General features: G+C 49.3%; 55 protein-coding genes, 2 tRNA genes and 1 riboswitch (1 of these 58 running past the window's edge). Of the genes, 23 read left to right on the forward strand and 34 right to left on the reverse strand.

Going from position 1 to position 57,671, the window contains the following annotated elements:
* From ACTHS8_RS04170 to ACTHS8_RS04235, 14 genes are all read right to left on the reverse strand, one after another.
* Positions 1–867: ESPR-type extended signal peptide-containing protein (locus ACTHS8_RS04170; protein ID WP_440373066.1), on the reverse strand; the 867-nt coding region annotated here is incomplete at its 3' end.
* A gap of 766 nt (positions 868–1,633) precedes the next feature.
* Positions 1,634–1,762, reverse strand: coding sequence for a hypothetical protein (locus tag ACTHS8_RS04175; protein ID WP_256388401.1), 129 nt, complete (start codon positions 1,760–1,762; stop codon positions 1,634–1,636).
* Positions 1,763–1,962: 200 nt separating this feature from the next.
* Positions 1,963–3,543 carry a bifunctional phosphoribosylaminoimidazolecarboxamide formyltransferase/IMP cyclohydrolase gene (purH, locus tag ACTHS8_RS04180; RefSeq protein WP_440373067.1) on the reverse strand — a complete coding sequence of 527 codons (1,581 nt, stop codon included), beginning with the start codon at positions 3,541–3,543 and terminating at the stop codon, positions 1,963–1,965.
* Positions 3,544–3,705: 162 nt separating this feature from the next.
* Complete coding sequence (locus ACTHS8_RS04185; RefSeq protein ID WP_440373233.1) at positions 3,706–4,875, reverse strand: chloride channel protein; 1,170 nt, start codon at positions 4,873–4,875, stop codon at positions 3,706–3,708.
* 107 nt (positions 4,876–4,982) lie between these two features.
* Positions 4,983–5,801, reverse strand: coding sequence for a hypothetical protein (locus ACTHS8_RS04190; protein ID WP_440373068.1), 819 nt, complete (start codon positions 5,799–5,801; stop codon positions 4,983–4,985).
* A 64-nt stretch (positions 5,802–5,865) separates the two neighbouring features.
* Complete coding sequence (locus tag ACTHS8_RS04195; RefSeq protein ID WP_440373069.1) at positions 5,866–6,741, reverse strand: DMT family transporter; 876 nt, start codon at positions 6,739–6,741, stop codon at positions 5,866–5,868.
* Positions 6,742–6,815: 74 nt separating this feature from the next.
* Complete coding sequence (locus ACTHS8_RS04200) at positions 6,816–7,550, reverse strand: glutamine amidotransferase-related protein (RefSeq protein WP_440373070.1); 735 nt, start codon at positions 7,548–7,550, stop codon at positions 6,816–6,818.
* A 43-nt stretch (positions 7,551–7,593) separates the two neighbouring features.
* Positions 7,594–7,833 (reverse strand): Fis family transcriptional regulator, encoded by a 240-nt coding sequence (locus tag ACTHS8_RS04205; protein WP_003684241.1) that lies wholly within the window; start codon positions 7,831–7,833, stop codon positions 7,594–7,596.
* Positions 7,834–7,886: 53 nt separating this feature from the next.
* Entirely contained in the window at positions 7,887–8,891 is a 1,005-nt protein-coding gene (dusB, locus tag ACTHS8_RS04210) for a tRNA dihydrouridine synthase DusB (RefSeq protein WP_440373071.1), read from the reverse strand.
* Between the two features lie 130 nt (positions 8,892–9,021).
* Positions 9,022–9,672, reverse strand: a complete 651-nt coding sequence (locus tag ACTHS8_RS04215) for a site-2 protease family protein (protein WP_440373072.1) — start codon at positions 9,670–9,672, stop codon at positions 9,022–9,024.
* Between the two features lie 62 nt (positions 9,673–9,734).
* Complete coding sequence (locus tag ACTHS8_RS04220) at positions 9,735–11,003, reverse strand: hypothetical protein (RefSeq protein ID WP_440373073.1); 1,269 nt, start codon at positions 11,001–11,003, stop codon at positions 9,735–9,737.
* A 209-nt stretch (positions 11,004–11,212) separates the two neighbouring features.
* Positions 11,213–12,631, reverse strand: coding sequence for a type I glutamate--ammonia ligase (gene glnA, locus ACTHS8_RS04225; RefSeq protein WP_440373074.1), 1,419 nt, complete (start codon positions 12,629–12,631; stop codon positions 11,213–11,215).
* Between the two features lie 148 nt (positions 12,632–12,779).
* A complete protein-coding gene (locus ACTHS8_RS04230; protein ID WP_440373075.1) occupies positions 12,780–13,826 on the reverse strand; it encodes a DnaJ domain-containing protein in 1,047 nt (348 codons plus the stop codon).
* Positions 13,827–13,905: 79 nt separating this feature from the next.
* Positions 13,906–14,286: a surface-adhesin E family protein gene (locus ACTHS8_RS04235; protein WP_440373076.1), complete on the reverse strand. Its 381-nt coding sequence runs from the start codon at positions 14,284–14,286 to the stop codon at positions 13,906–13,908.
* A 173-nt stretch (positions 14,287–14,459) separates the two neighbouring features.
* On the opposite strand from ACTHS8_RS04235, the gene aroE reads away from it, so the two are divergent.
* Together aroE and mtgA are read left to right on the forward strand one after the other, a co-directional pair.
* Positions 14,460–15,269, forward strand: coding sequence for a shikimate dehydrogenase (gene aroE, locus ACTHS8_RS04240; protein ID WP_440373234.1), 810 nt, complete (start codon positions 14,460–14,462; stop codon positions 15,267–15,269).
* A 2-nt stretch (positions 15,270–15,271) separates the two neighbouring features.
* Positions 15,272–15,973, forward strand: coding sequence for a monofunctional biosynthetic peptidoglycan transglycosylase (gene mtgA, locus ACTHS8_RS04245; RefSeq protein WP_308904786.1), 702 nt, complete (start codon positions 15,272–15,274; stop codon positions 15,971–15,973).
* Between the two features lie 39 nt (positions 15,974–16,012).
* Here mtgA and pncB read toward each other — a convergent pair whose 3' ends face one another.
* On the reverse strand, positions 16,013–17,233 hold the full coding sequence (gene pncB, locus ACTHS8_RS04250; protein ID WP_440373077.1) for a nicotinate phosphoribosyltransferase: 1,221 nt from the start codon (positions 17,231–17,233) through the stop codon (positions 16,013–16,015).
* 92 nt (positions 17,234–17,325) lie between these two features.
* The gene (locus ACTHS8_RS04255; protein WP_440373078.1) at positions 17,326–18,621 is read right to left on the reverse strand and encodes a M23 family metallopeptidase; all 1,296 of its coding nucleotides are present in this window, start codon (positions 18,619–18,621) and stop codon (positions 17,326–17,328) included.
* Positions 18,622–18,983: 362 nt separating this feature from the next.
* On the opposite strand from ACTHS8_RS04255, the gene ACTHS8_RS04260 reads away from it, so the two are divergent.
* A complete protein-coding gene (locus ACTHS8_RS04260) occupies positions 18,984–19,964 on the forward strand; it encodes a hypothetical protein (protein WP_440373079.1) in 981 nt (326 codons plus the stop codon).
* Between the two features lie 6 nt (positions 19,965–19,970).
* On the opposite strand, the gene rfaQ is transcribed toward ACTHS8_RS04260, so the two are convergent.
* Positions 19,971–21,053, reverse strand: a complete 1,083-nt coding sequence (gene rfaQ / locus ACTHS8_RS04265; RefSeq protein ID WP_440373080.1) for a putative lipopolysaccharide heptosyltransferase III — start codon at positions 21,051–21,053, stop codon at positions 19,971–19,973.
* Between the two features lie 147 nt (positions 21,054–21,200).
* Positions 21,201–21,245: riboswitch (PreQ1 riboswitch) on the forward strand.
* Between the two features lie 3 nt (positions 21,246–21,248).
* Here rfaQ and queF point away from each other — a divergent pair.
* Both queF and ACTHS8_RS04275 read left to right on the forward strand, forming a co-directional pair.
* Positions 21,249–21,722: a preQ(1) synthase gene (queF, locus tag ACTHS8_RS04270; protein WP_188211773.1), complete on the forward strand. Its 474-nt coding sequence runs from the start codon at positions 21,249–21,251 to the stop codon at positions 21,720–21,722.
* A gap of 99 nt (positions 21,723–21,821) precedes the next feature.
* Positions 21,822–22,499, forward strand: coding sequence for a 7-cyano-7-deazaguanine/7-aminomethyl-7-deazaguanine transporter (locus tag ACTHS8_RS04275; RefSeq protein ID WP_440373081.1), 678 nt, complete (start codon positions 21,822–21,824; stop codon positions 22,497–22,499).
* A gap of 68 nt (positions 22,500–22,567) precedes the next feature.
* Here the strand turns inward: ACTHS8_RS04275 and ubiM are convergent, their stop codons facing one another.
* From ubiM to rplU, 3 genes are all read right to left on the reverse strand, one after another.
* Positions 22,568–23,752 carry a 5-demethoxyubiquinol-8 5-hydroxylase UbiM gene (ubiM, locus tag ACTHS8_RS04280; protein ID WP_063076161.1) on the reverse strand — a complete coding sequence of 395 codons (1,185 nt, stop codon included), beginning with the start codon at positions 23,750–23,752 and terminating at the stop codon, positions 22,568–22,570.
* A gap of 274 nt (positions 23,753–24,026) precedes the next feature.
* On the reverse strand, positions 24,027–24,299 hold the full coding sequence (rpmA, locus tag ACTHS8_RS04285; protein ID WP_002212328.1) for a 50S ribosomal protein L27: 273 nt from the start codon (positions 24,297–24,299) through the stop codon (positions 24,027–24,029).
* Between the two features lie 27 nt (positions 24,300–24,326).
* On the reverse strand, positions 24,327–24,635 hold the full coding sequence (gene rplU / locus ACTHS8_RS04290) for a 50S ribosomal protein L21 (RefSeq protein ID WP_002216394.1): 309 nt from the start codon (positions 24,633–24,635) through the stop codon (positions 24,327–24,329).
* 263 nt (positions 24,636–24,898) lie between these two features.
* Here rplU and ispB point away from each other — a divergent pair, with 263 nt between their 5' ends.
* The 3 genes from ispB to ACTHS8_RS04305 all read left to right on the forward strand — a co-directional run bounded on the left by ispB (position 24,899) and on the right by ACTHS8_RS04305 (position 26,418).
* The gene (gene ispB, locus ACTHS8_RS04295) at positions 24,899–25,873 is read left to right on the forward strand and encodes an octaprenyl diphosphate synthase (RefSeq protein ID WP_440373082.1); all 975 of its coding nucleotides are present in this window, start codon (positions 24,899–24,901) and stop codon (positions 25,871–25,873) included.
* 5 nt (positions 25,874–25,878) lie between these two features.
* Entirely contained in the window at positions 25,879–26,325 is a 447-nt protein-coding gene (locus ACTHS8_RS04300; RefSeq protein ID WP_440373083.1) for a DUF441 domain-containing protein, read from the forward strand.
* Positions 26,326–26,343: 18 nt separating this feature from the next.
* Positions 26,344–26,418: transfer RNA gene (locus ACTHS8_RS04305), tRNA-Arg, on the forward strand.
* Positions 26,419–26,521: 103 nt separating this feature from the next.
* Here the strand turns inward: ACTHS8_RS04305 and ACTHS8_RS04310 are convergent.
* Together ACTHS8_RS04310 and ACTHS8_RS04315 are read right to left on the reverse strand one after the other, a co-directional pair.
* Entirely contained in the window at positions 26,522–27,679 is a 1,158-nt protein-coding gene (locus ACTHS8_RS04310) for an NnrS family protein (RefSeq protein ID WP_440373084.1), read from the reverse strand.
* Between the two features lie 86 nt (positions 27,680–27,765).
* Positions 27,766–28,146, reverse strand: coding sequence for a hemerythrin domain-containing protein (locus ACTHS8_RS04315; RefSeq protein ID WP_440373085.1), 381 nt, complete (start codon positions 28,144–28,146; stop codon positions 27,766–27,768).
* 146 nt (positions 28,147–28,292) lie between these two features.
* On the opposite strand from ACTHS8_RS04315, the gene ACTHS8_RS04320 reads away from it, so the two are divergent.
* On the forward strand, positions 28,293–28,751 hold the full coding sequence (locus tag ACTHS8_RS04320) for an RrF2 family transcriptional regulator (protein WP_049348753.1): 459 nt from the start codon (positions 28,293–28,295) through the stop codon (positions 28,749–28,751).
* A 628-nt stretch (positions 28,752–29,379) separates the two neighbouring features.
* Here the strand turns inward: ACTHS8_RS04320 and ACTHS8_RS04325 are convergent.
* From ACTHS8_RS04325 to ACTHS8_RS04360, 8 genes are all read right to left on the reverse strand, one after another.
* Positions 29,380–29,455: transfer RNA gene (locus ACTHS8_RS04325), tRNA-Ile, on the reverse strand.
* A 93-nt stretch (positions 29,456–29,548) separates the two neighbouring features.
* Positions 29,549–30,403, reverse strand: coding sequence for a dihydropteroate synthase (folP, locus tag ACTHS8_RS04330; protein WP_440373086.1), 855 nt, complete (start codon positions 30,401–30,403; stop codon positions 29,549–29,551).
* 84 nt (positions 30,404–30,487) lie between these two features.
* Entirely contained in the window at positions 30,488–32,149 is a 1,662-nt protein-coding gene (locus ACTHS8_RS04335; RefSeq protein WP_440373087.1) for an electron transfer flavoprotein-ubiquinone oxidoreductase, read from the reverse strand.
* A gap of 131 nt (positions 32,150–32,280) precedes the next feature.
* Positions 32,281–32,718, reverse strand: coding sequence for an ExbD/TolR family protein (locus ACTHS8_RS04340; RefSeq protein WP_003686804.1), 438 nt, complete (start codon positions 32,716–32,718; stop codon positions 32,281–32,283).
* A gap of 3 nt (positions 32,719–32,721) precedes the next feature.
* Positions 32,722–33,381, reverse strand: a complete 660-nt coding sequence (locus ACTHS8_RS04345) for a MotA/TolQ/ExbB proton channel family protein (RefSeq protein ID WP_063076153.1) — start codon at positions 33,379–33,381, stop codon at positions 32,722–32,724.
* 102 nt (positions 33,382–33,483) lie between these two features.
* Positions 33,484–34,413 (reverse strand): energy transducer TonB, encoded by a 930-nt coding sequence (locus tag ACTHS8_RS04350; RefSeq protein WP_137041137.1) that lies wholly within the window; start codon positions 34,411–34,413, stop codon positions 33,484–33,486.
* A 351-nt stretch (positions 34,414–34,764) separates the two neighbouring features.
* Positions 34,765–35,661, reverse strand: coding sequence for a tyrosine recombinase XerC (locus ACTHS8_RS04355; protein ID WP_440373088.1), 897 nt, complete (start codon positions 35,659–35,661; stop codon positions 34,765–34,767).
* 1 nt (position 35,662) lies between these two features.
* On the reverse strand, positions 35,663–36,091 hold the full coding sequence (locus ACTHS8_RS04360; protein WP_440373089.1) for an acyl-CoA thioesterase: 429 nt from the start codon (positions 36,089–36,091) through the stop codon (positions 35,663–35,665).
* 150 nt (positions 36,092–36,241) lie between these two features.
* Here ACTHS8_RS04360 and fba point away from each other — a divergent pair, with 150 nt between their 5' ends.
* Positions 36,242–37,306, forward strand: a complete 1,065-nt coding sequence (gene fba, locus ACTHS8_RS04365; RefSeq protein WP_003686828.1) for a class II fructose-bisphosphate aldolase — start codon at positions 36,242–36,244, stop codon at positions 37,304–37,306.
* 128 nt (positions 37,307–37,434) lie between these two features.
* A complete protein-coding gene (locus tag ACTHS8_RS04370) occupies positions 37,435–38,364 on the forward strand; it encodes a glycosyltransferase family 2 protein (RefSeq protein ID WP_440373090.1) in 930 nt (309 codons plus the stop codon).
* A gap of 65 nt (positions 38,365–38,429) precedes the next feature.
* On the opposite strand, the gene ACTHS8_RS04375 is transcribed toward ACTHS8_RS04370, so the two are convergent.
* Positions 38,430–40,106 carry a formate--tetrahydrofolate ligase gene (locus ACTHS8_RS04375; RefSeq protein ID WP_440373091.1) on the reverse strand — a complete coding sequence of 559 codons (1,677 nt, stop codon included), beginning with the start codon at positions 40,104–40,106 and terminating at the stop codon, positions 38,430–38,432.
* Positions 40,107–40,285: 179 nt separating this feature from the next.
* Between ACTHS8_RS04375 and ACTHS8_RS04380 the strand changes: the two genes are divergently transcribed.
* Positions 40,286–40,717 (forward strand): EamA family transporter, encoded by a 432-nt coding sequence (locus ACTHS8_RS04380; protein ID WP_003680126.1) that lies wholly within the window; start codon positions 40,286–40,288, stop codon positions 40,715–40,717.
* 70 nt (positions 40,718–40,787) lie between these two features.
* Here ACTHS8_RS04380 and ACTHS8_RS04385 read toward each other — a convergent pair whose 3' ends face one another.
* Positions 40,788–41,930, reverse strand: coding sequence for an extracellular solute-binding protein (locus ACTHS8_RS04385; protein WP_137041143.1), 1,143 nt, complete (start codon positions 41,928–41,930; stop codon positions 40,788–40,790).
* A 308-nt stretch (positions 41,931–42,238) separates the two neighbouring features.
* Between ACTHS8_RS04385 and rpsT the strand changes: the two genes are divergently transcribed.
* The 6 genes from rpsT (at position 42,239) to lpxH (ending at position 49,027) form a co-directional block, all read left to right on the forward strand.
* Positions 42,239–42,502 carry a 30S ribosomal protein S20 gene (rpsT, locus tag ACTHS8_RS04390; protein WP_002212556.1) on the forward strand — a complete coding sequence of 88 codons (264 nt, stop codon included), beginning with the start codon at positions 42,239–42,241 and terminating at the stop codon, positions 42,500–42,502.
* 168 nt (positions 42,503–42,670) lie between these two features.
* Positions 42,671–43,813 (forward strand): phospholipase A, encoded by a 1,143-nt coding sequence (locus ACTHS8_RS04395; protein WP_311458834.1) that lies wholly within the window; start codon positions 42,671–42,673, stop codon positions 43,811–43,813.
* A 150-nt stretch (positions 43,814–43,963) separates the two neighbouring features.
* On the forward strand, positions 43,964–44,665 hold the full coding sequence (locus ACTHS8_RS04400; protein WP_311458832.1) for a DUF502 domain-containing protein: 702 nt from the start codon (positions 43,964–43,966) through the stop codon (positions 44,663–44,665).
* Between the two features lie 64 nt (positions 44,666–44,729).
* Positions 44,730–46,538 (forward strand): aspartate--tRNA ligase, encoded by a 1,809-nt coding sequence (aspS, locus tag ACTHS8_RS04405; protein WP_440373092.1) that lies wholly within the window; start codon positions 44,730–44,732, stop codon positions 46,536–46,538.
* 239 nt (positions 46,539–46,777) lie between these two features.
* Positions 46,778–48,163 carry a PIG-L deacetylase family protein gene (locus ACTHS8_RS04410; protein WP_440373093.1) on the forward strand — a complete coding sequence of 462 codons (1,386 nt, stop codon included), beginning with the start codon at positions 46,778–46,780 and terminating at the stop codon, positions 48,161–48,163.
* A 153-nt stretch (positions 48,164–48,316) separates the two neighbouring features.
* Positions 48,317–49,027, forward strand: a complete 711-nt coding sequence (lpxH, locus tag ACTHS8_RS04415) for a UDP-2,3-diacylglucosamine diphosphatase (RefSeq protein WP_440373235.1) — start codon at positions 48,317–48,319, stop codon at positions 49,025–49,027.
* A gap of 71 nt (positions 49,028–49,098) precedes the next feature.
* Here the strand turns inward: lpxH and serB are convergent, their stop codons facing one another.
* The gene (serB, locus tag ACTHS8_RS04420; RefSeq protein WP_440373094.1) at positions 49,099–49,929 is read right to left on the reverse strand and encodes a phosphoserine phosphatase SerB; all 831 of its coding nucleotides are present in this window, start codon (positions 49,927–49,929) and stop codon (positions 49,099–49,101) included.
* 550 nt (positions 49,930–50,479) lie between these two features.
* Between serB and ACTHS8_RS04425 the strand changes: the two genes are divergently transcribed.
* From ACTHS8_RS04425 to argC, 3 genes are all read left to right on the forward strand, one after another.
* The gene (locus tag ACTHS8_RS04425; protein WP_254321493.1) at positions 50,480–52,687 is read left to right on the forward strand and encodes a TonB-dependent siderophore receptor; all 2,208 of its coding nucleotides are present in this window, start codon (positions 50,480–50,482) and stop codon (positions 52,685–52,687) included.
* Between the two features lie 137 nt (positions 52,688–52,824).
* Entirely contained in the window at positions 52,825–54,546 is a 1,722-nt protein-coding gene (locus ACTHS8_RS04430; protein ID WP_254321492.1) for an ABC transporter ATP-binding protein/permease, read from the forward strand.
* 446 nt (positions 54,547–54,992) lie between these two features.
* The gene (gene argC / locus ACTHS8_RS04435) at positions 54,993–56,039 is read left to right on the forward strand and encodes an N-acetyl-gamma-glutamyl-phosphate reductase (RefSeq protein WP_254321491.1); all 1,047 of its coding nucleotides are present in this window, start codon (positions 54,993–54,995) and stop codon (positions 56,037–56,039) included.
* A 76-nt stretch (positions 56,040–56,115) separates the two neighbouring features.
* On the opposite strand, the gene ACTHS8_RS04440 is transcribed toward argC, so the two are convergent.
* Complete coding sequence (locus ACTHS8_RS04440) at positions 56,116–56,391, reverse strand: hypothetical protein (protein ID WP_003748371.1); 276 nt, start codon at positions 56,389–56,391, stop codon at positions 56,116–56,118.
* A gap of 261 nt (positions 56,392–56,652) precedes the next feature.
* Here ACTHS8_RS04440 and ACTHS8_RS04445 point away from each other — a divergent pair, with 261 nt between their 5' ends.
* Positions 56,653–57,339: a S24 family peptidase gene (locus ACTHS8_RS04445; RefSeq protein WP_004518834.1), complete on the forward strand. Its 687-nt coding sequence runs from the start codon at positions 56,653–56,655 to the stop codon at positions 57,337–57,339.
* A 132-nt stretch (positions 57,340–57,471) separates the two neighbouring features.
* On the forward strand, positions 57,472–57,671 hold the 5' portion of the coding sequence (erpA, locus tag ACTHS8_RS04450; RefSeq protein ID WP_003680162.1) for an iron-sulfur cluster insertion protein ErpA. Its footprint extends 139 nt past the window's final position; the window shows 200 of its 339 coding nt (coding positions 1–200); the start codon lies at positions 57,472–57,474; its stop codon lies off the right edge, out of view.

Raw genomic sequence — 57,671 nt, forward strand, 5'->3', positions numbered from 1 at the left:
AGCAGTAGCGTTAGAACCTACAGCAACTGCAGCTTCTTTATTGGCTTGCGCATATGGACCAACTGCAACTGTCAGATTACCTTCTGCTTTTGTATATGAACCAACGCCGACGGCTTGAATACCTGACGCATTTGCGCTAGTACCTGCTGCAATCGCGTGGTCTTGTTTTGCTACGCTATCTTTACCGACAGCAATAGCATTGGTCCAAGCACCGTGAGCGTTGTTACCAATAGCGATAGAATCTTGTTTTTCAGCGTTTGCATGCGTACCTACAGCAACTGCAGCAGCATTTGCATTGGAGTTATCACCAATAGCTGTTGCAAATTGTGCACCAGCATTTGCACGGTTACCAAAAGCACTTGCGGAGTCTTGAGTAGCAGTTGCACGGTTACCTACTGCAGTCGCACGAATTTGCGTTGCTTGGGCTACATTACCGATTGCAACAGAAGCTTCGCCACTTGCAACAGAGCTTACACCCATTGCAGTCGATGCGCCGCCGGTTGCGATATTGTTATTACCCACAGCCAATGCTGCGTTTGCAGTCGCAGTATTGTTAGCACCGTAAGCGATAGTGCCATCTTGGCTGCTGGCAGTATTTTGATAACCCACTACAACAGAGTTCACACCAACGTTTCTGTTAGAACCGTTGTAAGTGCCATCAGGAGTGATGTTTACTGCGCTACCTCCCAATCTTACATCGGCCTCTGCTCCGCTAGATGCCATCAAAGCACCTGCTGCAACCACTGCAGCAGCTACGGCTTTACGCTTGTCAGAAGCGGATTTTTTGCCGTGTGCATGGCTGATTTCGGAAACCGCGGTCCATGTCTGGGTCGCGTGGTTCCAAATGACTTTAAAGACTTTATTCATATCGATTTTCCTGTAAGGGGTTTGATTTCTTTTGGGACGTGTTGCTCGGCTGTAAACCGCCTGTCCACACATTTGCCGCATTTCAGAGTCTCCCCTTTATGCGGTTTCATGCCGTAATCTCCTGTATGCAATTCCCGTGCCAAAAGTCTCCACTCGGCCGAATAGCAGCTAAAAGCCTGTTTTATGGGATTTTATGCTGATACATTTTGGGAAGCTTGTGAAGTTTGGGAAACGATGTGCCGTTTTTTGTCAGCTTGTTTCTTAACAAGTCACTTTTTGTCAGCTTCTTTCAATGCATTCGGAATCCTTGTCCAAATTTTATATGCGTTTGGTTTCGTAAATCAACTCTTCCGATAAAGTGTTACTTTTTCGGCCTCAACGGTCATGCCCGTTAAATTTACTTGTTGCTTTTTTTAAACGGCTTTTCTAGCTATTTGATTTTACTTTTTTATTCTCAAACAATAATGATTACTGAATAATATATGATTTAAATAGTTTCTTTGGTGATAGATTTAAATATGGGCTTTTATTTAGAGAATTAATGAAATTTGTATTGAAGATCGGCTTGAAACGTGTAACGGGTTTGTATTGCCTGTTTTCAGACGGCCTTTTACGTTTCCTAACATATAAATAGTGAACAAATGATACGAATTTATGCGCTATTAAGCCGATGGACGGCGTTAAAAAGGCAAGTGTAAAACTTGCCTTTACGTTTGGGATTTGTTTGTTCTCTATTGTAGAAAACTATGTTGTTTTTCAGACGGCCTTACCAACGGAATGTTTGGGTCACGCCTGCGGAGGCGCCGTTGTTGCCGGCATAGCCGTAGCCGCCGGTGTGGCTGGAGGCGCAGGCGGTGAGTGTGGCGAGGGTAAGAATGAGGAGGATGTGTTTCATGTTTTTTCTCTGAGTGGGTTGGTTTTAGGGTTGTGTGGCGTCGTGTTGCTGCATTAATCGGGCTGGCTGGAACTTGGTTGTTTTGTCCTGATTTGCAGTTAGTCCGCTAAATTGTTTGATGATTGAAGAAGGCCGTCTGAAAATGGGTTTCATGATATTGAAACTTTGTTTTCAGACGGCCTTTATTTTATATCAGCTTATTAGTGGCGGAAATGGCGGATGCCGGTTATAACCATGGCGATGCCGTGTTCGTCCGCTGCGTCAAAGACTTCTTGGTCGCGCATGGAGCCTGCCGGATGGATGATGGCTTTGATGCCCTGCTCGGCAATGACATCTACGCCATCGCGGAATGGGAAGAAGGCATCGGAAGCGGCACATGCGCCGTTGAGGTCGAGATTGGCATCTTGAGCTTTGCGGGCGGCGATGCGGGTGCTGTCCACGCGGCTCATTTGGCCTGCGCCGATGCCGTAGGTTTGGCCGCCTTTGCCGAAGACGATGGCGTTGGATTTGACGTATTTTGCGACGTTCCAAACAAACATCAGGTCGTTCCATTCTTGCTCGGTCGGTTGGCGTTTGGAGACGACTTTCAAATCGGCGCGGTTGAGGCGGTGGATGTCGGGGGTTTGTACCAATAGTCCGCCGCCGACACGTTTGAGTTCAAAGCGGTTGGCACCTGCCTCAAGCGGCACTTCCAATACGCGCACGTTTTTCTTGGCAGCGGCGATTTCGAGGGCTTCGGCGGTGAACTTCGGCGCCATGAGGACTTCCATAAATTGGTTGTCGGTAATTTGTTTGACGGTTTCGCCGTCCACTTCGCGGTTGAAGGCGATGATGCCGCCGAATGCGCTGGTGGTATCGGTAGCGTAGGCGAGTTTGTAGGCATCCAGGGTATTGGAGGCGATGGCTACGCCGCACGGATTGGCATGTTTCACAATCACGCAGGCCGGTGAGTCAAAGGATTTGACGGCTTCCCATGCGGCATCGGCATCGGCGATGTTGTTGTACGACAATTCTTTGCCTTGCAGCTGTTTGTAGGCGGAAAGGCTGCCTGCGGCTGGGTAAATATCGCGGTAGAACGCGGCGCGTTGGTGCGGGTTTTCGCCGTAGCGCATGTCTTGCACTTTAATCCAGCTTTGGTTGAACTGGCTTGGAAATTCGCCGATTTGGGGCTGGCCGCTCAAGACGTCGTCTGAAAGCGAGGTCAGGTAGTTGGAAATCATGCCGTCGTATTGGGCGGTATGGCTGAATGCTTTGCGTGAAAGGTTGAAACGGGTTTTGTCGCTCAATGCGCCGTTGTTGGCTTCGAGTTCGGCGGCGATAACGGGGAAATCGGCTGTGTCGGTAACGATGGCGACGTGTTTCCAGTTTTTCGCGGCAGAGCGCACCATGGTCGGGCCGCCGATGTCGATGTTTTCAATCGCGTCTTCCAGTGTGCAGTTTGGTTTGGCGATGGTAGCGGCGAAGGGGTAGAGGTTGACGCACACGAGGTCGATGTTGCCGATGCTGTGTTCTTCCATCTTGGCGACGTGTTCGTCCAAATCGCGACGGCCGAGGATGCCGCCGTGGATTTTCGGATGCAGGGTTTTCACGCGGCCGTCGAGCATTTCGGGGAAGCCGGTATAGTCGGCAACTTCGATAACGGGAACGCCTGCATCAGCCAAGAGCTTTGCTGTACCGCCGGTAGAGAGGATTTCAACACCGAGCTTGGTCAGGGTTTGGGCAAATTCGACTGCGCCTGTCTTGTCGGATAGGCTGATCAGGGCGCGTTTGATGGAAGACATTTGGATTTCCTTTGTTGAAGGTTTAATCAGTATGGGATGAATTTTCAGGGCGGTATTATCCCCCAGTTTCGCATTTTTGGCAGTAGGTTTTGCAAATATTGTTAACAATTTTATTGTAAAAGGCCGTCTGAAACTTGGTTTCAGACGGCCTTTTGCTTTTGCCTATTTAAATCCCATTTTCTTTGCCACCCATACTGCGCCTGCCATGCCTGTGCATAATGGCATGAGTAAGGCAACGGGGGCGTAGGTGAGCTCCAAAATAAAGGCTATGGCTGTCAGGGGCATTTTGAGGGAAACGCCGAGGAAAACGGCGGCGCCGACAACGGCCGCGCTTTCGGACGACATTTCAGGGAAAAAACTATTCCACGCGGCTGCAGCGGCAAAGGCGATGGTACTGCCGAGCATCATGGACGGGGTAATCAGGCCGCCGTATGCGCCTGCCGCCAGCGCCATTAAGACAACCAGCCATTTGACGGCGGTCAGCTCAAGGCTGTGTTGCCAGTCGATCAATCCGCCAAAGGTCAGTTGGTTGCCTGCTTTGCCGTTGCCCAAAATTTCGGGAAACCAAACGGCAATCACGCCGATGAGTGCAAACATGCAGACGGCCAAGGGAATGATTTTGATGTTGTCGCGCTTGATGAAGGGGAACTTTTGGGCGGTACGCTGGAAAAAGACGGCAGTTGCGCCCAGTATCGGGCCGATGATGGCGGAAAACCAAAGTAATGAGGTGTTGATGGAAAGGTTGGCAGGATGATATTGCTGCACGTCGCCCAAGCCGATGCGCGCGACGGCGGTGGCGATGACTGAAGTCAGCAATGCGGCGGCGACGGCTTGCTGCGTCCACAAGCCCAGCATGGCTTCGAGGATGAAAAGTGTGGAGGCGAGCGGCACGTTATACACGGCCGCCAAACCTGCACCCGAGGCGCAAGCAATGACCAGCCTTGCGTCGTCTTCGCCCAACCCGAAACGGTTGACACCGACTGAGGCGAAAGCGGCGGTCATTTCGCGCGGCGCAACTTCGCGGCCGAGCGGCGAACCCAGCCCGACGGTAATGATTTGCAACAGTGCATGGCTGACGGTTTCAAAAAATGGAAAACCGGCAAGCGGATTTTTAACCACGGCTTTAATGCTCGGTTGCGGCCTACCGTAGCGTTTGAGCAACCACCACCCCAAACCAACCAGCACGCCGCAAAAGGCCATCACGCCGATACGTCGTTCCGGACTTGCCTGCGATACGCCCTCGCGGAAAGAAACGTATAGGCCGTCTGAACCGTAACCATAGGCAAGATGTTGAATCGTATGCATGATTTCGGTTAATACAATGCCGACCATGCCGCCGATAATGCCGGTAATGATGAGGGCGGCCCAAAGTTTATGCGTTTCTTTCACGGGATTTGATTTGAGGTAGTAATGGTTTGATAAAAGCGTTTTTGAGGGAACTATTGTCCGCCTAAGGGATAGTTTTTGGGGGCGACGTGGGTTTTGCCATTGTATGGAATTACATATTTTTGATTTTTATATTTTTTCTTTCCAGATACGCCGCTGAGTTTTGCAACTAACGCCCATACGCCGGATACGACAGGACGGCTTTTGTCAAAAGCAATTTTGGCTTCCAGGCTGGTATATCTGTCTTTGCAGTTTCGTTTTTCACGCCCTTTATATTCATCGCAATTGCCGTAATACGCGCCGTTATCGTTACCGTTGATAATTAAGCTTTTACGGACACGGTTGCTATTATCGGTAAACAGGAAATTTTCTCCGGTTGTCGTTTCACCCTGACCTGTATAACCTGATTCGACAGTGTAGCCCCAGTTTTGCTCACCCATCTGGACAAACCGCCAATCCTTATTCTCCGGCACATCCCCCCATGCGCCAATTTCATCGCTTCCATGTTGTTTGATTGCCCACTTACCGTCTGCTTTCTCCAAAACAAACAATTCCGCCAGACCCGAAGAAGCATGCGCGTCCTGTTTTACTTTTTGTTCCATATCGTAGGCAAAACCTGTGTACAGCACATAGCGCGTGGCTTTGCCGTTGCGCGTTACGGTATGGTCGGCAACGGGTTTCATGCAATACATAATATTGTCAGATGCTGTCTCACTGTCTTTCGGCGGCTCGGTAAGCTGGCATTTGTGCGCGGCAAGCGGTCGGTTGTAATACTTGGCAATGACGGCCTGTACGGCGGCTTTGTCGTTATCGGGTGCAGCCGACGCCAAGACAGGACAGGCAAGCAAAAGTAGGGATATAATGCGTTTCATAGAAATTTTCCCAAAATGTTTTATTGAAAAAGTACTGCTGACTTCAGGCCGTCTGAAACCGTTTTCAGACGGCCTTTTTGTGTTTATTGCTGACACGCGACAACATACCGGCGACAAAAGTGGACGCAATAACGACGGTAATACCCATCGCAGACATGGCACTTAAATGTTCGCCCAAAAGTAACACCGCCATGATAACGCCGATGACAGGCTCAAGCGAAATCAGCAGGCCGGAGACGTTGGCTGGGACTTTGTTCATGCCTTTGTTCCACAACAGATAGGCAAGCCAACTGCAACCGATCCCCATATACAAAATCGACAGCGTACCGCCCCATGACCAGTTGATTTGATAGCTGTCTGCCAACACCAGCGAAAACGGCAGACACAACACCGCTGCCACTGCCATGGAAGCTGCGGTAAATGCGGGCGCACCGATACGGGCAATCATCTGCTGGCTCGGACGTATCACACCAGCAAAACCCAATCCCGCAAGCAAAATCAGCAGACAGCCGAACCAGTCAATCGTACCGCCCTCTTCTGCACCGCCCATTACCATCATGCCCACGCCGGCAAACGCCACCGCGCAGCAAATCCAGTGGTAAAGTTTGGCTTTGTCGTTGAAGAAGAAATGACCGACAAAGACCACCAGTAAAGGCTCCAACCCCACCATGGTAACCGCGCTGGCAGCGGATGTATATTTCAAACCGATAAACTGGAGCATCAAAACGACAACGTAGTTGACAAAGGAAATCCACAGCAACGGTTTCCACTCGCTCCGCGGAATCCTACCCAAATGACGGCGGCACGACGGCAGCACCATCAACGCGGCAATCAACAACCGCGTCTCAACCATCAGCGTCGGGTCGATCATCTCGTAGGAATACTTGGCAGCGATAAACGAGCTGCCCCAGATTAACAGTGCGAGTATTTGGTAAAGCATGGTTCAACTCATGGCAAAAAATTAATCGTTTCTTCTCTGGCTTTCAGACGGCCTGAAGCCTTTTCAAGCTGTTTTTATTTTGATTGTGTCAGCGAATCCAAAAAGTCGAAAAGTTTGGCATTCATTTCACCAAAATCCGCCGCTTCGATTTTATCCGGATGTTGGACATAAGTTTGGGCTTGACTTTGTTCGGCCACATTTTCGCGCCCGTCCGCCGCAATCAGCATCCCGACGGCTTCGCGGTCAAACTCCAAATGGGCTTGGAAGGCATAATGTTTGGGCGCAAAACGGATAATCTGGCGCGGACAGCCTTTGCTGGTTGCCAACACAACCGCCTCATTCGTCAAACCGGGCATATCGCCGTGCCAATGGCCGGTATTCAGGGTTTTGCCCAACAGGGAAACATGGGTATCCGCCAAACCTTCCGCCGTCAGTTCAATCGGATAAATGCCGATTTCACGCTCAGGGCTGCGCGTGTGGCGCGCACCGTAGGCAACGGATAAAAGCTGCGCACCCAAACACACGCCGACAATATATTTATCCGCCGCCATCGCCTGACACATCAGGCGCAGCTCGGATTTGGGGTAGTAATACGGGAATGCCTGTCTGTCTTCATCAGGCGATTGCGGCCCGCCCATTACAATCAAAAAATCTATATCGTCCACATTATCAGGCAGAGCTTCCCTTTCGTACACTTTGGTTGCACTGATGTTATGTCCGCGCCATTGCGCCCATTTCAAATATGCTCCCGGCACTTCAAATGCCTCGTGCAAGATGAAATGGATATTTAATTTATTCGAATTTTGCATTGTTATTTCTCCTTCGACCGTCAGGACGGGTTTCCCTGCAGTATTACAGCATACCGTGCTGTTGTAATTTTTTACGCAAGGTATTGCGGTTCAAACCCAAAATAACGGCAGCTTTAGACTGGTTGCCGCCACATTGCTCCATCACGCAGGCAAGCATCGGCTTTTCAACTTGGTGCAACACCATATCGTACACGCCGCAAGGTTCCGTACCATCCAAGTCTTTGAAGTATTGTCGTAAGTTTTGTTCGATACATTGCGCAATGTCAGTAGTCGTTTGATTCATCGTGATGTCTTTCTGTAGATTTGTTTTTAGATGATGAGGCCGTCTGAAACTCTTTAGCCTTCCCGATAATGGCATACCCAACGGTCGGTTTTCTCTGAAAGCGTCTCAAGATAGGTGGCAAGGGTATCGTATTGTGCCATGGCGCTGTCCAAGCGGTTGATTTCTCGGCGTGTTTGTTCACCGTCGGGCATTTCGTCGATGTACCAGCCGATGTGTTTGCGGGCGATGCGCACGCCGGCAATTTCGCCATAAAATTCATGCATGGCGCGGATATGGTTCAAAATGGTGGCGTTGCATTCTGCCAAGCTCAAGGCTGGCGGCAAAACGCCGTGTTCGGCGTAATGTTTTAAATCACGGAAAAGCCACGGCCTGCCTTGTGCGCCACGCCCTATCATGATGCCGTCGGCAGCGGTTTGCTTGAGGACGGAGGCGGCTTTTTGCGGCGAAGTGATATCGCCGTTGACCCAAACGGGGATGTTCAGACGGCCTTTGGTTTCGGCAATCAGTTCGTAACGTGCTTCGCCTTTGTACATCTGCGTACGGGTACGGCCATGGATGGCAAGGGCTGCGATGCCTGACTCTTCGGCGATTTTGGCGATGGTCGGCAAGTTTTGATGTTCATTGTGCCAGCCCAAACGGGTCTTGAGGGTAACGGGTACGTCCACCGCGTTGACAACGGCTTCCAAGATTTCGCCAACCAAAGGCTCGTTTTGCATTAATGCGCTGCCCGCCTGCACATTGCAGACTTTTTTGGCCGGGCAGCCCATATTGATGTCAATCACCTGCGCGCCCAAGCCGACGTTGTAACGCGCGGCTTCTGCCATCTGCTGCGGATCGCTGCCGGCAATTTGCACGGCCACCACTCCGCCCTCGCCTTCAAAATCGCTACGGCGCAAGGTTTTTTTGGTATGGCGCAAGCTCGGATCGCTGGTCAGCATTTCGCATACCGCCCACCCTGCGCCAAACTCGCGGCAAATCCGGCGGAACGGTTTGTCCGTAATGCCTGCCATGGGGGCAAGTGCGATGGGGTTGTCAATGAAATAGCCGCCGATGTGCATGATGTTTGCGCCAAATTGAAAGGGCTGAAATTGTACAATTTTTAAGCAACTTTTCCAATCGTATTTACATGTTGCACAATGAAAAGGCCGTCTGAAACTGAGCTTCAGACGGCCTTTTAAGCCACAACATTTAAATAAACAGCATGACCACCATCTGCACTGCGGCCTGAATCATGGCGATAATCGGCCAAATCAGTTTGGCCAGCAGGCCGGTAAACAACAGGATCAGGATAATCCATGTGCCGTATGGCTCGATTTTACGGAACTGCATGGACTGTTTGGCGTTAAGGAAGGTATCGATAAAAATACCGCCGTCCCAAGGCAAAATCGGAATCAGGCTGAACGCGACCCAAATCGAGTTCACCATCACGCCGTAACCAGCCATCTGCACCAATGGCGCTTGATAAGACTCAGGCACATGCGCGGAAAATACGACGACAAAGCCCCAAAAGAACGCCAAAATCAGATTGGCAATCGGACCTGAAATCGACACCCAACGCCACGCACGGCGCGGATCGCGGAAATTGCGCGAATCGATGGGCATAGGACGCGCCCAGCCGAACAGAAAACTGCCTATCATCAGACACACCAGCGGCACGACAATCGTACCGACAGGGTCGATGTGCGGCAGCGGATTGAGGGTCAAACGCCCAAACTGCTCGCCGGTATGGTCGCCCCAATACCGCGCCGTATAACCGCGTGCCACTTCGCGCACGGTAATGGCCAACAACACGGGCAATACTGCCAGCAGAAATACGCCTAAATCAAAATTTGCAAACATGGTTTTCCTTATCAAACATGCCGTCTGAAAACAGAAAATATCCTTTCAGACGGCCTGAGGCTTTAATCGTCTTCTTTTTTATTCGAACTGAAAGACTCTTTCAGCTCTTCCCAAGTAATGCCTTTACCTTGCGGATTAAATTTGAAGACTGGTTTGCCGTAATTGCTGTACACGCTGTCGCCAACAATATTGATGGCCTTATCTATCCCATTGATTTGCAAATACATACGGGAAGCCAACATACGGCCTTTGCGGTCGAGATAATAGTCAGTAACAGGATTTTTGCCGAATACCCGTTTAAAGTTAAGCGGTTGAATACTTTCGCTTAAACTAGTGAATGCACTGAAAATTTCTTTTGCTTTCTGATACTCTTCTTCTGTTGATCCAGGTTGTGGCGTTTTCTGCAATTTCGACAACTCTTCATCAAAAGCCTTAGCCATTGCCTTCATTACGATAGGATCATATTCAGGCTTCATGACATAACGCACTCGATAACGTGCTTTGTGTGATTTACCAAATTCATCCATTTCTTTGAATACATATGCATCAGCAGGTAGAGACTTATTAATGCTCAACCAAGCACGCATTGCCGCTTCAGCGATATGATCAAAAGGCACGCCTTTCAAATCAGTACTATCTTTCAAACTCACTTTTAAAGGTTCTTTAATCAAACGTTTGCCGATTTTCTCATCGGTGTACACACTAATAATGGCAGCAGCACTGGCAGGCGGATCCATATAAATTTCCCATTTTTCCGCATCCAGTTTCATAGGAAGTTTGATACTAAGTTTTTCATTGTGGTTGTTGATGGCCAATTCAGGAATCATCTCAAACTGACGCGTTGATAGGTCAACAGCCACCTCATAATTCAAATGAGTCCGTTCTATGTAGCTTGATATAGCGGGATATTTATCCAGATAATTAATGGCAACTTGTGCAATGGTGCCATCCGGCAAGGCATCAAGCATTGCATTGCGGAACTCGGCTTCTTCTTGTTCAGAAAACTCCTGCTTCAAAGGATTATCTTCTTCTTGAGTGTTTTCCATAGAGGCTGCCGCATCCTCTGCTTTCGCCATAGCATCCTCCGCTTTTGCTTTGGCATCCTCTACTTCCGCTTTAGCTTTCTCTTCTACCTTTTCATCTGCCAATACAGCTTCAGCCAATGGGCTGATATATACCCTGGAGCTGCCTGTGATGTTAAAGCTGTGGTCTTCTTTTAAAATACGGTCATTGGAAATCGACATTACCTCGTGCGCGGTTTTGTGATCCAAATTACTGCACGCGCTCAAACCAAATGCCGCCGCAATGGCCAAACCAATTATTTTCTTCATTCTGTATAACCTTTTTGATTAAATGATTTCATTAGCACAATTTAACACAAGGCAATGATTCCATAAAGGCTTTCAAACAGCATGATTCATTGCTTCTCGCTATCATACCCAATTCGAGCGTCCTATCTATTTCAAGCCTAAAGGCCGTCTGAAACTTCAATCCAGTTTCAGACGGCCTTTGATTTCCTATTTCAAATGCCTCAGCTGTTTTACAGGCTGTAATACATTTCAAATTCCAGCGGATGCGGTGCCATGCGGATACGGCGGACATCTTCCTCTTTAAAGGCAATGTAGCTGTCGATCCAGTCTTTGCTAAACACGCCGCCGCGCAGGAGGAATTCATGGTCGGCTTTGAGGGCGGCCAGTGCTTCTTCCAAAGAAGCGCAGACGGTTGGGACGAGTGCGTCTTCTTCCGGTGGCAGGTCGTACAGGTTTTTATCGGCTGGGTCGCCCGGATGGATTTTGTTTTGAATACCGTCCAAACCGGCCATCAGCAGGGCGGCAAATGCCAAGTATGGGTTGGCGGTCGGATCAGGGAAACGCGCTTCGATACGGCGTGCTTTGCTGCTGTTCACAGACGGAATGCGGATGGAAGCGGAACGGTTTTTGGCGGAGTATGCCAGCTTGGTCGGCGCTTCAAAGTGCGGCACGAGGCGTTTGTAGGAGTTGGTGGACGGATTGGTAATCGCGTTCAGGGCTTTGGCGTGTTTGATGATGCCGCCGATGTAATAAAGGGCGGTATCGGACAAACCGGCATAGCCGTCGCCTGAGAACAGGTTTTGACCGTCTTTCCAAATGGATTGGTGAACATGCATACCGCTGCCGTTGTCGCCCATGATGGGTTTGGGCATAAATGTAGCGGTTTTGCCAAAGTTGTGGGTAACGTTTTGAATCACGTATTTCATGTCTTGGGTTTGGTCGGCACGTTTAACCAGAGTGGCAAAACGCGTGCCGATTTCCATTTGGCTGCCGGTACCGACTTCACTGTGATGGACTTCCACTTCGATACCGAGTTCTTCCAAAATATTGACCATGGCAGAACGCAGGTCTTGGCCGCAGTCAATCGGTGCAACCGGTGCATAACCGCCTTTGACGGCCGGGCGGTGGCCGGTGTTTTGACCGTCCAAATGCAGGCCGCTTGACCATGCGCCGCTTTCGGAAGTGATTTCGTAACGGGTTTTGTGCATGTCGGTTTCAAATTCTACGCCGTCGAAAACGAAGAATTCAGGCTCAGGGCCGAAATAGGCAGTGTCGCCGATGCCGGAAGATTTCAAATAGGCTTCGGCGCGGCGTGCGATGGAGCGCGGGTCGCGGTCGTAGCCTTGGCCGTCGGCAGGATCGATGACATCGCAGGTAAAGACAACGGTGGTATCGTCGTAGAAAGGATCGACGAAGGCTGTAGACGCATCGGGACGCAACTGCATATCGGAAGCCTGAATACCTTTCCAACCGCCGATGGACGAACCGTCAAACGCTTGACCGTTTTCGAACCATTCTTCGGGATCGTCGAGGACGATGCGGGCAGGTACGGTAAAGTGGTGCTGCTTGCCTTTGGTATCGGTAAAGCGCAAATCTACGAAGCGGGCTTCGCTTTCTTCAATCAGTTTTACAGCGTCTTTGATGGACATCTTCAGCTCCTGAGGGATTGGGTTTAATTTGTTATTCTACCACGGTAAGGCCGTCTGAAATACATCAGGGCACCCGTTTTTACGCAATGAAATATAGTTTCAGACTGTTTAATTGTCAACAATTTTACATTACATCAATCACTCAAAACTACCTTTTCCCATCATCAATTTCTTTCCAAAATCGCCACTGTCCCTTACAGAAATTATCATATGATTCGCTTCCATCAATTTGATTAATCTTATCTTCCAAATTGCGTGCTGATTTTTCTGTTTCCTTCGTTGCTTCATTGATGTCCATATAATTACCACATCCTTCAGCACTCCATTGAGCCGAAATATCATTATTGCTACGCTTCGGTGTAAACTCACAGAGTGAAGCCAATGTTTCGTAATAACCAATATTGCGTGCAATTTGCCTACATTGAGCAATTTTGTTCTGAGTATATATTTCCTGCTCTTGACGTTGCTGCTCCGCAGCCGCCTCAGAAGCAGCTTTAGCAGCCTCCAGTTGCGCCCTCAAATTCTCAATTTCTACCTGCATGGGCTCAGGAGAACTTGCTGCATTTAACTCCAATTCTGAATTATTGGATTCATCCGTTTCATTAACCCATGAAGACTTATCTAAAGAATCCTCTACACTTGCAGGAGCTATTGGATTCGTGGCTTCATAGCGATCAATCTGTGATTCTCCACTCATAGCAATAATAAATAAACCAATTATAATAAAAATTATAATTACTAAAAAAACTCCATTTGTATCTTCCTTCTCCTCATTTTTTTCTACTTTTTCTTCTTGAGCAGCCGTTTGCTGGCGATACATTTCCTCTTCTTTTTGTTGTCGATAGCCTTCCTGCCTCCAATATTCTTCTTTGGTCCGTTGCCGTTTTTCTTGCTCTTGTTGTCTCTCGTATGCCTGCTGTCTCTCGTACGCTTGTTGCCGTTGTTTCACCTGTTCTGCTTCTCGTTCTTCCCTCTCTTGCTCCATTAATTTTCTATCATAAGCCCGACGACTTTCAGGATCTGACAATACGGCATATGCCTGATTAATGATTTTCATGATACGCTGGCTTTCAGCCGAATTACCATTACGGTCTGGATGATATTTTTGAGCCAATCGCCGATAAGCCTTTTTGATTTCCTGTGTCGTTGCATTACGCGATATTTTTAAATTATCGTAATGAGTACGTGTTGCCATTTGTATCCCTTGGTGATTAAAAATATGCCGCTCCAAAAATGCTGGGACGGCATAGATGTTTTGTTGATTTTAAAAAATATTATCGAGGAGAATGGAAACAAACAAAATCATACATAACTTCTCCTCTTGTATCTGGAATAATGTACTCTCTAGTATGAGACAAAGTATCCAAATCCACTTGCATACCTGATCTAGAATACCAAACCACAGTCAAAGTGCGATAAGACTTATCATTACATGAAAACTCGAATAGTTGCTTCTCACTCATATAAAATTTACCATTAGAAAGTTTTTGAGGTTTAGTATATCTGGTTTCAAACCAAGCCCTGTCTCTAGTGCGGCTAGAGACATCACCAAAAGTAACAAAATCATCACCATAGCCTATTTTTACCCAATCTGACGCGCAAGCCTGAGCTATAAAACCCAGCAACAATATTGCTGAAAAAATCATTTTATTCATTTTATATCCCTTTATTTATACAAATAAAATATGCACACATTGTAAAAAAACTACGTTCTTTCACAAGTGCATAAATTTACCTACCAAAGTTGTACCCAAAAATCCAGATTTACCATTTCCATCCTCAACCCTGCCGTTATAAAATGGTTTCCCCTCTTTCGGAATATAAAATGATAAAAATCACCCCACGTTACGCCGTTTTCGGCAACCCTGTTGCACACAGTAAATCGCCGCAAATCCATCAGCAATTCGCACTTCAAGAAGGCGCGGCCATCGAATATGAGCGCATTTGCGCCGACATCAGCGGTTTTGCCGAGGCTGTTGCGGCGTTTCGTGCCGAGGGCGGGCAAGGTGCGAATGTAACCGTTCCGTTCAAGCAGGAAGCTTTTGCGCTGGCGGACGAACATTCCGAACGCGCTTTGACTGCCGGCGCGGTCAATACGCTGGTGTGGTTGGAAGACGGCAGAATACGCGGCGACAATACCGACGGTATCGGTTTGGCCAACGACATCACGCAGGTCAAAAATATTGCCATCGAGGGCAAAACCATTTTGCTTTTGGGCGCAGGCGGCGCGGTGCGCGGCGTGATTCCAGTTTTGAAAGAACACCGCCCTGCCCGTATCGTCATTGCCAACCGTACCCACGCCAAAGCCGAGGAATTGGCGCGGCTTTTCGGCATTGAAGCTGTCCCGATGGCGGATTTGAACGGCGGTTTTGATATCATCATCAACGGCACGTCCGGCGGCTTGAGCGGTCAGCTTCCTGCCGTCAGTCCTGAAATTTTCCGCAACTGCCGCCTTGCCTACGATATGGTTTACGGCGAAGCGGCGCAGGCGTTTTTGAACTTTGCCCAAAGCAACGGCGCGGCCAAAGTTTCAGACGGCCTGGGCATGCTGGTCGGTCAGGCTGCCGCCTCTTACCATATTTGGCGCGGATTTACGCCCGATATCCGCCCTGTTATCGAATACATGAAAGCCCTGTAACCATGTTCCGCATCATCAAATGGCTGATTGCCCTGCCCATCGGCATCTTCATTTTCTTCAACGCTTATGTGTACGGCAACATCATTACCTACCGCGCCGTCGCGCCCAGCAAAACCGCCTTCATGTCCATGCGCATGAGCCAGTTTGCAAAAGAAGGCCGCGATGTCGAGCTGGATTACCGCTGGGTGCCTTACGACCAAATTTCCGTCAACCTCAAAAAAGCCCTGATTGCTTCCGAAGACGCCAACTTTGCCGAACACAGCGGCTTTGACTGGAACGGCATCAAATACGCCATGAAACGCAATAAGCAAAGCGGCGAAGTCAAAGCCGGCGGTTCGACCATCAGCCAGCAACTGGCGAAAAACCTGTTTCTCAACGAAAGCCGCAGTTACATCCGCAAAGGCGAAGAAGCGGCGATTACCGCGATGATGGAAGCCGTTACCGACAAAGACCGCATTTTTGAGCTGTATCTGAACTCAATTGAATGGCACTACGGCGTATTCGGCGCGGAAGCTGCGTCTCAGTATTTCTACAAGAAACCTGCCTCCACCCTCACCCGCCAACAAGCCGCCAAACTCACGGCACGCGTTCCGGCTCCGCTGTTTTACGCAGACCACCCTAAGAGCAAACGGATGCACAACAAAACCAATATCATCCTGCGCCGCATGGGTTCGGCAGAATTACCTGAAAGCGATATGGATTAATTTAAAAGGCCGTCTGAATATTTCAGACGGCCTTTGTTTTTAGGCTTTCTCTTCCGGCTCCGGTACATCAAACACTTGGCGCAGGTAAGCGAGGAAGGTGTTATTGGTGGTCATGGTTTTGCCCGGGGAGTCGGAGAGCTTGGCGACGGATTGTCCGTTACACTCGACGAGCTTCAAGACAATGTTCAAAGGCGTGTGTCCCAAGTCGTTGGTCAGGTTGGTACCGATACCGAAACTGGTTTTGAAACGGTCTTTGAAGTATTGGTGCAACGCCCATGAACGCTCAATATCGAGGCCGTCTGAAAAGGTCAGCATTTTGGTGCGGCTGTCGATTTTGAGTTTTTTGTAATGCTCGTAGGCTTTATCGCCCCAAACATAAGGATCGCCACTGTCGTGACGCAGGCCGTCAAAGAGTTTGGCGAAGTACAGATCGAAGTCGCGCAAGAAGGCATCCATGCCGACCACGTCGGTCAGGGCGATACCGAGGTCGCCGCGATATTCGTGTACCCAGCTTTCCAGCGCGGCTTTTTGGAAATTGCGCAAACGTACGTCCAAGGCTTGGAAGGCTTGGAGGAACTCATGCGCCATGGTGCCGATTGGTGTGATGCCGATTTTTTTGGCGAGATAAACGTTGCTGGTACCGCGCACAATGTCGGGAGCAGCTTCCAGCAAGGTGCGGATAACGTGTTCCTGCCATGCGAGGGTGTAGCGGCGGCGCGTGCCGAAATCGGAAATAAGGAACGGCGGATCATTCGGATTTTGTGTAGCCGCGATTTCTTTCAGCTGTTGCGCTTTGGCCTGCAGACGGCGCTCGCCCTCTTCGATGACGGCAGGTGTTTCCAAGCGGCGGAAATAGAGTTCGTTGACGATGGCAAGAATGAAAATCTCGAAGAACATCGCCTGTATCATCGGGCCTTCGATGCGGATGTTCAGACGGCCTTGATCGTCAGGGCTGACTTGGACGAAGCGGCGTTGGAGTTGGAAAAGTTCGAGATAATCGACAAAGTCGCTTTTGATAAAGCGCAGGCTGCGCAGATAGTCGAGTTCGTCATGCGTAAAGCGCAGCTGGCACAGGGCGTCGAGTTCGCGTTCCAAGTCTTCTTGAATATCGGCCAGCGGATACACCATCTCTTTGTTGCGACAGCGGAATTCGTAGAGGCTGTGGGTTTGCGGGAATTGGTGCAACACGACTTGCAGCATGGTGAATTTGTACAGGTCGGTATCAAGCAGGGATTGGATAATGGGCTGATGAGCAGACATAAGCTTTCTCTGAGTAAACGTGGGCGTTGAGGTATCGATTTTAATGGAAAAGGCCGTCTGAAAGAAACCTTATTCAGACGGCCTTTATCTTATTAATCCAGCTGCGCTACGGAAACCGGCAAAGAGCGGATGGTAGACAACATCGTGCTGGCATCTTTTTGCTGTTTGCGGAACGCGGCCATATTGGTCGGAGTCAATTTCGGCGTCGGCAGGGCGACGGTAGTCGGGTTGACCGGCTGGCCGTTGACGCGTGCTTCGTAATGCAGGTGCGGACCGGTCGAACGGCCGGTTGTACCGACAAAACCAATCACTTCGCCGGCACGGACTCTGCCGTCGGCAGGGCTGAACGCACTCATGTGGCCGTACAGGGTTTCCACACCGTTGGTATGTCGAATCATCACGGTATTGCCGTAGCCGCCTTTCCAACCTTTGAAAATCACTTCGCCGTCGGCAGCAGCCTTAATCGGCGTACCGGTCGGCGCGGCATAGTCGATACCGGTGTGCATACGGACGGTATGCAGAACCGGGTGGACACGATAGCCGAACGGGGAAGAAATGCGCGTGTATGCAACAGGCTCGGTATTAAAGCCTTCTTTTTGTTGCAGGGACTTACCGTTTTGGTCGTAGTAGCTACCGCTTTCTTCGTCGCCTTTACCTTGGCTGTAATAATAGGCTTGGTAGGTTTTGCCGTCTTTGACCACTTCAGCCGCCAAAATATCGCCGACCGCCATTTGCTGGCCGCGGAAATACATACTGTTGTACAAAAGACGCACGGTATCGCCTTCGCCCAAGTCGCTCATATTGAACGAATCGGCAAAGATTTCTTTGAGCTGGATATAAACTTCGGAAGGGATTTCGGCACGGAGCATATCGCCGATGGCGGAAGTGCGGATTTGTACGGAGCGCAGGGTCGGCATGGTTTTCATGTCGATTTCGGCATTGGAGATGCGCCATTTGCCTTTGACTTTTTCCAAAGCGACCAGGTTGCGTTCCAATTCTTCATCGGTAAAGAATTGAACGTCGGTCACTTGGCCTGAAGAGTCGATGCGGATATTGACGGATTGGTTGGTCCGCAGGTTTTTCATGTCAAGGTTGGCATTGTTTTTCGCCATGATTTGCTTGATGTCTTCTTGGTTGACACCCATGCGCGTCAAAACGTCTGCCAAAGAGTCGCCGGCTTGGACAACTTCTTGCACCCAATAGCTGGATTGATAGGTATTGGTTTCCACATAAACGGCAGGCAGCTCTTCGGAAATACGCTCGACTTTGAAATCGGTCTGTGCTGGTTTAGGATCGGTAATGGCGTATGCGGTCATGATGCCTGAAGCCGGCAGCAGAAACGCTAAGAGGGTTGCTTTGAATCGAATGGAATATTTGTTTTTAATCACGCGTTATCCTTAATGGGGCGGTCTGTTTTTGAAGTTTGCAGAATGCCGGCACATCCGGCCTGCCGCGACCGCCTGCTGGTTTAAACAGTTTTGGGGATAAAGGACTTTGAGTCTTTTTTCCGATCTGAAAATCAGGTTTTCACTCGGAATGAATGAGGTCGTGTTTGAGATTGACGTTATTATCAGGGCTATTGTGTTGATTTACACCCTGTTTTTCTGAAATTTACGCCACGCATTTTAGCATGACAGCCCGTTTTTTCCAAACCGACCGTCTGAACGGCTCTTTTTGAGTACATGAGGGCAAGGTTCCGAAACGCATCATTTGTCGCGTAAAATAACGGTTTTTCTATCTATTTGCGCTTATGAAGCTGACCCTCGCCCTCCCCTCGCTCAACCGCTTTGCCGACGAATCCGTGCCTGCGCTTTCCCTACCTGCTTTTAACCGTCTTTTGCGTTACGGCATATTACGCAAAGAAACACTCAGGCCGTCTGAATTTTACGGCCGCCATTTGTGGAACGGCAGCCTCATTACCCAAGTGCAACGTTTACGCCACACAAGCCAAAAACGCACAGCCGCTTTTGCCTCTCCGGTTTGGCAACAAATGGGCATGCACCATGTCAACATTATCAGCGGCGAGTTTATCGGCATCCCAAAAGAGGAGGCGCAACGGTTATGTGCGGATTTGTCGGCGTTTTATCAAGATAAAGATTGGCAATTCGAGCCGCTTTGCGAAAGCATGTGGCTACTCAGTATGCCGAAGATTGAAGATTGGGGTGCGGAATGTGTTTTGGATGTGTGCGGACAGCCGGAAATGGACGGTCAGGCACACGGCAAAGATGCGGTGTCTTGGTTGGCCATGCAGACGGAAATCCAAATGTTTCTCCACACGCATCCGATTAACCAAGCGCGTGAACAACAAGGATTGCCGGAAATCAACGGTTTGTGGCTGTGGAATGACGTGGACGGTACACAGTCTGCGGATATCGTCGCATCAGACAGCGCATGGGCGCGTTTTTCGGATACGCCCAAACTCGATGCGCCGTATGATTTGAAGGCTTGGTTTGAGATGATTCAAGAAACAGGCAACACGGTTTCAGACGGCCTTGTCTTCTTAGACGATTTGGTTTCCACCTTACAGACAGGCGATGTTTGGGCATACAAAGATATTTTGGAAAGCTGGGAAACCCGTTGGTTTTCGCCTTTATGGGACGCACTCGCCTCAGGCCGTCTGAAAACTGTATGCATTACCACAGACGGCGAAAACGGCGGCACGCTGGAAATCGGCCGCCGTTCCAAATGGGCGTTTTGGCGCAAAGCTAAAACGTTTAACGGATCGTGGTAAGCGGTTTTAAGCCTCCAACGCCTCCAATTTGGCCGAAATTTTGTCCCACACATCCTGCAACGGAATCGCTTTCAACAGACGTGTCGGATCGTTGGTATCGATGCTGTCGGGATGCGGCAATTCGGCATAATCGCCGGCATAAATGACTTCCGCCTGCTCGGAATACGGACGCCATTTATCCACCCATGACGCGCCAAACAAAGCGATTTGCGGTTTATCCAAAGCTGCGGCGATGTGCATCGGTGCGGAATCGACACCGACAAACAGTTTGGCACCCTCAATGGCCGCCGCCAATTCACGCAGGCTCAAGCATCCGGACAACACATATACTTTTCTGCCTTCCGGAATATTCAGACGGCCTATAATTTCCTGAAGCATGTATTGTTCGACAGTGTCGGGAGAAGCAGTCAATACGACATTCTGCCCGCTGTTGAGCAGAAGCTGTACGATGGCGGCGTTTTTGCCGTCTTCCCAACATTTGAAATGCCAACGCGCACCCGGGTGCAGCAACACATAATCTTCGCCGTTCCAACCCTGCTCACGCAATTTCTGCTGCATGCTTTCCCTTGCATCTTGTGCCACCCAAAGGCGCACTTTGGCATCAGCTACATCTTCCGGCTGGATAAGCGGCGCGAGAATATTCAACTGGTTTTCAACGATATGATGGCTGGTATCAAGCTCATGGTTGATAAAATCATGACAGAAACGCCACCAAAAACCGTCGCGCTTGATGCAGTCCAAGCCCACGCTGCAACGGGCGCACAGTTTGGCGATTATTGCCGCGCGCCATTGATCGGACAGATTGAAAGCCCAGTCGTAATCACGCGCCTTCAGCTTAGACAAAAGGTTTTTCTCACACGCCAACTGTTTGAATACGCCCAGCTTCTTCCAATTTCGATCAATGGTAAAAATCTGCGCAATCTGCGGATTATCGGCAATCAGCTGCCCCGTACCGGCGTATACCAGCATATCGATTTCGCAATCGGGGAAACGGGTTTTCAGCGCATCGACCACCGGCGTGCTCAAAAGCACATCGCCATGATGGCGCAATTTGATGATCAGAATACGTTTGGGTTGGGCTAAAGACATACAAAACTTTCAGACGGCCTGTTGATTGGCTGCTATTGTAAAGCGGAAAACAGGTTTCATAAAATACAAAACAGGCCGTCTGAAAGCTATCCTGCTGATTCATCGCTATAAAATCCGCACAAATCATGCAATTTATATTACAATCCGCACCCCGTGGTTCGAAAACCTCCCACATTAAAAAACTAAGGAAACCTCATGTCCCGCAACAACGAAGAGCTGCAAGGCATCTCCCTTTTGGGCAACCAGAAAACCCAATACCCGAGCGAATACGCGCCTGAAATTTTGGAAGCGTTCGACAACAAACATCCCAACAACGACTATTTCGTCAAATTCGTCTGCCCCGAGTTCACCAGCCTCTGCCCGATGACCGGCCAGCCCGACTTTGCCACCATCTACATCCGCTACATCCCCCATATCAAAATGGTGGAAAGCAAATCCCTGAAACTCTATCTCTTCAGCTTCCGCAACCACGGCGACTTCCATGAAGACTGCGTCAACATCATCATGAAAGACCTCATCGCCCTGATGGATCCGAAATACATCGAAGTATTTGGCGAATTCACACCGCGCGGCGGCATCGCCATTCATCCGTTTGCCAACTACGGCAAAGCAGGCACAGAGTTTGAAGCTTTGGCACGCAAACGCCTGTTTGAGCACGATGCACAATAATCCCGTTCAGACGGCCTAACGCCCTTTCATTGCAAGATTTTCTCTATTGCACAATCTTGCAAGGCTTCATGCCGTCTGAAAAACTTCCGAAAGATTCTCATGTACGAATTTACTGCCGCACAGCAGAAGAAAGCGCTCTTCTGGCTGGTGCTTTTCCATATTTTTATTATTGCCGCCAGCAACTATCTGGTGCAGTTCCCCTTTCAAATTTTCGGTATCTTTACCACTTGGGGCGCATTTTCCTTTCCCTTTATCTTCCTCGCTACCGATCTGACCGTACGCATTTTCGGCGCGCCGTTGGCGAGACGGATTATTTTTTGGGTAATGTTCCCCGCCCTGCTGCTCTCTTACGTTTTCTCCGTCCTCTTTCATGAGGGCAACTGGACAGGCTGGGCATCGTTAACCGAATTTAACACCTTCGTCGGCCGTATCGCATTGGCCAGCTTTTCCGCCTATGCTCTCGGGCAAATCCTCGATATTTTCGTGTTCAACAGATTACGCCGTCTGAAATCATGGTGGATTGCCCCTACTGTCTCCACCGTGGTCGGCAACGCTTTGGACACGCTGGTGTTTTTCGCCGTTGCCTTTTATGCGAGCAACGATGAATTTATGGCGGCAAACTGGCAGGGCATCGCATTTGTCGATTATCTGTTCAAACTCGCCATCTGCACCCTCTTCTTCCTGCCTGCCTACGGCATCGTATTGAGCATCTTGACCAAAAAACTGACTTCCTTAAACATCCGTCAAGAAATGCCCGAATCGGTTTTAGCCAAATAAGCAATAGATAAAAAAACAAGGCCGTCTGAAACTTTAATCGTTCAGACGGCCTTTTATGTTTTAAACAATTAACCAGTCAATTGTTTGGTAATCAGTTTTTTCAGCGGCGGGAAGTTATTGCTTGCACGCAATACCAAACCGCGCAGCAGTTTCGCCGGAGCAGTTTCATTGGTAAAGAGTTTCAGCAGCATATTGGTGCCGTGGTAAATCGGATGCGCGTGGAACATATGCTTGGTACTGTATTTTTCCAGCAGGCTCTTCGCACCAATATCCTGACCGCGTTGCTCGGCTTCGAGAACCAACTTAACCAAGAGATCGGCACTTGCCAGACCCAAGTTGAAACCGTGCGCAGTAACCGGATGCATACCGACCGCGGCATCGCCGATCAGCGCGCTGCGTTTGCCATAGAAACGTTGGGCAATCATACCGACCAAAGGATAATTGTGAATAGTGCTGACCAATTCCATATCGCCCAAACGGCCTTTGAGTTGCTCTTTCACGCTGGCTGCCAATTCTTCCGGCGACATGTTTTTAATCGTTTCGGCTTTATCGCTGTCTACCGTAATCACGGTATTGGTCAAGTGTTCTTCCAACGGCAGCAACGCAATGGTGCGGCCGTAGTGGAAGCATTCATAGGCGGTATGCAGGTTGGACAGAGTATGCTTCATGCGGCACACAAACATGGTACGGCTATAATCGTGCATATCGGAAGAAATGCCCAATTGACGGCGCGTTTGCGAGAAACGGCTATCGGCGGCCAACAACAGACGGCCGGTCAATACTTCGCCGCTTTCCAAAATAACTTGTGCCTCATCGTCAGAAGTTTTGACTTCTTTAACATTGGTGCCGGTCAGGATCTTGACGTTGTCCAATTTGGACACGACTTCATAAGCGGCTTTGCGGATATTGTGGTTGGAGATCAAATAGCCCAAGCAGTCCGCAGGCTCGCCGCGCGCCTGAGTCGGTTGCGGGAAATGGAGCTGGTAATCGGAATGGCCGTTCAACACTTTGGCATCGCGCAAAGGATAAATTTCGTCTTTTGGAATCAAATCCCACATACCCAATCGCTGCATGATTTCGCGCGACAGATGCGTCAGTGCGATTTCACGGCCGTCATACGGCGGATTTTGCAACACTTCTAAAGGACTTCTTTCAATCAGGGTTATGTTCAAACCGCTTCCGGCCAACTCTGCGGCAAAACTTAATCCGGCAGGGCCTGCGCCGACGACGAGAATATCACTGTGTAAGCTCATGGGAGGAATTCCTTGTATTCAACTGATACGGATTTTTTCAGACGGCCTTAAGTTTACTGTGTTTAGCTACAAGAGGGTAAATCAAAGGCATTTGATAGATTATATAGAAAGAGTCAATAGAATAAAACAAAGGCTATCGATTATAAGCACGTTTTTACTTTGGCCTTAATATAAATCAAGCTTCACGACATACGGATTTTATCAAACAGACAAAACCGTCAAATAAACAAAAACCGCATTCCGAAAAGGAATGCGGCTTTCAATCGTAAAACGATTATTCTTCAGAACCGGTGTAAGGACGGATGCTGACGGTTTTACGGTTCAGCGCACCTTTGGTTTTGAATTCAACGTAACCGTCGACTTTAGCAAACAAAGTGTGGTCTTTGCCCATGCCTACGTTGTCACCTGCGTGGAATTTAGTACCACGTTGACGAACGATGATAGAGCCTGCCGGAATCAGCTCGTTGCCGTAGGCTTTAACGCCCAAACGTTTGGCTTCTGAATCGCGACCGTTGCGGGTGCTACCGCCTGCTTTTTTACTTGCCATTTGTAATACTCCTGAACTTACTTGAAATTAGGCGATTGCCACGATTTCGATTTGGGTGAAATTTTGGCGATGGCCTTGGCGTTTTTGGTAGTGTTTGCGACGACGCATTTTGAAAATGCGTACTTTCTCGCCACGACCATGAGCAACGACTTTAGCTGTTACTTTTGCGCCTTCGATAAAAGGTGCGCCTACTTTTACAGATTCGCCGTCAGCAATCATCAAAACTTCAGTCAGTTCGATTTGGCTGTCGAGTTCGGCTGGTATCTGTTCTACTTTCAATTTTTCGCCAACGGAAACTTTGTATTGTTTACCGCCGGTTTTTACGACCGCGTACATACTCAACTCCATGAGAATTAGGTTAACATTCCGCACACCATGTGCGAAACGAGCTATTCTATTTCTATTTGCCTGTTTTGTCAAAATTTATTTTATTTACAAGTGAAAAGGCCGTCTGAAAGATATGTTGCATGCTTTTTAACTGATATAATCACGCGCTGGATTGCTGATATCTTTATGCAACGTTATTACCCCGACCGAATGTACGGGTTTAAACAGATTCCTTGGAGCCCCCGCTCCGTTTTATCAACAGAGAATGTTTTATGCTCGAAAACCTGCCTTACTTCCAACGCCACCTGCCCGATGACCTTGCCAAAGTTAATGCGGTCATCAACCAAGCTGTTCAATCCGATGTTGCACTGATTTCGCAAATCGGCACATACATCATCAGCGCGGGCGGTAAGCGCCTGCGTCCGATTATTACCATTTTGGCAGGCAAAGCAGTCGGGCATGACGATGAAAAACTGTACTCGCTGGCAGCAATGGTGGAATTCATCCACACCTCCACCCTCCTGCACGACGATGTCGTCGATGAAAGCGAGTTGCGCCGCGGCCGTAAAACGGCAAACAACCTCTTCGGGAACGCGGCGGCTGTTTTGGTCGGCGACTTCCTATATACACGTGCCTTCCAACTGATGGTTGGTTCAGGCAGTATGCGTATCTTGGAAGTGATGGCAGACGCGACCAACATCATCGCCGAAGGCGAAGTCATGCAGCTGATGAACATCGGCAATACGGATATTACCGAAGAGCAATATGTCCAAGTTATCCAATACAAAACAGCAAAACTGTTTGAAGCAGCCGCGCAAGTCGGCGCAATTTTGGGCAATGCTTCCCCCGAACACGAACAAGCCTTGAAAGACTACGGTATGTACGTCGGTACGGCTTTCCAAATCATTGACGATGTATTGGACTACTCAGGCGAAACCGAAGAAATCGGCAAAAACGTCGGCGACGATTTAGCAGAAGGCAAACCTACCCTGCCATTGATTTACCTGATGCGAAACGGCTCCGAGCAGGCAGCAAACGATGTGCGCCATGCTTTGGAAAATGCCGACCGCAGTTATTTTGAAAAAATCCACGACTATGTCGTCAACTCAGACGCTTTGCCGTATTCGATTTCCGAGGCAAAAAAAGCCGTCGACAAAGCCATCGCTTCATTGAACGTGTTGCCTGACAGCGAAGTCAAAGATGCCATGATCCAACTGGCAAAAGAATCCTTGGCCCGAGTATCTTAAATCCGATGAATTTCAGCTTTGTCCCTTTGTTTCTGGTTACGCTGATTTTTTTGGGCGTTGTCAGCAACAACAACTCGATTACGATTTCGGCGGCCGTCTTATTGTTGATGCAGCAAACCGCCTTGTCGCAATACATCCCCTTCGTGGAAAAACACGGCTTGCAAGTGGGCATCATTATACTGACCATCGGCGTATTGAGCCCGCTGGTTTCCGGTAAAATCCAGATTCCGCCGGTTTCCGAGTTTATCAATTTCAAAATGATTGCCGCCGTCCTTATCGGCATTTTGGTTGCCTGGCTTGCCGGACGCGGCGTTCCATTGATGAGCGAACAGCCTGTTTTGGTAACCGGATTATTAATCGGTACCGTCATCGGCGTTGCCTTTGTCGGCGGCATTCCGGTCGGCCCTCTAATTGCCGCCGGTTTATTGTCTTTTTTTGCCGGAAAGGTTTAAAATCCCCTCCTTTACCGCCTCGCCATAGTTCAACGGATAGAACGTATGCCTCCTAAGCGTAAAATACAGGTTCGATTCCTGTTGGCGAGGCCACAGTTTCAATAAAAGCCTTTCATACTTTGAAAGGCTTTTTTTATTATCAATAAATAAAGGCCGTCTGAAACTTTTCAGACGGCCTTTTCATTTTGCCAAACCGTTAACCCGGACGACCATCCGAACGCGGACGGATCAACCAAGGAATATATTTCCATGCGTACAACAGCAGAGACACGGCAAACAAAGCGGCGGAGCAACGGATACTGTGCGTGTATGCCGTACCGCTCACAAAGGTAGCCAAAACACGGATAACCGTTGCGGCAATCATCAGCCAAAAGGCGACAGGAACCACTTTAGGTGGCGGATAAATAGAGTTGCCGGTATGGCCAAGCGCAGTTCGTGCCATCATACCCAAAGTCAGCACGCCGATACCGCCAACGCCGATAAGGTGTACGCCCAGATTCAAGAAGCTTGAAATCCAATAAGAAAGACCGACAGCAATCAAGCCCAAACCTGTAAACAGATAGCCGGCAAACAAAATCCAAAGCATAGGCTCTTTCAGTACGGCTTTATACCACCAACGATATACTTGTACGGTAAAAATCACACCTGCAGCAATAGAGCATAAAGCAGCCAATTTCGGCAATATGTTATGAGCCATCATCATAGCAGTCAGCATAGGCAGCCAAAGCGATGCGTGCGCTACCCACTGAGGGCTGGGAATTTGCGGCACGTTCAACCGTTTGGACGTAAAGAACGAGATAATCCGCATACCGATCAAACCGATAAAACCGGCCACCATAATCAACCCGGATTGCAAACCGGTCATCAGTGCGATGGCATCAAACGGCTGCATTTTCATATGGAACGCAAAATGGGTACCGCCCAAAACAAAAATAGCAAATACGGCAACATAGTTGCGCTTGTTTTGAGAACGGATTACCGGCAAAGCCATGCACACCGCGCCATACCAGAAAAAGATCGTGCCGAATATGCCGCTTGCCGTTGCACCCCAGCCGGGAATAAACACACACAAACGCGCAAGCAGCCAAAATGCGGTCAAACCTGCCAACGCCTTACCGCGCGTGGGCGGCTGGCCAGTCCAAGTTGCCACTGCTGTCAGCAAGAATGCAATGACAACCAATCCGGCGTAGCCCCAAATCATTTCATGGGCATGCCAATACAAACCCGGCAATTCAGGCGTACCCTGATAGCCGAAGCCCCAAAGCAATATAGACAATGCGCCATACAAAGCCGCCAACGAGTAAAACGGGCGGAAGGCCATTGCCCATACAGGATGTTTGAACAAATCGTTCATGGTGGTTCCTTCAATTTTTATATCATAATAAAACAGCAACAGAGGCCGTCTGAAACTTTTCAGACGGCCATCGATTCCCTTTCCTATTACACATTCTCAGGCAAAGGCAAAAAAGGTTCAATCGCAGGAAAAAGCTCACGCTCCTCAAAACGCGCATGATCACGCAAAGTTACCGCAAAATCCTTATTCCATGATTCATTCATATATTCAGGATGAGCCATCATCGCACGCAGCTTGGCATGATCGCCTTCAAAACGCTGCCTCAACGTCGGATCAACCTTATCCCAATACGGCGCAAACATGGTTTCCTCCTCCAAAAAATGTGGCTCAAGTTCCGCAAAATGAGGATCCAGCTCTGCTTGATGGCTTTGCTCCGGCGTACGCAGGAGACGGACGCACAACGACAGCGAGCCATGATGCTCACGGGAAAGTTCTATTAATGCAGGGTGGCGTTTCAAGGGTTTCATAAGTTCGTTATAATGGCAACAGTCTGTCAAACTGGATTAATTCAAATGTTTCGGATATTATGAAACCCAATCCCACATAAAGTCAAACAGCCCCTCTCCAAACACTACGCTTTTGACATATAATAAAAATATCTAAAGAGCCAGCCATGTATCTGACCCAACATACCGATTACGGATTGCGCGTATTGGTTTATACCGCCATCAATGATGACACCCTCGTCAATATCAGCACCATTGCCGAGACTTACAATATTTCCAAAAGCCATTTAATGAAAGTGGTTACCTCATTAGTCAAAGGCGGATTTCTGGTCAGCGTGCGCGGCAAAGGCGGCGGTTTGCGCTTAGCGGATGTTCCTGAAAAAATCAACATCGGCGCAGTCGTGCGCCATCTTGAGCCGATGCAGGTTGTCGAATGCATGGGCGATAACAACGAATGCCTCATCACCCCATCCTGCCGACTGACCGGCATCATTACCGGCGCCATCAAAGCTTTCTTCAACCATTTAGATCAATACTCCCTGCAAGATCTTTTGGACAAACCAACCTACGACATACTCTATACCCCGCGTATCCCCATCAACGAAATAAGCCGAATGGTTGATTAAGTCTTCAGGCCGTCTGAAAAACAGTCCAGCCATATCGAAATAATCATCAGCCTTTCGATATAGGCGCATGTGGTATTACTCGGAAAAATAAAAAATGCCGTCTGAAATTAAGATTTTCAGACGGCATTGGTTTATAAAAAACTCTGCAGCTTAAATAAACGACTTTCTTTTAATAGGTTAATTTTTATACTGAATACGTCAAATATGAGACAACAGAAAACCATAAAATAAGAATAATCATAGCAACCGTAAAATTTATTCTTAATATTTTCAAATAAAATTTATTGGATATTTTTTGTATTCCAAACAGCACCCTAAAAAATTTAAATTGCATACTCCCAATAAATAGATATTCAAAAAAACCTATATCCACCCCTTCTGATTTTAATATTTTATATACCATTACTGAATTAATTATAATTGCAATAAAATACAAAAATATTAAACAAAACAGAAAATAAGGCAATAACTCCACCAAACTACTCCTTCTTTTTTAAAAAGAATTTTCCCTAAAAAATATATTGGATGAAATAACCAAATTACTATTGTCGACATTATATTCCAACCCTTCACAAACCAATAAATACAAAAATGCCCGAAGCCAAAAGCCTCGGGCATTTTTAATATTTGGTGGGTCCGGTGGGTTTCGAACCCACGACCAAGGGATTATGAGTCCCCTGCTCTAACCCCTGAGCTACAGACCCGTCAAGAGTAGAAGCGGATTATAGCATAACTTGTTGCTTGTTCAAGATGCCGGGCAAATGTTTCAGACGGCCTGTTGGTTTTCTATTTGGGCATTATGCCGATATGCCCAATGCTTCCCAAACTTTCAAAGCGTCCGATGTTGCTTTGACATCGTGAACACGGATGATTTGCGCACCTCGGGCGACAGTGGCCAAAGCGGCTGCGACGCTGCCGTGTACGCGTTTGGCGGCATTTTGTTCGCCTGTCAGCTCGCCGATCATACTTTTGCGCGATATGCCGATCAGGAGTGGGAATCCGGTTGCGTCCATCAATTCAGGCAAATGTTGTATCAGGGTAATGTTGTGTTGCAGGTTTTTGCCGAAACAGAAGCCGGGGTCGAGCGTGATGCGTTCAGGGGCAATGCCTGCTCGAACGCATTCTGCCGCGCGTGCTTTTAAATAACGCGCGACTTCTTCGACGACATCTTGATATTGCGGATTCAGCTGCATGGTTTTGGGCAAGCCCTGCATGTGCATGAGGCACACGCCTGTCTTCGGCTGTTGCGCCAATAATGCGACTGCGCCTTCATCACTCAATGCGGCAACATCGTTGATAATATCGACGCCGCCTTGCGCCAAGGCTTTTTCCATGATTGCCGTGTGGCGCGTGTCCAAGCTGACGGGAACATTCCACTTGGCCACTTCCACCAAAACCGGCTGCACCCTGGCCCATTCTTCTTCTCCGAGAGAAACATCATCCGAACCCGGGCGCATAGATTCTCCGCCGATATCGAGAATATCCGCACCGTCTTTCAGCAGCTGCTCGGCATGTGCCAATGCTATTGAGACATTTTGCGAATAGGTGCCGCCATCGGAAAATGAATCGGGGGTCAGATTGACGATGCCCATGATTTTCGGTTTGTCTAAGGCGATTTCAAATCGGCCTGCCTGCCAAATGTGCGTGTTCATAATGCTTCCATTGATGAAATAATAGGATAGAGGCAGTCTGAAACTTTTCAGACGGCCTTTAGGTTTTGACTTCAAAACAGTAAATTACATTCCGCTGTAATTCGGTCCGCTCGCGCCTTCAGGACAAATCCAAGTGATGTTTTGCGTCGGGTCTTTGATGTCACACGTTTTGCAGTGAACGCAGTTGGCAGCGTTGATTTGAAGACGCGGACTGCCGTTTTCTTCGACGATTTCATATACGCCGGCCGGACAATAGCGGGTTTCGGGCGAGGCGTATTCTTTGTAGTTTACGTCTATCATGACCTGCGGATTTTTCAGCACCAAATGGTCGGGCTGGTTTTCTTCGTGCGCAAGGTTGGCAAGGAACACGCTGCTCAAGCGGTCGAAGGTCAACACGCCGTCGGGCTTCGGATAATCAATCGGTTTGCATTCGGCTGCTTTTTTGAGCTGCTCGTTGTCTTTGCCGTGATGTTTCAAAGTCCACGGGGCTTTGCCTCTGAAAATCATCTGGTCGATACCGGTATAGATTGAGCCGAGGTAAACGCCCCATTTGAATGACGGACGGACATTGCGCGCGGCGTAAAGCTCTTGATACAGCCAGCTTTGTTCAAAACGTTGCTGATAATCCACTGCCTCTTTGCCGCTGTCGAAGCTTTCCACTTCTTCAAGGTTTTCCAACAAGGGGAACACGGCTTCTGCGGCGAGCATAGCGGATTTCATCGCAGTATGAATACCTTTGATACGCGGCATATTGAGGAAACCCGCCGCATCGCCGACCAAAACGCCGCCTTTGAACGAGAGTTTCGGCAGGCTTTGCAAACCACCTTCAATCAGCGAACGCGCGCCATACGCGATACGGCGGCCGCCTTCAAAGGTTTTGCGGATTTCAGGATGGGTTTTGAAACGTTGGAACTCTTCAAACGGCGACAGATAAGGGTTTTGATAATCCAAACCGACCACAAAGCCGACAGCGACTTTGTTGTCATCAAAGTGATAAATAAACGAGCCGCCGTAGGTTTTGCTGTCTAGCGGCCAGCCTGCACTGTGCATGACCAAACCGGGCTGATGTTTTTCAGACGGCACTTCCCAAATTTCTTTAATGCCCAAGCCGTAAGTTTGCGGCTCGCTGTTTTGGTCGAGCTGGAAGCGTTCGATGATTTGCTTGGAAAGCGAGCCACGGCAGCCTTCGGCAAATATGGTTTGTTGCGCCCAAAGCTCCATGCCGGGCTGGAAACTGTCGGTCGGCTCGCCGTCTTTGCCCACGCCCATATTTCCGGTTGCAATGCCTTTGACCGAACCGTCTTCGTGATACAGCACTTCGGCGGCGGCAAAGCCCGGATAAATTTCCACGCCCAAATTTTCCGCCTGCTCTGCCAACCAGCGGACAACTTCGCCCAAGCTGGCGATGTAGTTCGCATGGTTGTCGAAATTCGGGGTAACCGGCAAGTTGAAGGCTTTTTTCTCGGTCAGGAACAAAACCCTGTCCTTCGTCACTGTACGCGTCAGCGGCGCGCCTTTTTCTTTCCAATCGGGAATCAGCTCACTCAAAGAAATCGGATCGATGATGGCACCGGCAAGCGAGTGCGCACCGGCCTCCGAACCCTTCTCCACCACGCAAACGCTGATTTCACGTCCATTCTTTTCGGCAAGCTGCTTGAGTTTGATGGCGGCAGACAAACCCGACGGGCCTGCGCCGACAATCACGACATCGTATTGCATACTGTCGCGCTCGATGGTTTCTGTCATAGTGGTTCCTGTATTGTCATTATTCAATTTAATCCGCTAATTATACAGCCTGGACATATAGTTACCAAATACAACAAAAGACCGTCTGAAACTTTACTCAAATTTCAGACGGCCTTTGCTTATTCAAAAGATTATTGCGCTTTGGTTTCCGTTACAAAACCGATTTTACTGATGCCGGCTTCGCGCGCCGCTTGCAGGGCTTGGTTGACGTAATCGTATTCAACCGCTTTATCCGCCGCAATCGCCACAATCACATCTTCGTTTTTCGCTTTAGCCTCTTTCAGCTTGGCGGTTACCGTTGCCAAATCCACTTTGGTATCCGAATCGCCGCCAACGACGTAAGCACCACTGGCATCAATGCTCAAACGCAAAGGATCTTTAGGCTGTTGCTTGTCCTCTTTTGCTGCCTTTTCCGAAGCAGTCGGCAACTCCAAAGGAATCGAGTGGGTCAGTACCGGCATGGTAATCATAAATACAATCAGCAACACCAGCATCACGTCCACCAAAGGTGTAACGTTGATATCCGACATCGGCGCATCATCGCCGGAATTCATTGATCCGAAAGCCATGGTTTAATCCTTTTGGTTCAGAAGGCGGACATGCAGGTCATGTGCAAATGCGTCCATATCTTGCGCGATGGTTTTTGTACCGCGATTGAGGAAGTTGTACGCCAATACGGCCGGAATCGCCACGAACAGGCCAACAGCAGTCGATACCAAAGCCTCACCAATCGGACCGGCTACCGCAGCAATGCTCATTTGACCGCTTTCGCTGATGCCGATCAGGGCATGGTAAATACCCCAAACCGTACCCAACAGGCCGATAAACGGAGCGGTTGCACCGATAGAAGCCAAAGCGGTCATACCGTAGTCGAACTGGCGCATGGTTTGGGTCAAACTGTTACGGATGTGAACAACCAAGTATTCGTTCAAAGGCAATTCGTCAATCAGCGATTTGCTCGTCGTTTGACGGTAGTTTTGGTATGCGCGCAGAGACTCATCGGCAACACTGCTCATCGGTGCTTCTACCGCTTTGGCTTTTTGTACGGCATCAGCCAGCGTAAACGCATTCAGCATCAACTCTTTTACCTGAGCATTGCCTTTTTTCGCTTTGCGGTATTTGATGCAGCGAATCACAATGACGCTCCAAGTCACCACACTCATCAACAACATCAGGACAAATACACCAATCAGTACCACATCACCTGATTTGAAAACTAAACTTAAATCCATAATTTTTCCAAGTTAAAAATAAAATTAAAATTTCTATCGGGTCATTTAAAATCATTTCCCAACAGCATATATTTTCTAATCAATCAGCTTAGGCCTAGATACTTATTCGAGCGTGAATTTGACAGGTACTTTAAATTCAGTCCAAACGCTTGCATTACAGCTACCATCTTTAACGGCTTTACGCGCTGCATTATCCAGACGACTATAACCACTTGATTTATTCACACTGATTGAATCCACTTTACCGCCGGGACCAACCAAGACTTTCAAAACAACCAAGCCTTCTTCACCATTTTCAGTGGATAGTGAAGGATACGGAGGTCTTGGAATATGGCAGGTTCCTTTTGCCGGATTGCCTTTACTGCTGCCGGCACCTGTACCGCTGCCACCACCTCCACCACCCGTGCCGGAGCCATGTTCGCCTTTCGCACCGCCGCTGCCGGATCCGCTGCCTTCGCCACGGCCGCTGCCTGTACCTTTCGTACCGCCGCCGTTGCCTTTTCCTTCTCCGCCCAAGGCTTTGCCTTCGCCGTTGCCTTTACCGTTTTCAGCAGTATTCGGCCCGGTTTTGCTGCCTGAGTATTCAGATGCTTTGGGAGATGGTTTAGGTTCTGCCTTCGGCTCTGGTTTTGGTTCAGGTTTTGGCTCGGGCTTCGGCTCTGGTTTGGGTTCCGGCTTAGGCTCGGGCTTAGGTTTCTCAATAGGTTTCGGTTTTTCCTTTTGCTGTACGATATCCGCTTTTTCTTTTTTCGTTACCACAGGTTTGATAACAGGTTTGGGCGGCTCGACAGGCTTAGGTTTGGGCTTCGGCTTGGGTTTTGGTTGTTCGGGGGTAGGCTCGGGGGCGGCAGGTGCGCCTTCGCCTTCAGGGCTGCCGTCGCCACCGCCGAAATCGCCCAAATCGACAAATTCAATATTCGCCATTTCGACAGGAGGCGGTTTGTGCGCGTGCCATAAAAGTGCAACCAAGCCGACGTGAATCAACGCAACGGAAGTCACGACGGCTGGAGTTAAAATTCGTTTTTTATCCATAATTCCGTTATGTTAATAGCAACAATTCCCGTTTGCAAGTCGTTTTACAGTCAAAATAAGCATTAATGCTTATATAGAAAGTTATAGACCTGCTGTTTTAAAGGCTGCATATCATAATATGATATTAGCTCTCATTACTAATATTATCAAACAAACGGTCATCTGAAAAGATAAGCGGTATTGCAAAAGCCATCGTCTCTTACAATCTTTATGCCATCCGCACATCAGGCCAATATTGAAACCTCGTCAGACCGATAAAAATTCAAATGGTTTCAAATCATCTGTATTTTTTATCCATAAAACATCAGGCCGTCTGAAAACATTCTTTCAGACGGCCTGACTCAAACAAAATCACTTTTTCCGTTTCGCCCTTGGGTGCGCCTCATCATAAACGCGCGCCAAATGGTCGAAATCCAGCTTTGTATAAACTTGCGTAGCGGAAAGGTTGCTGTGTCCCAACAATTCCTGTACGGCACGGATATCGCCCGATGCCTGCAAAAGATGGGTTGCATAGCTGTGGCGCATCATGTGTGGCGAGATATGGCTGGCACTGCCCACGCGCACCGCCCACGCCTGCAGGCGTTTTTGGATTTGACGTTGCCCCAGCCTACCGCCGTTTTTATTGGTGAACAAGGCCTGTTCGCCCTCTTTGGCAATACGCACTGCCAGATAATCGCGTAATGCCGTAATGCTTTTAGCCACTAAAGGCACTTGCCGCTGCTTGCCGCCTTTACCCTTCACACTGACCCAGCCTTCGTCCAAGACGATACCGTCCAGATTCAAACCTTGTATCTCGCTCAGGCGCAAACCGCTGCCATACATCAATTCAAACATCGCCTTATCGCGCACGTCCAACTCGTCATCAACAGGCGCATGATCAAGAATATGGTTTAAAGGTTCTTGCGGCAACGCTTTGGGCAGGCGTTCGGGCAGGCGCGGCGCTTTCATATTAAATGTCGGGTCGCTTTCCATAACTTCTATCTGCACCAGCCAACTGCAATACTGCCGCCATACCGACAATTTCCGCGCCAAGCTGCTTTCGCTCAAGCCCTTTTGCGACAGTTTTTTCAATACCGCCACAAAATCACGGCGCGTCGGCAGGCCGTTTTCAAGATTATCGGGCAACAGGCGCATCAATTCACTCAAATCGCGCCGATAAGCGGAAACGGTATGCTCCGACTTGCCTTGTTGCAGCAAGGTTTTCAGATAGCGTTCAAGATGAAGCGCAAAATGGTTTGATTCCGCCATTTCAGACGGCCTCCAACGCCGTTTTCAATGCCGAAGGCAAACGGCAGACACGCTGCTTGCCATAATCGAAACACACCATGCCTGTCTGCACTTTCGCCAGCACAAGGCCGTCTGAAATCCTGCGGATACAGTACAGCAAAGAAAAGCCTACTCCGGCCACGCCCGCCGCCCCCATTTCTACCGACAGCTCATCGCCATGATGACCTTGCGCCAAATACTGCACCGCCGCATCCACCATAATCAGACCTGCCCCTCCGGCATCCATTTCGCTCCAACCCAGCGTCGCCAGCCAACGCATTCGCACTTCATGGCACAAACGCAACACCGCATCGTTCGCCAGATGGCCGCCATAGTTCACATCGCCCACCTGCACCGTCAAGGCCGTCTGAAACAAAGGCTTATCACACTCGGCCACCGAAATCCTATCCATTTTGCACACCCGTTTTCAATACTACGCCATTATAAACCGAGACCCTGTTCGTTAATATATAAAAACAATGTAACAGCTTGTAGTTTTTCATTTCAAAAAACATTATAATTTATCGGATAAATTTACCCTTCACTACCTCAGGAGCTCCTCATGGCACTCGTATCCATGCGCCAATTATTGGACCATGCTGCCGAAAACAGCTACGGTCTGCCCGCATTCAACGTTAACAACCTCGAACAGATGCGCGCCATCATGGAGGCGGCCGACCAAGTCAACGCCCCCGTTATCGTTCAAGCATCCGCAGGCGCACGCAAATACGCAGGTGCCCCATTCCTGCGCCATCTGATTTTGGCCGCAGTCGAAGAATTCCCGCACATCCCCGTCGTGATGCACCAAGACCACGGCGCATCTCCTGATGTGTGCCAACGCTCAATCCAACTGGGCTTCTCCTCCGTGATGATGGACGGCTCGCTGATGGAAGACGGCAAAACCCCTTCTTCTTACGAATACAACGTCAATGCCACCCGTACTGTCGTTAACTTCTCCCACGCTTGCGGCGTGTCCGTTGAAGGCGAAATCGGCGTATTGGGCAACCTCGAAACCGGTGAAGCCGGCGAAGAAGACGGCGTAGGCGCAGTGGGCAAACTTTCCCATGACCAAATGCTGACCAGCGTTGAAGATGCCGTACGTTTCGTTAAAGATACCGGCGTTGACGCACTAGCTATTGCCGTCGGCACCAGCCACGGCGCATACAAATTTACCCGTCCGCCCACAGGCGATGTATTGCGTATCGACCGCATCAAAGAAATCCACCAAGCCCTGCCGAACACCCACATCGTGATGCACGGCTCCAGCTCCGTTCCGCAAGAATGGCTGAAAGTCATCAACGAACACGGCGGCAAAATCGGTGAAACCTACGGCGTACCGGTTGAAGAAATCGTCGAAGGCATCAAACACGGTGTCCGCAAAGTCAACATCGATACCGACTTGCGCCTCGCCTCTACCGGTGCCATCCGCCGCTTCATGGCAGAAAACCCATCCGAATTCGACCCGCGCAAATACTTGAGCAAAACCGTCGAAGCCATGAAACAAATCTGTCTTGACCGCTACCTCGCATTCGGTTGCGAAGGCCAAGCCGACAAAATCAAACCGATTTCTTTGGAAAAAATGGCAACCAAATACGCCAAAGGCGAATTGAACCAAATCGTTAAATAATCCGTATCTCGGATTCACACTAAGGCCGTCTGAAAACTTGAAAATAAGGTTTCAGACGGCCTTAGCTTTTGGGAAATTTATAGTAAAATCTTCCACCGACTACACATCAAAACACATCGAAAGCAAACATGAAACTTGCCGTTATTTTGCCGGCCTATTGTGCCGAAGCTTATTTGACCGAATGCTTGGATTCGGTATTGAGTCAAACATTCCGCGACTTTTTCGTCATCGCCATCAACGATGCTTCAACAGACAAAACCGGCGAAATCCTCGAGGCTTACGCAGCCAAAGATTCACGTTTGCAGGTTTTCCACCTTCCGGAAAACAGGGGCGAGCCGTTTGCCTGCCAATTTGCCATGGATATGCTCAAAGACGTAGAGGTCGAATATGTGGCACGAATGGACGCGGACGATATTTGCGCCTTGGATCGTTTTGAAAAACAAATTCAATTCTTAGACAGCCATCCCGAAATCGATATTGTCGGCAGCCAAGCCACCATCTTTTTCGACGACCAAACCGGAAGAGAACCCGTTTTAAGCGACCTCCCCCTGCTCGACAAAGACATTAAAGCCTTTCTCTCCTTTGCCGCCCAAAACATGTTCAACCCCACCACCATGTGGCGGCACGACAGCATTAAAAACCTTGAGATAAACTACACCGCAACAGAAACCGCGCCCGATTTCCATATGTGGGTGCAATGCGCCCTACATGGCAAAACCTTTGCCAACCTGCCCGAGCCTTTGTTGTCTTACAGGATACACACCGCTCAAGAAAGCAAAAAAAGAGACAAAATCAACAGATCCGTCCAATACACCATGGAATTGTGGTTCAGCCACCTTTTCCCTGAATTGAACCCAGTAGAAGTCACCCTCTTAAGCCGAATCTTGCATGAAAAGCAACTGCGTTTAACCACCGAAGAGCTGAAAACCATTTTTGCCGCTTATGACAGAATCAGCAAAGACCGCAGCATTTCTTTGTTTGGCGAAGACCGTAATACGTTGTTCAGTATGATAGACAAGTTCTTCAATTTCTTAAAAAGCAAGTTGAAATTCACTTAAATCATAAAAGGCCGTCTGAAACCTCGGTTTCAGACGGCCTTTATCTATTTCAATATCAATCTAAATCAGAACAAGCCGTGAATCACGCCTTCTGCGTCCACATCGATTTTCTCGGCAGCCGGAACTTTCGGCAGACCCGGCATTTTCATCATATTGCCGCACAATGCAACGATGAAGCCCGCACCGGAAGAAACGGTAATGCCGCGCACGGTAATGCGGAAGCCTTCGGGGCAGCCCAAGAGTTTGGCGTTGTCGCTCAAAGAATATTGGGTTTTCGCCATGCAGACAGGCATTTTGTCCAAGCCCAGTTTTTCCAGTGAAGCAATTTCGGCAGACGCTTCCGCGCTGAAATCGACATCTTCCGCGCCGTACACTTTTTGGGCAATCGCACGGATTTTGTCTTTAATGCTCAACTCAACATCGTAGGCAAAGCCGAAGTTATTCGGTTGGTTTTCGATGGCGTTGACGACTTTGTGCGCCAAGTCTGCACCACCCGCGCCGCCTTTGCCCCATACTTCGGTCAGGGAAACTTCAACGCCGTGTTCCGCGCAGGCTTTTTCAATCATGGCCAACTCAGCATCGGAGTCGGACACGAAGCGGTTGATGGCAACCACCACAGGCAGGCCGAATACGTTTTTCAGGTTGGAAATGTGTTTCAGCAGATTAGGCAGGCCTTTTGCCAAAGCATCAAGGTTTTCTTCGCCGAGGTTGGCACGCTCCACGCCGCCGTTGTATTTCAAAGCGCGGACAGTAGCCACAACAACAGCCGCATCAGGTTTCAAATCCGCCAGACGGCATTTGATGTCGCAGAATTTTTCCGCACCCAAATCTGCGCCGAAACCTGCTTCGGTTACGGCGTAATCGGCAAGGTGTTTCGCCAAACGGGTGGCAGTTACAGAGTTACAGCCGTGGGCGATGTTGGCGAACGGACCACCATGCACAAAGGCCGGAGTACCTTCGATGGTTTGTACCAAGTTAGGCTTAATCGCATCTTTGAGCAATGCCGCCATCGCGCCATTTGCTTTCAAATCTTTGGCATAAACAGGGCTGCCGTCTTTGGCGTAGGCGACAAGGATGTTACCCAAACGCTCTTTCAAATCGCTGATGTCTTTGGCAAGACAGAATACCGCCATCACTTCGGAGGCAACGGTAATGTCGAAACCGTCAGGACGCATCACGCCGTCAACAGGTTTGCCCATACCGTCGATGATGTTGCGCAACTGACGGTCGTTCATATCGACCGCACGACGCCACAGGACGCGTTTCGGATCGATGTTTAGCTCATTGCCTTGATAGATATGGTTGTCGAGCATGGCGGCGAGCAAGTTATTCGCCGCACCAATGGCGTGAAAGTCGCCGGTGAAGTGCAGGTTGATGTCTTCCATCGGCAAAACTTGGGCATAGCCGCCGCCTGCCGCGCCGCCTTTGACGCCGAACACCGGACCCAAAGAAGGCTCGCGCAGGGCGATCACCGAGTCTTTGCCGATATGGCGCAATGCGTCCGCCAAACCGATGGTTACAGTGGTTTTGCCCTCACCCGCAGGAGTCGGATTAATGGCGGTAACCAAAATCAGACGGCCTTGTTTTTGCGGCAGTTTAAACGCTTCGGCAGGATTGATTTTGGCTTTGTAATGACCATAGGGCTCGATGTTGTCAACGTTCAAACCCAGCTTGGCGGCAATTTCACCAATCGGGCGCATGGTGGAAGACTGGGCAATTTCAGCATCGGTTTTGAAGCTCATGATTTTCCTTTATTGAGAGAGGGAAAGGCCGTCTGAAACAATACTATTAAAGACAGCTGGAAGAAAAAGAATATTAGTTCTATTATAGCGTTTTCCAAAGACAAACCGCAGTGAAAATTTCGATATTTCATCAACAAGCGGATTCATATTGTCAACAATTTGAAACAAAGGAATAAAACATGAGCAGCAACGCATGGCTGTTTTGGGCATTGGCATCGGCAGGCTTCGCCTCATTGACTGCCATTTTCGCCAAAATGGGTTTACAGGGCATAGATTCGGATTTCGCCACCTTTATCCGCACCTTGGTCATCCTCGCCGCTTTGGTACTGTTTTTAACCTACACCGGCAAATGGCAGGGCGTGAACGGCTTTACCGGTCGTAACTGGACATTCCTCATCCTATCCGGCCTCGCCACCGGCGCTTCTTGGCTCGCCTACTTCAAAGCCCTGCAACTGGGCAACGCCTCGCAAGTCGCACCCGTCGACAAATTCAGCCTGGTCTTAGTCGCCCTGATGGCCGTTGTTTTCTTAGACGAACGCCCAAGTACGCAGGAATGGATAGGCTTAGGCTTGGTAACCGCAGGCGTATTGACTTTGGCTTTGAAACGATAAAAATTGGGACATCAAAAAAGGCCGTCTGAAAAATTTCAGACGGCCTTCGCTTCAAACAATCAGCTCAATATTAATTTGAACCGACTTTGATTTTCTGCCACAAGTTGACAGACAGTTTTTTCGCATCTGCGCTCATTTGGGGCATGACGAAACCGTCTTTCATGTCTTGCTCGTTCGGGAAAATAGAACGTGTATTCACCAGCTCGGCAGGCATTTTTTCGCGCGCAGGTTTACTTGCAGGTGCGAAGGTTACGGCGATACCGTTTTTCGCAGCCACTTCGGGATCCAGCGTGTAGTTGATATACTTGTGGGCATTGACGACGTTTTTCGCATCGGCCGGAATCAGCCAAGATTCGATCCAGAAGCCCATGCCTTTCGGAGTCAACACTTCGATGCCGACATTGTTTTTTACTTCTTCAGAACGCGCTTTGGCCAAGTTCAAGTCGCCGCCGTTACCTGCCGCCAAGCAGATGTCGCCGCGCGCCAATTCGTCAATGATGGAAGGGCTGAAACGTTTCACGTCAGGACGGATGGTTTTCAACACTTCTGCCGCCGCTTTCAAATCTTCAGGATTCGAGCCTTTAGGATCTTTACCCAAGTAGTTCAACAAGATTGGGAACATTTCGCTCGGGGTATCCCACAAAGCGATGCCGCAAGATTTCAGCTTGTTGGTGTATTCGGGTTTGAACAGCAAATCCCAGCCGTTTTCAGGCAGCTTGCCGCCCAAAAGCTCTTTACCCTTCGCCGTAATCGCCAAAGTGTTCACGCCGGAGAAATAAGGAACGGCATATTGATTGCCCGGGTCGGCGGTCTCCAACATCTTCAGCAATTCAGGGTCGATGTTTTTGTAGTTCGGAATCAGATCCTTATTGATTTTTTGGTATGCACCTGCCTCAATTTGACGCGGTAGGAAGGCAATACCGGGCACAACCAAGTCATAGCCGGATTTACCGGTCAGCATTTTGGCTTCCAGCGTTTCGTTGTTTTCATACAAATCGTAAGTCAGCTTCAAATTGTTGGCTTTTTTGAAGTCTTCGACTGTACTTTCGTCAACGTAGTTTGACCAGTTGTAGATATTCAAAGTATCGGTGGCGGCTGCTTCGGCATTGGCAGCAGGCGCGCTGCCTGCTTGAGGTTGCTCGGCTTTTTTCTCGCCACCGCCGCACGCGGCCAAAGACAATGCGGCCAATACGGCTAATACAGATTTTTTCATACGGGCAGATTCCTGATGAAAGAGTGGTTAATGTCAATAAATAAGAAACCCTGCACCCCATAAACACCCCGGCGCAGAGTTAGGCTATTGTAATGGAAACGTAAGCAAACGCAAAGCAATATCCATCTGATTTTTATTGAAATAAGGCAAAGCAACACCATCTTTTTACCAAAAGCGTTGCACCGGCTGTCGTTTTTGGGCAAAATACGGCTGATTTGCGCGCGTTTATAGAGAAAAAGCTTGCACACAAGGAAATCTGTCTTTAAAATTGCGCGTTTACAGAATTTATTTTTCAGGAGATATTCAATATGGCAAACAGCGCACAAGCCCGCAAACGTGCCCGCCAGTCGGTTAAACAACGCGCCCACAACGCCAGCCTGCGTACTGCATTCCGTACCGCTGTGAAAAAAGTGTTGAAAGCAGTTGAAGCCGGCGACAAAGCTGCTGCTCAAGCAGTTTACCAAGAATCCGTTAAAGTCATCGACCGCATCGCTGACAAAGGCGTATTCCACAAAAACAAAGCAGCCCGTCATAAAAGCCGTCTGTCTGCTAAAGTAAAAGCTTTGGCTTAATACTGACGCAGATGCCGGAAATCCTGACAACCAAAGCAGGATAATCGAGCTGATACGATGCCCCTGAGGTCTTGCCTTTCAGGGGCATTGCCGTATTCACAGCCCAAACCGACTGAATAAACCCATTTACCCTCTCATCAGGCCGTCTGAAAAACAACGGAAACTCTCATGAACAAGATGTTGAAACATTCCCTAAGTATCGGATTCATTGCCGCCGCCCCACTAGCCGCCGCCGATACCGCCGCCCTACACTGCACTACCATTCAAGACAACGCCACCCGTTTGGCGTGTTACGACAACATCTATTCGGCGCAACTTCCCCCTCAATCCCCACTGCCGCAAGCGCAAACCGAAACCGCCAAAACACCGGTTGACCTCGAACAAAGCATCCGTAAGAGCATTGAGAAAAAAGAAGCTGCCATCGTATTCGACAACCCTACCCATCCGAATATTTCAGACGACGTATTAAGCGAAACTGCCGACAGCTACACGCCTTTAAGCCTGATGTACGATTTGGATAAAAACGACACACGCGGCCTGTTGAACGTACGCGAGCACAACCCTATGTACCTCATGCCCGTTTGGTACAACAGCAGCCCCAACTACTACCCGGAATCCCCCAGTCGCGGCGTAACCACGCAGGAAAAATTCAGCGAGCAGAAACGCCTCGAAACCAAAATGCAGGTTTCCTTCAAAAGCAAGATTGCCGAAGATTTATTCAAAACCCGTGCCGACGTATGGTTTGGCTATACCCAAAAATCCGACTGGCAAATCTTCAACCAAGGCCGCAAATCCGCTCCGTTCCGCAATACCGACTACGAGCCCGAAATCTTCATTACCCAACCCGTTAAAGCAGACCTGCCTTTCGGCGGCAAACTGCGTATGGTCGGTGCAGGTTTTGTTCACCAGTCCAACGGTCAAAGCCGCCCCGAATCCCGCTCATGGAACCGCGTTTACGCCATGGCCGGCATGGAATGGGGCAAGCTGACCGTTATTCCTAGAGTTTGGATGCGCGCCTTCGACCAAAAAGGAGATGACGACGACAATCCGGACATCAACAAATACATGGGCTACGGCGACTTAAAAGTCCAATACCGCTTCAATGACAAACAAAATGTTTATTCCGTCCTGCGTTACAACCCGAAAAGCGGACGCGGTGCCGTTGAAGCTGCTTATACCTTCCCAATTAAAGGCAAACTCAAAGGCGTTGTCCGCGGTTTCCACGGCTACGGCGAAAGCCTGATTGATTACAACCACAAACAAAACGGCATCGGCTTCGGCCTGATGTTCAACGACTGGGACGGTATCTGATTCCCCCATATTGTTCAGACGGCCTGTGCAATCAAGGCAGCCATCTGAAACAATAAAACAAAACAAGCCATTCGTTTAAAATACTCGTTTCCTAGCGCCCAAACGCGTATAATGCAAAGTTTGGGCAAAACTTGCCGGAATGAAACAAAGATGACAGAAGCAGCAGCCGAAAGCGGAAAAATCGCCAAGGCTTTAAAGAAATACCTGATTACAGGCGTACTGGTTTGGTTGCCGATTGCCGTAACCATCTGGGCGATGACCTACATCATATCCGCCGCCGACAGACTGATCAGCCTATTGCCGGAAAGCTGGCAGCCCCAGCATTTCTGGGGATTTAACATACCCGGTTTGGGCATTGTTGCCGCCACCGTCGTCTTGTTCGTTACCGGCGTATTTGCCGCCAACGTTTTAGGCAGACGGATTCTCGGCGCATGGGACAGCCTTTTGGGACGCATTCCTGTCGTCAAATCCATCTATTCCAGCGTTAAAAAAGTTTCCGAATCCCTGCTCTCCGACAGCAGCCGCTCGTTCAAAACCCCCGTACTGGTTCCCTTTCCGCAACCTGGCATTTGGACGATAGCCTTTGTTTCCGGCCATATCCCCGACAAACTCAAAGGCAGCCTGCCGCAAGATGACGACTATATTTCCGTTTACGTCCCAACCACGCCCAACCCGACCGGCGGCTATTACATCATGGTTAAAAAAAGCGACGTTCGCGAGCTGGACATGAGTGTGGATCAGGCATTGAAATATGTAATTTCGCTGGGCATGGTGATGCCGGACGACTTACCGGTTAAAGCCCTACCCACCCAAAAACTGTCTAAAGACGGTGATACCGAACATAACAATTAAGGTCTTCTTTTTTCAGACGGCCTTTCCTTCTTTTTCAAATTGAACAATATAAAAAGGTGATTTTATGCGTACCAACTATTGCGGCCTTATCAGCGAGCAATACTTAGACCAAACCGTTACCGTCAAAGGCTGGGTACACCGCCGACGTGACCACGGCGGTGTGATTTTTATCGACCTGCGCGACCGCGAAGGCATCGTTCAAGTCGTTATCGACCCTGACACTCCGGAAGCATTTGCCGCTGCCGACTCTTCCCGCAACGAATACGTCTTGAGCATTACCGGCCGCGTACGCAACCGTCCAGAAGGTACAACCAACGACAAAATGATTTCCGGCAAAATCGAAATCCTTGCCAAAGAAATCGAAGTCTTGAACGCTGCCGCTACGCCTCCGTTCCAAATTGACGATGAAAACATCAGCGAAAACGTTCGCCTGACCAACCGCGTTATCGACTTGCGCCGTCCTACTATGCAACGCAACCTGCGTCTGCGCTACCAAGTCGCTATGGGCGTTCGTCGCTACTTGGACGCGCAAGGCTTCATCGACATTGAAACGCCGATGCTGACCCGCTCCACTCCGGAAGGCGCGCGTGACTACCTCGTACCAAGCCGCGTTCATCCGGGTGAGTTTTTCGCGCTGCCGCAATCTCCACAATTGTTCAAACAACTGCTGATGGTGGCCGGTTTCGACCGTTACTACCAAATTACCAAATGTTTCCGTGACGAAGACTTACGTGCCGACCGTCAACCTGAATTCACTCAAATCGACTTGGAAACCTCGTTCTTAAACGAGGATGAAATCATGGACATCACCGAAGGAATGGCCAAACAAGTCTTCAAAGATGCCTTGAATGTAGATTTGGGCGACTTCCCACGCATGCCTTACTCTGAAGCCATGTTCTACTACGGCTCTGACAAACCGGATATGCGCATCAACTTGAAATTTACCGAGTTGACCGACTTGATGAAAACGGAAGAATTCAAAGTCTTCCGTGGCGCAGCCGACATGAAAGGCGGCCGCGTGGTCGCTCTGCGCGTACCGAACGGCGCAAAATTCAGCCGCAAAGAAATTGACGAATACACCAAATTTGTCGGCATCTACGGTGCGAAAGGTCTGGCATACATCAAAGTAAATGATGTGAGCAACCTCTCCAACGGCGAAGACAGCGGCCTACAATCTCCAATCGTGAAATTCCTGTCTGAAAACGCTCTGAAAGAAATCATCGAGCGTACCGGCGCGCAAAACGGCGACATCATCTTCTTCGGTGCGGACAAAACCAAAGTCGTGAACGAAGCCATCGGCGCATTGCGCATTAAAGTCGGCTTGGAACACGGCGCAGAAAACGGCTACTTCGTGGACGAATGGAAACCTTTGTGGGTTGTCGACTTCCCAATGTTTGAATACGACGAAGAAGCTGACCGCTACGTTGCCGTACACCATCCGTTTACCGCGCCTAAAGAAGGTCATGAAGACCTGATGGTTTCCGACCCTGCAAACTGTTTGGCCCGCGCCTACGACATGGTATTGAACGGCTGGGAAATCGGCGGCGGCTCTATCCGTATCCACCGCGCAGACGTACAAGAGAAAGTATTTGCCGCGCTGAAAATCAGCCCTGAAGAGCAACAAGAGAAATTCGGCTTCCTCTTGGACAACCTGAAATTCGGTGCACCTCCTCACGGCGGCCTTGCATTCGGCCTCGACCGTCTGGTTACCCTGATGACCGGTGCAGAATCTATCCGCGACGTGATTGCCTTCCCGAAAACACAACGTGCACAATGTCTGCTGACCAATGCGCCTAATGTGGTCGACGACAAACAACTTCGCGAGTTGAGCCTGCGTCTGCGTCAGAAAGCAGTTGAAACAAAAGAAGCGTAATTTATCGGCTTAACCTTTAAAATATCAAGGCCGTCTGAAATTTTTGAAATTTCTTTCAAACTTTTCAGACGGCCTTTCTACATTTTGATCGTTTATATATAATCAACCCGCAAACTGTTTTATTTTAAATGTTCACTTTAATGACGTTAGAGTATGAAAAACAACCGTTTGTAAGAAAAACAAACAAATAAGCTCCACAAGCACTATCATGACTGTTACAACAATAAAGGAACCAAACAATGTTTCTAATACTAACGGGGCTGATACTGGCTTTTTTTGTTACATTGCTTATTATTACTTCAATTATTCATAAAAAACAGTTTGCCTACAACACACACCAAGACTATAACTATCCCTCCCTTCCCTCTACCGCGCATGCTACCCTCAAGGGTAGCAGCCTGACTTTACCCGCCACTATCAGCGGGCAAGATACCGTTATTGCCAAAATCCGTATCAAATCCATTTGGGCAGGATTGCTGGTATTACCTTTTGTGGAAACCATTTCATCTAAGGGCAAATGGAAGCAATATTTCGAGTACGGTGCAAAAGGCGTGCGCTATATCAATCTGAGCGATACTTTCTCCGACAGCGACAAAACCATCCGCCTGGAAGGCAAATACCTAACCTTGCCCGACCAAGAAATCGAACTCTCTGTTTATCCGCGTGAAAACCTAGACGGCAAAAAAATCCTTGTCCTCGCGCCTCATGCTGACGATGCTGAACTCAGCGCATACGGTTTGTATGAAAAACACGCCGCCAATTCAATGATCTGCACCTTAACTGCCAGCGAAGGCGGCAGCTTCCACTATGGCAACCTTTACGGCACATGCGAATGCGACACTCAGGCACAATATCTGCAAAAAGGCCGGATGCGCGTTTGGAACAGCCTGACCGTTCCCCTTTTGGCTGGCGTGCCGTCTGAAAACATCCTACAACTGGGCTACTTCGACAGCACTTTGACCGCCATGCGCCAAAATCCGGAAAAAGAGATTAAATCGACCAAAATCGATACGGTCGATGTCGATATTTTCCGCCGTGCCAACACCTCCCCATTGGCGAGACACCTCAAACCCGGCTCGACTTGGAACAGCTTGGTGGACAACCTTGGCTATCTGATAGAAACGTTTCAGCCGGATATTATCGTGTCGCCGTCTCCCAATATTGATGCGCATCCCGACCACCAACATACTACGCTGGCCGCCATCGAAGCCCTGCGTAAAATCGATTACCGCCGCGGCAATCTGTTTTTGCACACCATACATTATCTGAGCGACGACTTCCCTATCGGCAAATTAGGTTCTTCCCTCAGCCTGCCGCCGCCCTCCGAGCAACCGTTTTACTTCCAAAGCATCTATTCCCATCCTTTGGATAAAGAAGAACAAAACCGCAAACTTCTCGCCCTTGATGCCATGAACGACATCCGCCCCAATTCAGACGGCTATATGCGTTGGAGCACCATGATATTCAAAGGCTTAAACAAACTGCGGCACCACGTCCTCCATCTCGACAAAGACTTGGTCAATCGCTTTGTCCGCAGCAACGAATTCTTCTATACCGTCCCCATCAGCGACTTGTACAAAGAAGAGACGCTGAAACAAATCACCTATCAGGGCAAAGCCCAATAAACCAGAAAGGCCGTCTGAAAAGATGTTTCAGACGGCCTTTATCACACCAAATCAAAACAATAAAATCACTGCATTACAAACGAAAAACACCAAGCCCAAATCCAAACGCGACAACCCAAGTTATAATAAAACCCTTCCCACACGCCCCACATCATCATGCCGATTTACTTCATCGCCGATTTGCACCTGAGCGAATCCCATCCTCAACTGACCGCACTCTTCCAAAAATTTATCCAAGAAAAAGCCGTTCATGCCCAAGCCGTATACATTCTTGGCGACCTTTTCGATTTTTGGATCGGCGATGACGAAAACAGCCCTTTGGTTCAAACCATCAAACAAACCATCCGCAGCCTAACCGAGCGTGGCGTCGCCTGCTATTTTATCCATGGCAACCGCGACTTCCTCATCGGCAAAACCTTCGCCCGCGATACCGGCATGACCTTACTGCCCGAGTACGCCGTTATCGACCTGTTCGGCACACCCACCCTACTCTGTCACGGCGACACCCTCTGCACCGACGACCATTCTTATCAAAAATTCCGCCGTACCGTCCATCAAAAATGGCTGCAACGCCTGTTCCTGCTCCTGCCGCTCACACTCCGGCTGAACATCGCCACCAAAATCCGTAAGCAGAGCAAACAGGACAAGCAACACAAAACCGCCGACATCATGGACGTCAATCCAACCTTTACCCACGATACCGTCCAACGCTTCCACACGCCCCTGCTCATCCACGGCCATACCCACCGCGAAAACATCCACCGCAACGCCGATTACACTCGCATTGTACTCGGCGACTGGCGCGACAATTACGCCTCCATTCTCGAAGTCGATGCCGAAGGCTACCGTTTTATCGCCTTATAAAACATCAGGCCGTCTGAAAACCGGTTTCCCGATTGTTCAGACGGCCTGACTAACAAACACCCTCAAACAGTTTACGCAAACCAACCGCGTACTCGCTCCAAACCACCAAAGCGCACACATGTATCCGCATTCGCTTCAGTTTTCGGTTTCGCCCGATAAGCAATGCCGAATCCGGCTTCCAATATCATCGGAATATCGTTCGCACCATCACCCATCGCCACCACCTGCCACGGAGCCAAACCCAGTCGCTCACGGTATTCACGCAACAAATCCGTCTTAGCCTGCGCATCGATAATCCGTCCTTTCAGACGGCCTGTCAGCTTGCCGTTTTCCACTTCCAACACATTCGCAAAATGGAAATCCAAGCCCAAACGCCGTTGCAGGCGTTCCGTAAAGAACGTAAATCCACCCGACACCAGCATAAACTTCACATCATTCCGTTTGCACTCTTCCAACAAAAATTCCGCGCCCGGCGACAGCTGTAGCACTTTCTCGTACACCTCTTCCAACACGCGCTCGTCCAAACCGGCCAGCAAAGCCACACGCTTACGCAAAGACTGCTCAAAGTCCAGCTCGCCGCGCATCGACTGCTCCGTAATCGCAGCCACCTCATCTTTCAACCCAACACCGGCCGCAATCTCATCCACACACTCAATCGTAATCAGCGTCGAATCCATATCGCTGACAATCAGTCCCAAATCAGCAAAAGCCACATCCGGCAACACCGCACCATCTATCTGCTGCGCAATCAACGCCGCACGCATCTCGTCCGTCAATTCAAAATCATCATCAACCGGCACACGCAACACCGACTTCCCTGATGGCGCAGACACCAAACCGCCAAACGCCGACCAGTCGCACGCGCCCAAATCCCCATGCTGCAACACCAAAACTTTCTTCATCTCATTCTCCTCATACCCCAAAACCTTTACAAACCACATTCAGCTTAAAACAACAAAACCGTATTTTGCAAAGGCCTTAAAAAACAAAAACAGCATTATAGCCGAACAACCCCGGCAATTTTCAGACGGCCTGTAAACAATTCAACTAGAGCTACCAATACCAATCCCTGCATCAACTAAACAAGTCATGACTCAAAAATTTGATTTAGGACAAGCTGTTTAAAAAACTTTGCAAGCAACAGATAACTTGTTGTTGCTTTTTCTTACAGTTTCGATATAGTTCTTTATGGCTAGTTTGGCACTACCCCTTATATCTAGCTTTCATTGCATTACAACCTTCATTCGTTGCCAACGGCTCCCTTTCCGATGGCAACCTTTTTTTGGCCCGATGGTTTGGCAATATCAAAATTGAATCAAATAAAATGATTCGGGGATTTATATTTAATTTTTAAAACAAAACGGCTTATAAAAAATAACGGCTCAATTTAAACAGATATTGCCGCCAATATTTAAAAACAAACAGCCCTTTCTTTATCAAGGACCTCATCAAATGCATCATTCTAAGAAACTATTCAAACTAAGCACACTTGCCCTCTGCCTTGCCGCATTGCCCCAAGCCGCACAAGCTGCCGAAGAGGTACAACAGGCTGAAGTGGAACAAGTTACCGTAGTAGGTAAAAACAAAAGCCTGCGCACTGAAAGCCAAAACAGCTACACAGTATCCGCCTTGCGCTCAACCACAGGGCTGGTGCTCTCTCCGCGGGAAATTCCCCAATCTATCAGCGTTATTACTAAAAAACAAATTGAAGACCAAGGCATTACCGACTTAGAAGGTGCATTGCAAAACGCTACGGGTATCAATGTTTTCAAAAGCGGCGGACGCACGCATTTCATGTCGCGCGGCTATTTTATCGAACAGTTTGAAGAAGACGGCATTGCAACGCAACTCGGTTCGCCCGGAGGATTCGGCTTAGGCGGCCCGGCCGGCGACCCGACCAGTGCAACTGATATGGCCATGTACGACCACATTGAAGTGGTGCGCGGTGCGGCAGGTTTGACACAGGCAAACAACGAACCCGGCGGCACGGTAAACGCTGTCCGCAAAAAGCCAACTGCAAAACGCCAGCTTTCCGCCGATTTGATGGCAAACTCATGGGGCAAAGTAAACAGCGTCTTTGATGCATCCGGCACTTTAAGCCAAGAACACGGCCTGCGCGGACGCTTTGTCGGTTCGGTTGGCAGCAACAAAACCTTCAAAGACCAATCCGGCGGCCGCGACATCCTTCTGTATGGCGTGATGGACAAAGACATCGGCGACAACAGCAAACTTACCTGGGGCGCAAGCTATCTCAACCAAAACGAAACACCCGATCCGGACGGCCTGCCTATGCGTGCAGACGGCAAAGAGTGGAAACGCAGCCGCTATCTGGGTGCGGATTGGAACGAAGCCCGCCTGAAAAAATACAATCTTTTTACCGAGTTTGAACATTATTTCAACGACAACTGGAAACTGAGCAGCAAGTTGGACTGGCGTAAGAACACCAGTTCAAAAGAATATTACACGCTGGGTGGCACAGGTAACGGCATCGGCACAGACGGCCTGGGGACCACATACAGCTTCGACCGTTACGATGCTGGCAACCGCCAGTTCACTTTCCAAAACAACCTGACCGGCCGCATCTTCGCTTTCGGCCAAAATCACGACCTCTTCTTCATGCACAGCTACTCCAAAGAGAACGTGAACTCAAGCAACCGCTGGTTTGATGACAGCAGTACCTATGACGCAGATGCCTTTAACGGCAGCGAGAAAGCCAAACCCGATTGGGGTTCTGCCACAGCCAAAGCCCGTGGCGGTGACGGCCGTTATACTACCCATGCCTTTGGTTTGGGCGCGCGCATCAATCCTACCGACAAACTGCACATCATCGCAGGCGGACGCTATACCAGCTGGAAACGCGACTTCTATTGGGATCGCAACCTCAAAGACGGAGTAGCAGGTTCATCAGACTCGCTCAAACGCAACCGCTTCATCCCCTATGCCGGTATCACTTACGACATCACGCCTAAGCAAAGCGTTTACGCCGCCTACACGTCCATCTTCAAACAAACGATGAACCGCGACTACAACGACAACCTGCTGCCTCCGATTATGGGACGCAACTACGAACTCGGCTGGAAAGGCGAATGGAACGAGGGCCGTCTGAATACTTCCGTCGCCCTCTACCGCACCGACAAAGACAACAACAACCAACGCGTCAATGCCAAACCACACGCCTACTGGGAACCGCTCAACCAAAGCAGCCGCGGCTTGGACGCCGAAATCTCCGGCAGCCTGACCGACCATTGGCAAGTTTACGCAGGCTACACCTTCAACCGCAGCACCAACCGCAACAGCGTTACCGGCAATGTTGAATCTCGCCGAAAAGGCTACAACTTCAGCAGCCATACGCCGAAACATATGTTCCGCCTCTACACCAGCTATATCCTGCCGATTGATGACGGCAAATGGACGGTCGGGTTGGGGGTAAAGAGCAGCAGCAAAACCGCCAATTCCTACGGTTCCATCAAGCAAGGCGGCTACACCATTTGGAACACCAACGTCCAATACCGCCCGAGCAAAAACCTGCAACTGGGGCTGGCAGTCAACAACCTGACCGACAAACGCTACTACGAAAACCAATACAGCCGTGCCGCCAACAGCGGCAACTTCTACGGCGAACCGCGCAATGCCGTGTTTAGCCTGAAGTGGAAAATGTAAATAGCGGCAAACCGGGAGTGGATTGCCCTCCACTCTTCAAAAGCATATAAAAACCAATCATTTCTTATAAACAAGGCCGTCTGAAAGCAAAATTCTGTTTTCAGACGGCCTATCACGCACATTTACAAGCATTCATCATGAATACGCTCAAAAAATTCTTTTACCTTGCCCGCCCTTTTTGGTCAGGGGCACACGGTCGCCTCCAATGGCTGATGCTCGCCGTTTTGATAGGGTTTACCCTATTCTCCATCACCATCAGCGTTTGGATTGCCGCATGGGACAAACGCTTCTACGACGCGCTGGCTGCGTTTGACGGCGCGTCCATGCCTTCGCTCATTGTCGAATACCTCGGCTACATGGCGATGATTATCGGCTGCATCGTTTGCGGCGACTGGCTGCAAAAACGTCTCATCTTCCGTTGGCGTACCCATCTGACCGAGCAATTTCAAAAAAACTGGCTCGAAGGCCACAAACACTACCGCCTGCGCCTGACCGGCGAACCGGACAACCCCGACCAACGTATCGCCGAAGACATCTACCTCCTTGCCGACAAAAGCATCAGCCTCTTTCGCTCCTTCATCAATAATATTGCCAAATTCAGCGCGTTTGTTGCCGTACTGTGGACGCTGTCCGGCGTACAGACTTTCAATATCGGCGGATACAGCATTACCGTTTACGGCTATCTTGTTTGGGTTGCACTGATTTATTCCATCTTCAGCACCATCATCGCCCATCTTGTCGGCCGCAAACTCAAAAACCTCAACATCGACCGCCAACACCGAGAAGCCGACTACCGCGCAGCTCTTTTACGCGTACGCGACCATGCCGAACAAATCGCCTTCTACAACGGCGGCGAAGCCGAAACAGGCCGTCTGAAACAACGCTACCTCCGCATCCGCGACAACTGGCGACGGCTGACCAACTGCGAATTCCGCCAAGAAACTTTCTGGGCGACCTATGTCCGCATCAGTATCTTCATCCCTATCCTCGCCACCCTGCCCATGTACCTCGCCAAAACCATGACCTTCGGCGACATGATGCAGACCCGCACATCGTTTGCCCGCGTCCAAGACAGTTTCGGCTGGTTTACTGACGCATACCGCCGCCTGATTGAATGGGCGGCAGTCGTCGAACGGCTTTCCGATTTTCAGACGGCCTTGGAACAAGTAGAACAGGAAGGCAGAAGCACCGCCCGCTCAACGTCCGCATCTGCCCCAACTTTAAACAACCACCGCCACAGCGGCATCCTCGCTCTGCAAAACCTCACCATCCACACCCAAATCGGCAGCCCCCTGCTTACCGACATCAACCTCGAAGCCCACGCTCCCGAATGGGTATTACTCGAAGGCAGAAGCGGCATCGGTAAATCCACCCTGCTGCGCGCCCTCGCAGGCTTGTGGCCGTATTACCAAGGCAACTTCGCCCTCGAAGGTAGCCGCCTGTTCTTCCCGCAACGCCCTTACCTACCTGCGGACACATTGCGTCAAACTGTCAGCTATCCCTATACGGCCTGCCAAGACGACCATTTGATTCAAACCGTCTTGGAACAAGTCGGCTTAAGCAGCCCCACGGGTAGGTTGCACACGTTGATGAACGATTTGGACACTTCATACGAATGGCACGGCATCCTTTCCGGCGGAGAGCAGCAACGCCTCAGCCTCGCCCGCGCACTGCTGCACAAACCGCAGATCCTGTTCCTAGATGAAGCCACCAACCAGCTCGATGACGAATCCGCCTTGATGTTGATGCAGACCCTCAAGCAACATTTGCCCGATACTTTGGTCATCGGTATTAGCCACCAATCCAAGATTCAAGCCCTGTTTGATAGCTCTCTGAATTTGAATGAAAAAATTATTTAAATGTTAAAATGTGCAAAACGCTTGCTTTCAATCCTAACAAGGGATATAGTACTAAGTAACTAGTTCTTATTGATGAGAGCTACTCCTTGGATACTTGCCTCCGGTTCTCCAACCCGGGGGCGTTTTTTTGCGTTTTTATTTTGTGTTTGTATGAATAGGATAAAGACGGAATATAAAAGGTTTTAAAAACACGAGGCCTATAATCTTTATAAAAGATTGACTATAAATAAAAAACACCAATCTCAAATCGATAGTCAAATAAAACCGCAAACCGCGTTTTCCCAAACTTTCAGGCCGTCTGAAATCCTCTCTTCAATATCGTTAATCCCATATTTCAGACGGCCTGTTTAACCCTCTATTGCAAAGCTTGGCACAAGCACCGCTGACCGACGGCAATTAATTACTATATAATCAAACGCATTGTTACCCTACAAAGGAGCCACACCATGACCACAAAAATTAAAATTGGTATCGTCGGTGCAACCGGTTACACAGGCGTTGAATTGTTACGCCTTCTCAGCAGCCACCCCAACGCAGAAGTCACTGCCGTCACCAGCCGAAGCGAAGCCGGTATTGCGGTTGCCAACTACTTTCCCAGCCTTCGAGGCATTTACGACCTTGCATTCCAAACGCCTGAAGATGCCGGGCTTGACCGTTGCGACCTCGTATTCTTCGCCACGCCCAACGGCGTGGCCATGAAAGAAGCACCGGCCCTTGTCGAAAAAGGCGTACGCGTGATTGACCTGTCTGCCGACTTCCGCATCCGCGACATCCCCACATGGGAAAAATGGTACAAAATGACCCATGCCGCGCCGCAACTCGTTTCCCAAGCGGTGTACGGCTTGTGCGAACTTTACAAAGACGACATCGCCAAAGCCATGTTGGTGGCCAATCCGGGCTGCTACCCTACCTGCGTTTCCCTGCCCTTATTGCCACTGCTTCAGGCTGGCCGTCTGAAGGCCAACGCGCCTTTAATTGCCGACTGTAAATCCGGTGTTTCCGGTGCAGGCCGAAAAGCCAGCACCCACGCCCTATTGTGCGAAGCTGGCGACAACTTCAAAGCCTACGGCGTCGGCGGCCACCGCCATTTGCCAGAAATCCGACAAACTTTGTCCGGACTGCAAGACCATGTTTCAGACGGCCTAATTTTCGTGCCACACCTTGTTCCGATGATACGCGGCATGCATGCCACCCTGTATCTGCACCTGCAAGAACATACCGATCCTGAAGCCTTGCTGCGCGAATATTACCGCAACAGTCCTTTTGTCGATATTTTGCCTTCAGGTTCGACACCTGAAACCCGCAGCGTGCGCGGCGCCAACCTTTGCCGTATCAGCGTTCAAAGAGCGCCCAATCAAGACGATGTGTGGATTGTTCTTTCCGTCATCGACAACTTGGTTAAAGGCGCAGCCGGTCAAGCCGTGCAGAATATGAACATTATGTCCGGCCTGCCCGAAACCACCGGCCTGACTAATGCACCATTGATGCCTTAATATCATCTTATTGAAAACACAAGGCCGTCTGAAACTTTGATCGTTCAGACGGCCTTTATCGATTCATTCACAAACATCACTCATACACCACGCCGGCAAGCATTTCTTCTTCATTCAAGTTGCCGTACTGTTGCTCCCAATCATGGGTAGCCTCCACCATATCGCATTCTTTGGCAAAAGCCAGCAGCCTGCCATCCATCTGATCCAGACTCAAGCTGCCCAAGCGTTCGCATTCCGAAGCCGTCAGATTACCGTCCGCCTCATGCGCCTCCGAAGATCCGAAAGGCAGAGCAAAAAAACCCAGTACCAACGCCAGCAGCACCCAAAAAATATTTTTACGCGAACGAGTCATTTCACACCTCTCATCATAATCATATAGCAGGTTTAAATCAGAAAAACTAAACCAAATAAAATTAAACTAAGAAAAATCGAATAGAAAATTAGAAATATCGATTTATATAAGACAAAACGAATAGTACTAAGAAAAAATAGAATACGCAATACTTTTTCTTAGATGAAGTAATTTTTTTCTTACAATTTTATAAAAACTAAGGTAAAATACACTCAAATCGTCCAAACCATATAAAAAACATACCTCCATAAAGGCATAAACATGGATACCTTTAAAGACCGCCTGGCTTTCTTATGGAAAGATGAAGCCCGCCAAGCCAAAATTGCCGCCGACATCGATATGACCATCGCCGGATTCAGCCGTATCTGGAACGAAGGCGGCCTGCCGAAATCGGAAACGCTAAAAAAAATCAAACAACTTAAAGGCTGCAGCATAGACTGGCTTTTGACAGGCGAAGGTTCTCCCTTCCCCGATTCCGAAGCCCCAAAAGCCACGGCAACTGACACACTGGGCAACCCTGTCGACATAGACGAATTTGTCTTCGTACCGCGTTACGACATCCAGGCCGCGGCCGGACACGGCCAGCTCGTCGGCGATGAGCAACCCATATTTGCCATGGCGTTCCGACGCTATTGGATTGAAAATTATGTAACGCGAGACATCAAAAACCTTTCCGTTATCTCAGTCAAAGGCGACTCGATGGAAGGCGTACTGAATGATGGCGACACCATCCTCATCAACCACGGCCAAACCACACCGCGCGACGGCCTCTATGTTTTACGCCTCAACGAAAACCTTTTGGTCAAACGCCTGCAACTGATACCCGGCGGCATCGTCAACGTCATTTCTGCCAACGAGGCCTACCCTACTTTTGAAATCGACTTGAAAAACCCGACCGACGACGTTGCCATCATCGGCCGTGTAGAATGGTTTGGCAGAAGCATCTAAATCTGACATACTGGTGCTTGAAATTTCTGCCATGCCCTCCATGTAAGCTGGCAGACCCTGTCTGCACAAACTTGCCTTGACTAACGGTTTGCGCGACAATAGTAAAAATATTCATATAAAAGGAATCACATCATGTCAGACGAAAGCCCTATTATCTTTACTGACAGCTGCTGCACCAAAGTTGCCGACCTGATTGCCGAAGAGAACAATCCCGATTTGAAATTGCGCGTATTCGTCAACGGCGGCGGTTGCTCCGGCTTCCAATATGGTTTTACCTTTGATGAAATCAAAAACGACGACGATTTTGAAATCCAGAAAAACGGCCTGACGTT

It is taken from the genome of Neisseria sp. P0016.S008, assembly GCF_051957775.1.
Classification (GTDB): Bacteria; Pseudomonadota; Gammaproteobacteria; order Burkholderiales; family Neisseriaceae; genus Neisseria; species Neisseria flavescens_B.

Bases quoted from the DNA above. Each gene is read 5' to 3' on its own strand.
- aspS (WP_440373092.1), top strand. From the start codon at position 44,730: ATGCGTACCAACTATTGCGGCCTTATCAGCGAGCAATACTTAGACCAA.
- ACTHS8_RS04315 (WP_440373085.1), bottom strand. From the start codon at position 28,146: ATGAAACCCTTGAAACGCCACCCTGCATTAATAGAACTTTCCCGTGAG.
- ACTHS8_RS04410 (WP_440373093.1), top strand. From the start codon at position 46,778: ATGTTTCTAATACTAACGGGGCTGATACTGGCTTTTTTTGTTACATTG.
- queF (WP_188211773.1), top strand. From the start codon at position 21,249: ATGTCCCGCAACAACGAAGAGCTGCAAGGCATCTCCCTTTTGGGCAAC.
- ACTHS8_RS04370 (WP_440373090.1), top strand. From the start codon at position 37,435: ATGAAACTTGCCGTTATTTTGCCGGCCTATTGTGCCGAAGCTTATTTG.
- dusB (WP_440373071.1), bottom strand. From the start codon at position 8,891: ATGCACATCGGCGGCTATTTCATTGACAACCCCATCGCACTTGCCCCC.
- ACTHS8_RS04260 (WP_440373079.1), top strand. From the start codon at position 18,984: ATGAAGCTGACCCTCGCCCTCCCCTCGCTCAACCGCTTTGCCGACGAA.
- argC (WP_254321491.1), top strand. From the start codon at position 54,993: ATGACCACAAAAATTAAAATTGGTATCGTCGGTGCAACCGGTTACACA.
- ACTHS8_RS04185 (WP_440373233.1), bottom strand. From the start codon at position 4,875: ATGGTCGGCATTGTATTAACCGAAATCATGCATACGATTCAACATCTT.
- ACTHS8_RS04310 (WP_440373084.1), bottom strand. From the start codon at position 27,679: ATGAACGATTTGTTCAAACATCCTGTATGGGCAATGGCCTTCCGCCCG.
- ACTHS8_RS04175 (WP_256388401.1), bottom strand. From the start codon at position 1,762: ATGAAACACATCCTCCTCATTCTTACCCTCGCCACACTCACCGCCTGC.
- ACTHS8_RS04440 (WP_003748371.1), bottom strand. From the start codon at position 56,391: ATGACTCGTTCGCGTAAAAATATTTTTTGGGTGCTGCTGGCGTTGGTA.
- rfaQ (WP_440373080.1), bottom strand. From the start codon at position 21,053: ATGTCTTTAGCCCAACCCAAACGTATTCTGATCATCAAATTGCGCCAT.
- rpsT (WP_002212556.1), top strand. From the start codon at position 42,239: ATGGCAAACAGCGCACAAGCCCGCAAACGTGCCCGCCAGTCGGTTAAA.
- purH (WP_440373067.1), bottom strand. From the start codon at position 3,543: ATGTCTTCCATCAAACGCGCCCTGATCAGCCTATCCGACAAGACAGGC.
- ACTHS8_RS04220 (WP_440373073.1), bottom strand. From the start codon at position 11,003: ATGAAGAAAATAATTGGTTTGGCCATTGCGGCGGCATTTGGTTTGAGC.
- glnA (WP_440373074.1), bottom strand. From the start codon at position 12,631: ATGTCCATCAAAGACGCTGTAAAACTGATTGAAGAAAGCGAAGCCCGC.
- ACTHS8_RS04340 (WP_003686804.1), bottom strand. From the start codon at position 32,718: ATGGCTTTCGGATCAATGAATTCCGGCGATGATGCGCCGATGTCGGAT.
- ACTHS8_RS04205 (WP_003684241.1), bottom strand. From the start codon at position 7,833: ATGAATCAAACGACTACTGACATTGCGCAATGTATCGAACAAAACTTA.
- ACTHS8_RS04200 (WP_440373070.1), bottom strand. From the start codon at position 7,550: ATGCAAAATTCGAATAAATTAAATATCCATTTCATCTTGCACGAGGCA.
- ACTHS8_RS04345 (WP_063076153.1), bottom strand. From the start codon at position 33,381: ATGGATTTAAGTTTAGTTTTCAAATCAGGTGATGTGGTACTGATTGGT.
- ACTHS8_RS04320 (WP_049348753.1), top strand. From the start codon at position 28,293: ATGTATCTGACCCAACATACCGATTACGGATTGCGCGTATTGGTTTAT.
- ACTHS8_RS04190 (WP_440373068.1), bottom strand. From the start codon at position 5,801: ATGAAACGCATTATATCCCTACTTTTGCTTGCCTGTCCTGTCTTGGCG.
- ACTHS8_RS04425 (WP_254321493.1), top strand. From the start codon at position 50,480: ATGCATCATTCTAAGAAACTATTCAAACTAAGCACACTTGCCCTCTGC.
- ACTHS8_RS04375 (WP_440373091.1), bottom strand. From the start codon at position 40,106: ATGAGCTTCAAAACCGATGCTGAAATTGCCCAGTCTTCCACCATGCGC.
- ACTHS8_RS04400 (WP_311458832.1), top strand. From the start codon at position 43,964: ATGACAGAAGCAGCAGCCGAAAGCGGAAAAATCGCCAAGGCTTTAAAG.
- ACTHS8_RS04395 (WP_311458834.1), top strand. From the start codon at position 42,671: ATGAACAAGATGTTGAAACATTCCCTAAGTATCGGATTCATTGCCGCC.
- ispB (WP_440373082.1), top strand. From the start codon at position 24,899: ATGCTCGAAAACCTGCCTTACTTCCAACGCCACCTGCCCGATGACCTT.
- ACTHS8_RS04215 (WP_440373072.1), bottom strand. From the start codon at position 9,672: ATGTTTGCAAATTTTGATTTAGGCGTATTTCTGCTGGCAGTATTGCCC.
- ACTHS8_RS04380 (WP_003680126.1), top strand. From the start codon at position 40,286: ATGAGCAGCAACGCATGGCTGTTTTGGGCATTGGCATCGGCAGGCTTC.
- ACTHS8_RS04335 (WP_440373087.1), bottom strand. From the start codon at position 32,149: ATGACAGAAACCATCGAGCGCGACAGTATGCAATACGATGTCGTGATT.
- ACTHS8_RS04350 (WP_137041137.1), bottom strand. From the start codon at position 34,413: ATGGATAAAAAACGAATTTTAACTCCAGCCGTCGTGACTTCCGTTGCG.
- rplU (WP_002216394.1), bottom strand. From the start codon at position 24,635: ATGTACGCGGTCGTAAAAACCGGCGGTAAACAATACAAAGTTTCCGTT.
- ACTHS8_RS04430 (WP_254321492.1), top strand. From the start codon at position 52,825: ATGAATACGCTCAAAAAATTCTTTTACCTTGCCCGCCCTTTTTGGTCA.
- fba (WP_003686828.1), top strand. From the start codon at position 36,242: ATGGCACTCGTATCCATGCGCCAATTATTGGACCATGCTGCCGAAAAC.
- pncB (WP_440373077.1), bottom strand. From the start codon at position 17,233: ATGTCTGCTCATCAGCCCATTATCCAATCCCTGCTTGATACCGACCTG.
- ACTHS8_RS04195 (WP_440373069.1), bottom strand. From the start codon at position 6,741: ATGCTTTACCAAATACTCGCACTGTTAATCTGGGGCAGCTCGTTTATC.
- ACTHS8_RS04445 (WP_004518834.1), top strand. From the start codon at position 56,653: ATGGATACCTTTAAAGACCGCCTGGCTTTCTTATGGAAAGATGAAGCC.
- ubiM (WP_063076161.1), bottom strand. From the start codon at position 23,752: ATGAGCTTACACAGTGATATTCTCGTCGTCGGCGCAGGCCCTGCCGGA.
- ACTHS8_RS04355 (WP_440373088.1), bottom strand. From the start codon at position 35,661: ATGGCGGAATCAAACCATTTTGCGCTTCATCTTGAACGCTATCTGAAA.
- ACTHS8_RS04235 (WP_440373076.1), bottom strand. From the start codon at position 14,286: ATGAATAAAATGATTTTTTCAGCAATATTGTTGCTGGGTTTTATAGCT.
- serB (WP_440373094.1), bottom strand. From the start codon at position 49,929: ATGAAGAAAGTTTTGGTGTTGCAGCATGGGGATTTGGGCGCGTGCGAC.
- ACTHS8_RS04385 (WP_137041143.1), bottom strand. From the start codon at position 41,930: ATGAAAAAATCTGTATTAGCCGTATTGGCCGCATTGTCTTTGGCCGCG.
- ACTHS8_RS04230 (WP_440373075.1), bottom strand. From the start codon at position 13,826: ATGGCAACACGTACTCATTACGATAATTTAAAAATATCGCGTAATGCA.
- rpmA (WP_002212328.1), bottom strand. From the start codon at position 24,299: ATGGCAAGTAAAAAAGCAGGCGGTAGCACCCGCAACGGTCGCGATTCA.
- ACTHS8_RS04300 (WP_440373083.1), top strand. From the start codon at position 25,879: ATGAATTTCAGCTTTGTCCCTTTGTTTCTGGTTACGCTGATTTTTTTG.
- mtgA (WP_308904786.1), top strand. From the start codon at position 15,272: ATGTTCCGCATCATCAAATGGCTGATTGCCCTGCCCATCGGCATCTTC.
- ACTHS8_RS04275 (WP_440373081.1), top strand. From the start codon at position 21,822: ATGTACGAATTTACTGCCGCACAGCAGAAGAAAGCGCTCTTCTGGCTG.
- folP (WP_440373086.1), bottom strand. From the start codon at position 30,403: ATGAACACGCACATTTGGCAGGCAGGCCGATTTGAAATCGCCTTAGAC.
- ACTHS8_RS04360 (WP_440373089.1), bottom strand. From the start codon at position 36,091: ATGGATAGGATTTCGGTGGCCGAGTGTGATAAGCCTTTGTTTCAGACG.